General features: G+C 71.4%; 40 protein-coding genes and 3 pseudogenes. 21 read left to right on the forward strand and 22 right to left on the reverse strand.

Annotation, left to right across the window (positions count from 1 at the left end):
- The first annotated feature begins 103 nt into the window (after nucleotides 1-103).
- The 3 genes from ACFYQA_RS32955 (at nucleotide 104) to ACFYQA_RS32965 (ending at nucleotide 6,149) form a co-directional block, all read left to right on the forward strand.
- The gene (locus ACFYQA_RS32955) at nucleotides 104-2,704 is read left to right on the forward strand and encodes a PA14 domain-containing protein (RefSeq protein WP_388925863.1); all 2,601 of its coding nucleotides are present in this window, start codon (nucleotides 104-106) and stop codon (nucleotides 2,702-2,704) included.
- 314 nt (nucleotides 2,705-3,018) lie between these two features.
- Nucleotides 3,019-4,488 (forward strand): wax ester/triacylglycerol synthase family O-acyltransferase, encoded by a 1,470-nt coding sequence (locus ACFYQA_RS32960; RefSeq protein ID WP_388925866.1) that lies wholly within the window; start codon nucleotides 3,019-3,021, stop codon nucleotides 4,486-4,488.
- 149 nt (nucleotides 4,489-4,637) lie between these two features.
- On the forward strand, nucleotides 4,638-6,149 hold the full coding sequence (locus ACFYQA_RS32965; RefSeq protein WP_388925869.1) for an SDR family NAD(P)-dependent oxidoreductase: 1,512 nt from the start codon (nucleotides 4,638-4,640) through the stop codon (nucleotides 6,147-6,149).
- Nucleotides 6,150-6,180: 31 nt separating this feature from the next.
- Here the strand turns inward: ACFYQA_RS32965 and ACFYQA_RS32970 are convergent, their stop codons facing one another.
- Nucleotides 6,181-6,633, reverse strand: a complete 453-nt coding sequence (locus ACFYQA_RS32970; protein WP_388925872.1) for a hypothetical protein — start codon at nucleotides 6,631-6,633, stop codon at nucleotides 6,181-6,183.
- Between the two features lie 475 nt (nucleotides 6,634-7,108).
- On the opposite strand from ACFYQA_RS32970, the gene ACFYQA_RS32975 reads away from it, so the two are divergent.
- Entirely contained in the window at nucleotides 7,109-7,282 is a 174-nt protein-coding gene (locus tag ACFYQA_RS32975) for a hypothetical protein (RefSeq protein WP_388925874.1), read from the forward strand.
- Between the two features lie 185 nt (nucleotides 7,283-7,467).
- Here the strand turns inward: ACFYQA_RS32975 and ACFYQA_RS32980 are convergent, their stop codons facing one another.
- Entirely contained in the window at nucleotides 7,468-7,908 is a 441-nt protein-coding gene (locus ACFYQA_RS32980) for a VOC family protein (protein ID WP_388925877.1), read from the reverse strand.
- A gap of 401 nt (nucleotides 7,909-8,309) precedes the next feature.
- Nucleotides 8,310-9,731, reverse strand: coding sequence for a lipase maturation factor family protein (locus ACFYQA_RS32985; RefSeq protein WP_388925880.1), 1,422 nt, complete (start codon nucleotides 9,729-9,731; stop codon nucleotides 8,310-8,312).
- 184 nt (nucleotides 9,732-9,915) lie between these two features.
- Here ACFYQA_RS32985 and ACFYQA_RS32990 point away from each other — a divergent pair, with 184 nt between their 5' ends.
- Nucleotides 9,916-12,084: a SpoIIE family protein phosphatase gene (locus ACFYQA_RS32990; RefSeq protein ID WP_388925883.1), complete on the forward strand. Its 2,169-nt coding sequence runs from the start codon at nucleotides 9,916-9,918 to the stop codon at nucleotides 12,082-12,084.
- A 59-nt stretch (nucleotides 12,085-12,143) separates the two neighbouring features.
- Nucleotides 12,144-12,471: pseudogene (locus ACFYQA_RS32995) on the forward strand (hypothetical protein); the annotation flags it as partial.
- 14 nt (nucleotides 12,472-12,485) lie between these two features.
- On the opposite strand, the gene ACFYQA_RS33000 reads toward ACFYQA_RS32995, so the two are convergent.
- The 3 genes from ACFYQA_RS33000 to ACFYQA_RS33010 all read right to left on the reverse strand — a co-directional run bounded on the left by ACFYQA_RS33000 (nucleotide 12,486) and on the right by ACFYQA_RS33010 (nucleotide 14,517).
- Nucleotides 12,486-13,145: a zf-HC2 domain-containing protein gene (locus ACFYQA_RS33000; RefSeq protein WP_388925886.1), complete on the reverse strand. Its 660-nt coding sequence runs from the start codon at nucleotides 13,143-13,145 to the stop codon at nucleotides 12,486-12,488.
- A gap of 151 nt (nucleotides 13,146-13,296) precedes the next feature.
- Nucleotides 13,297-13,836 (reverse strand): hypothetical protein, encoded by a 540-nt coding sequence (locus ACFYQA_RS33005; protein ID WP_388925889.1) that lies wholly within the window; start codon nucleotides 13,834-13,836, stop codon nucleotides 13,297-13,299.
- 135 nt (nucleotides 13,837-13,971) lie between these two features.
- Nucleotides 13,972-14,517 carry a sigma-70 family RNA polymerase sigma factor gene (locus ACFYQA_RS33010; RefSeq protein WP_332432208.1) on the reverse strand — a complete coding sequence of 182 codons (546 nt, stop codon included), beginning with the start codon at nucleotides 14,515-14,517 and terminating at the stop codon, nucleotides 13,972-13,974.
- Nucleotides 14,518-14,752: 235 nt separating this feature from the next.
- Here ACFYQA_RS33010 and ACFYQA_RS33015 point away from each other — a divergent pair, with 235 nt between their 5' ends.
- Complete coding sequence (locus tag ACFYQA_RS33015) at nucleotides 14,753-15,907, forward strand: CapA family protein (protein ID WP_388925968.1); 1,155 nt, start codon at nucleotides 14,753-14,755, stop codon at nucleotides 15,905-15,907.
- 10 nt (nucleotides 15,908-15,917) lie between these two features.
- Here the strand turns inward: ACFYQA_RS33015 and ACFYQA_RS33020 are convergent, their stop codons facing one another.
- The gene (locus ACFYQA_RS33020) at nucleotides 15,918-16,124 is read right to left on the reverse strand and encodes a hypothetical protein (protein ID WP_388925893.1); all 207 of its coding nucleotides are present in this window, start codon (nucleotides 16,122-16,124) and stop codon (nucleotides 15,918-15,920) included.
- A 106-nt stretch (nucleotides 16,125-16,230) separates the two neighbouring features.
- The gene (locus ACFYQA_RS33025) at nucleotides 16,231-16,689 is read right to left on the reverse strand and encodes a universal stress protein (RefSeq protein WP_388925896.1); all 459 of its coding nucleotides are present in this window, start codon (nucleotides 16,687-16,689) and stop codon (nucleotides 16,231-16,233) included.
- A 116-nt stretch (nucleotides 16,690-16,805) separates the two neighbouring features.
- On the opposite strand from ACFYQA_RS33025, the gene ACFYQA_RS33030 reads away from it, so the two are divergent.
- Entirely contained in the window at nucleotides 16,806-17,645 is an 840-nt protein-coding gene (locus ACFYQA_RS33030; protein WP_386392691.1) for a polysaccharide deacetylase family protein, read from the forward strand.
- Between the two features lie 36 nt (nucleotides 17,646-17,681).
- Here the strand turns inward: ACFYQA_RS33030 and ACFYQA_RS33035 are convergent, their stop codons facing one another.
- Entirely contained in the window at nucleotides 17,682-18,347 is a 666-nt protein-coding gene (locus ACFYQA_RS33035) for a class F sortase (RefSeq protein WP_388925899.1), read from the reverse strand.
- Nucleotides 18,348-18,515: 168 nt separating this feature from the next.
- Between ACFYQA_RS33035 and ACFYQA_RS33040 the strand changes: the two are divergent.
- Nucleotides 18,516-18,809: pseudogene (locus tag ACFYQA_RS33040) on the forward strand (hypothetical protein); the annotation flags it as partial.
- On the opposite strand, the gene ACFYQA_RS33045 reads toward ACFYQA_RS33040, so the two are convergent.
- The 3 genes from ACFYQA_RS33045 to ACFYQA_RS33055 form a co-directional block, all read right to left on the reverse strand.
- Entirely contained in the window at nucleotides 18,690-19,232 is a 543-nt protein-coding gene (locus ACFYQA_RS33045; RefSeq protein WP_388925901.1) for a hypothetical protein, read from the reverse strand. The pseudogene ACFYQA_RS33040 and the gene ACFYQA_RS33045 overlap by 120 nt on opposite strands.
- Before the next feature lie 223 nt (nucleotides 19,233-19,455).
- A complete protein-coding gene (locus ACFYQA_RS33050) occupies nucleotides 19,456-20,220 on the reverse strand; it encodes a hypothetical protein (RefSeq protein WP_388925904.1) in 765 nt (254 codons plus the stop codon).
- 53 nt (nucleotides 20,221-20,273) lie between these two features.
- On the reverse strand, nucleotides 20,274-20,405 hold the full coding sequence (locus ACFYQA_RS33055) for a hypothetical protein (protein WP_388925907.1): 132 nt from the start codon (nucleotides 20,403-20,405) through the stop codon (nucleotides 20,274-20,276).
- A gap of 769 nt (nucleotides 20,406-21,174) precedes the next feature.
- Here ACFYQA_RS33055 and ACFYQA_RS33060 point away from each other — a divergent pair.
- The 4 genes from ACFYQA_RS33060 (at nucleotide 21,175) to ACFYQA_RS33075 (ending at nucleotide 25,890) form a co-directional block, all read left to right on the forward strand.
- Nucleotides 21,175-22,098 carry an SCO0930 family lipoprotein gene (locus ACFYQA_RS33060; RefSeq protein ID WP_388925910.1) on the forward strand — a complete coding sequence of 308 codons (924 nt, stop codon included), beginning with the start codon at nucleotides 21,175-21,177 and terminating at the stop codon, nucleotides 22,096-22,098.
- Between the two features lie 391 nt (nucleotides 22,099-22,489).
- Complete coding sequence (locus ACFYQA_RS33065) at nucleotides 22,490-23,302, forward strand: SAM-dependent methyltransferase (protein WP_388925913.1); 813 nt, start codon at nucleotides 22,490-22,492, stop codon at nucleotides 23,300-23,302.
- Entirely contained in the window at nucleotides 23,299-25,443 is a 2,145-nt protein-coding gene (locus ACFYQA_RS33070; protein ID WP_388925916.1) for a putative bifunctional diguanylate cyclase/phosphodiesterase, read from the forward strand. The genes ACFYQA_RS33065 and ACFYQA_RS33070 overlap by 4 nt, the downstream gene beginning before the upstream one ends.
- A gap of 48 nt (nucleotides 25,444-25,491) precedes the next feature.
- Nucleotides 25,492-25,890, forward strand: a complete 399-nt coding sequence (locus tag ACFYQA_RS33075) for a DUF4440 domain-containing protein (RefSeq protein WP_388925919.1) — start codon at nucleotides 25,492-25,494, stop codon at nucleotides 25,888-25,890.
- A gap of 9 nt (nucleotides 25,891-25,899) precedes the next feature.
- On the opposite strand, the gene ACFYQA_RS33080 is transcribed toward ACFYQA_RS33075, so the two are convergent.
- Nucleotides 25,900-26,784 carry a LysR family transcriptional regulator gene (locus ACFYQA_RS33080; RefSeq protein WP_388925922.1) on the reverse strand — a complete coding sequence of 295 codons (885 nt, stop codon included), beginning with the start codon at nucleotides 26,782-26,784 and terminating at the stop codon, nucleotides 25,900-25,902.
- 131 nt (nucleotides 26,785-26,915) lie between these two features.
- On the opposite strand from ACFYQA_RS33080, the gene ACFYQA_RS33085 reads away from it, so the two are divergent.
- From ACFYQA_RS33085 to ACFYQA_RS33110, 6 genes are all read left to right on the forward strand, one after another.
- Nucleotides 26,916-27,587 (forward strand): succinate dehydrogenase, encoded by a 672-nt coding sequence (locus ACFYQA_RS33085; protein ID WP_388925925.1) that lies wholly within the window; start codon nucleotides 26,916-26,918, stop codon nucleotides 27,585-27,587.
- A 1-nt stretch (nucleotide 27,588) separates the two neighbouring features.
- On the forward strand, nucleotides 27,589-29,538 hold the full coding sequence (locus tag ACFYQA_RS33090; RefSeq protein ID WP_388925928.1) for a fumarate reductase/succinate dehydrogenase flavoprotein subunit: 1,950 nt from the start codon (nucleotides 27,589-27,591) through the stop codon (nucleotides 29,536-29,538).
- Nucleotides 29,535-30,284, forward strand: a complete 750-nt coding sequence (locus tag ACFYQA_RS33095) for a succinate dehydrogenase/fumarate reductase iron-sulfur subunit (RefSeq protein ID WP_388925931.1) — start codon at nucleotides 29,535-29,537, stop codon at nucleotides 30,282-30,284. The genes ACFYQA_RS33090 and ACFYQA_RS33095 overlap by 4 nt, the downstream gene beginning before the upstream one ends.
- 240 nt (nucleotides 30,285-30,524) lie before the next feature.
- Nucleotides 30,525-31,319, forward strand: coding sequence for a GNAT family N-acetyltransferase (locus tag ACFYQA_RS33100; RefSeq protein ID WP_388925934.1), 795 nt, complete (start codon nucleotides 30,525-30,527; stop codon nucleotides 31,317-31,319).
- The gene (locus tag ACFYQA_RS33105) at nucleotides 31,316-32,239 is read left to right on the forward strand and encodes a lysophospholipid acyltransferase family protein (protein WP_388925937.1); all 924 of its coding nucleotides are present in this window, start codon (nucleotides 31,316-31,318) and stop codon (nucleotides 32,237-32,239) included. The genes ACFYQA_RS33100 and ACFYQA_RS33105 overlap by 4 nt, the downstream gene beginning before the upstream one ends.
- 86 nt (nucleotides 32,240-32,325) lie before the next feature.
- Nucleotides 32,326-33,384 carry a PRC and DUF2382 domain-containing protein gene (locus tag ACFYQA_RS33110; protein ID WP_388925940.1) on the forward strand — a complete coding sequence of 353 codons (1,059 nt, stop codon included), beginning with the start codon at nucleotides 32,326-32,328 and terminating at the stop codon, nucleotides 33,382-33,384.
- 34 nt (nucleotides 33,385-33,418) lie between these two features.
- On the opposite strand, the gene ACFYQA_RS33115 is transcribed toward ACFYQA_RS33110, so the two are convergent.
- Both ACFYQA_RS33115 and ACFYQA_RS33120 read right to left on the reverse strand, forming a co-directional pair.
- Nucleotides 33,419-34,459: an LLM class flavin-dependent oxidoreductase gene (locus ACFYQA_RS33115; RefSeq protein WP_388925943.1), complete on the reverse strand. Its 1,041-nt coding sequence runs from the start codon at nucleotides 34,457-34,459 to the stop codon at nucleotides 33,419-33,421.
- Nucleotides 34,460-34,493: 34 nt separating this feature from the next.
- Complete coding sequence (locus ACFYQA_RS33120; RefSeq protein ID WP_388925946.1) at nucleotides 34,494-34,706, reverse strand: BBE domain-containing protein; 213 nt, start codon at nucleotides 34,704-34,706, stop codon at nucleotides 34,494-34,496.
- Between the two features lie 452 nt (nucleotides 34,707-35,158).
- On the opposite strand from ACFYQA_RS33120, the gene ACFYQA_RS33125 reads away from it, so the two are divergent.
- Nucleotides 35,159-35,650, forward strand: a complete 492-nt coding sequence (locus ACFYQA_RS33125) for a hypothetical protein (protein WP_388925949.1) — start codon at nucleotides 35,159-35,161, stop codon at nucleotides 35,648-35,650.
- A gap of 95 nt (nucleotides 35,651-35,745) precedes the next feature.
- On the opposite strand, the gene ACFYQA_RS33130 is transcribed toward ACFYQA_RS33125, so the two are convergent.
- The 5 genes from ACFYQA_RS33130 to egtA form a co-directional block, all read right to left on the reverse strand.
- On the reverse strand, nucleotides 35,746-35,961 hold the full coding sequence (locus ACFYQA_RS33130) for a dodecin (RefSeq protein ID WP_381370372.1): 216 nt from the start codon (nucleotides 35,959-35,961) through the stop codon (nucleotides 35,746-35,748).
- 139 nt (nucleotides 35,962-36,100) lie between these two features.
- Nucleotides 36,101-37,063, reverse strand: a complete 963-nt coding sequence (gene egtD / locus ACFYQA_RS33135; RefSeq protein WP_388925952.1) for an L-histidine N(alpha)-methyltransferase — start codon at nucleotides 37,061-37,063, stop codon at nucleotides 36,101-36,103.
- Nucleotides 37,060-37,878 carry an ergothioneine biosynthesis protein EgtC gene (egtC, locus tag ACFYQA_RS33140; protein ID WP_388925955.1) on the reverse strand — a complete coding sequence of 273 codons (819 nt, stop codon included), beginning with the start codon at nucleotides 37,876-37,878 and terminating at the stop codon, nucleotides 37,060-37,062. The genes egtD and egtC overlap by 4 nt, the downstream gene beginning before the upstream one ends.
- Nucleotides 37,878-39,203: an ergothioneine biosynthesis protein EgtB gene (gene egtB / locus ACFYQA_RS33145; protein WP_388925958.1), complete on the reverse strand. Its 1,326-nt coding sequence runs from the start codon at nucleotides 39,201-39,203 to the stop codon at nucleotides 37,878-37,880. The genes egtC and egtB overlap by 1 nt, the downstream gene beginning before the upstream one ends.
- On the reverse strand, nucleotides 39,200-40,555 hold the full coding sequence (gene egtA, locus ACFYQA_RS33150; protein WP_388925961.1) for an ergothioneine biosynthesis glutamate--cysteine ligase EgtA: 1,356 nt from the start codon (nucleotides 40,553-40,555) through the stop codon (nucleotides 39,200-39,202). The genes egtB and egtA overlap by 4 nt, the downstream gene beginning before the upstream one ends.
- 133 nt (nucleotides 40,556-40,688) lie before the next feature.
- Between egtA and ACFYQA_RS33155 the strand changes: the two are divergent.
- Nucleotides 40,689-40,967 (forward strand): annotated as a pseudogene (locus ACFYQA_RS33155) (hypothetical protein); the annotation flags it as partial.
- Nucleotides 40,968-41,001: 34 nt separating this feature from the next.
- On the opposite strand, the gene ACFYQA_RS33160 reads toward ACFYQA_RS33155, so the two are convergent.
- Nucleotides 41,002-41,448: a type II toxin-antitoxin system PemK/MazF family toxin gene (locus tag ACFYQA_RS33160; protein ID WP_386403650.1), complete on the reverse strand. Its 447-nt coding sequence runs from the start codon at nucleotides 41,446-41,448 to the stop codon at nucleotides 41,002-41,004.
- Between the two features lie 134 nt (nucleotides 41,449-41,582).
- Nucleotides 41,583-42,011, reverse strand: coding sequence for a pyridoxamine 5'-phosphate oxidase family protein (locus ACFYQA_RS33165; RefSeq protein WP_388925965.1), 429 nt, complete (start codon nucleotides 42,009-42,011; stop codon nucleotides 41,583-41,585).
- Nucleotides 42,012-42,425 lie beyond the last annotated feature (414 nt).

Raw genomic sequence — 42,425 nt, forward strand, 5'->3', positions numbered from 1 at the left:
CGGCCAACCGGAAACGCATGCTGCCCGGAACCGAAAAACCACCCCGAAACCAATCACACCGCGCGATCAGAGATCACGCGGTGGATCGAGGCTCAGAGACCGTTTGGCCCTGTTCCTGGCCGCCGCACTGGGAGTCGCGGGGCTCACCGCGACCGGCCAGACCGCGACCGCAGCCGAGGACGACCCGGTGGACATCCACGGACTGAAGGGCGAGTACTACACGCAGTCCGCCCCCGGCGCCTTCGACTTCCACGAGCTCAAGGCCACCGCCTTCGACCCGCACCTCGACTTCGACAACCTGGAGCCGCGGCTGAACTTCACCACCGGCCGGTCGGACGACGTCAGCGTCCGCTGGACCGGGAAGATCGTGCCGGAGAAGACCGGCGCGCACACCTTCTCGATCATCGGAGACAACGGCTTCCGGCTGTGGATCGACGGCCGGCTCGCCATCGACCACTGGGTCGACGACTGGGACCGCGAACAGAGTGCCGAGCCGATCGAGCTGACCGCCGGCCGGGCCCACGACATCAAGGTCGAGTACTTCGAGCACTACGGCGGCTCCAACCTCCACCTGCGCTGGACCGAGCCCGGCGGCACCAAGGAGGCCGTGCCGCAGTCCGCGTTCCGTCTGCCGGACGGCTTCGACTACGACGGCTCCCTCGCCGCCACCGTCCTCGGTTCCGGACGCACTCTGAAGCTCGACTTCCCGCGCCCGCTCGCCGCGCCCCCGGCCGGACTCACCGACCACGTCAACGCGGTCATCGGCGGCGCGCAGTGGCCGCTGACCGGCGCCGAGCGGGACCCGGCCGACCCCAAGGCCCTGCTCGTCACCCTCGGCGAACCGGTCGTGGGCAACAAGACCGGCACCGCCCGCGGCACCGCCGACGTCCGCTACGACGGACAGGGCGGCCTGGCCACCGCCGACGGCGACCGGGTGGACGCGTTCATGAGCAGCGGACCCAACCGCTCCACCCACGAACTGACCACCGAGTGGGCCGACGAGGTGGGCCCGGACAACGCTCTTCCCGAGTACCCGCGCCCCCAGCTCACCCGGGACCAGTGGCGCAACCTCAACGGGCAGTGGCAGTTCGCCGCCGCGGAGGAGGGGGAGCGGCCGCCCGTGGGGAAGACGCTCAAGGAGCGCATCCTGGTCCCGTACCCGGTGGAGTCCCGGCTCTCCGGCATCCAGCGGCACGAGGACCGCATGTGGTACCGCCGCACCTTCACCGTCCCCCGAGACTGGAGCATCGGTTCCGGCAAGCGGCTGCGGCTGAACTTCGGCGCCGTCGACTGGCGGTCCGAGGTGTACGTCAACGGCACGAAGGTCGCTGACCACGAGGGCGGGTACGACAAGTTCAGCGCCGACGTCACCGACGCGCTGAAGCCCGGCCGCACCCAGGAACTCATCGTCGGCGTGTACGACCCCACCGACGCCGCCGACGGCGAGAATCCGCCGCTCGGCAAGCAGCGCCTGGACCCCAGCGGCATCTGGTACACGCCCAGCTCGGGCATCTGGCAGACGGTCTGGATGGAACCGGTCGCCCGTGACCACGTCGACTCCCTGAAACTGGTGCCCGACGTGCCCGGCGAACGGCTCACCGTGGAGGCGAAGGGCGTCCGGGACGGCGTACCCGTCAGGGCGACCGCGTACGACGGACGGCGCAAGGTCGCCACCGTGACCGGCCGCACCGGGGAGCCGCTGGACCTGCGGATCGCGAACCCTCGGCTGTGGTCGCCCGACGACCCCTTCCTGTACCGGCTGGAGGTGACCGTCGGCACCGACCGCGTCGGCAGTTACTTCGGGATGCGTTCGATCGCCGTCGAGGAGATCGACGGCGTGCCGCGCACGGTCCTCAACGGCGAACCGGTCTTCCTGATGGCCACCCTCGACCAGGGCTTCTGGCCCGACGGTCTGCACACCGCCCCTACCGACGAGGCCCTCGCGTACGACCTGCGCGTGCACAAGGAGCTCGGGTTCAACTCGGTGCGCAAGCACATCAAGGTCGAGCCGGACCGCTGGTTCTACTGGGCCGACCGGCTGGGTCTGATGGTGTGGCAGGACATGCCGTCCATGAGGGCCGGGGTGAATCCCGACGCCTCGTCCCGCGCCCGCTACGAGCGCGAGATGAAGCAGATGATCGACGAGCATGTCAGCAGCCCGTCCATCGTCATGTGGGTCACCTTCAACGAGGGCTGGGGCCAGTACGACGTCGGCCGCATCGCCGAGCAGGCCAAGGCCTGGGACCCGTCGCGCCTGGTCAACAACCAGTCGGGGCTCAACCTCGGCGCCGACGGCAACGCCGGCGACCTCATGGACGAGCACGGCTATCCCAGCCCGGCGCTCCCACCGCGCCCGGACGGACGGCGTGCCCTGGTCACCGGTGAGTACGGCGGCCTCGGTCTCGCGGTGCCGGGTCACGCCTGGGCGGTCCAGCAGTCGTACGTCGACGTCGACCCCGAGACCTACACCGAGGACTACCTCACCAAGCTCGACGAGGTACGGGCCCTGGTCTGCCGGGGCAGCAACGGCGCCGTGTACACGCAGATCTCGGACGTGGAGGGCGAGCTGAACGGCCTGCTCACCTACGACCGGCGCGTGCTGAAGCCGGACGTCGCCCGGGTGAAGGCCGCCCATGACGCCCTGATCCGGGACGCGTCCCGGGCGCAGCCCGCGGGGTGTCCGGCCAAGGGGGCCGAGCGGTGAACGGTTCCTCCGGCGGCCCGCGCCCGTCCGGGTGGCGTTCGGTACCCCGGGTACCGCTCCGGGTCCCACCCCGGGGGCCGTATCGAGTTTCACCCCATATACGGCTTCCGGAGCGCCTTCTGACGCCGCGTCGGGAGATTCCGGCCGCGCGGCGGTGACCCCGTCCGCCCCCTGAGTCCCGCCCCTCCCGTCGAGTCGAGGGAGGGGCGGAGACGCAATCTGATGTTAACTGTGTGTGGCGGGATCGTACTTGACCGTAATCGGTCACGGGCGATTGACTGCTGGTCCACCCGTCGTCCACGCGAGGCAAGCCCGTGAACGCAGACCTGCTCGCTCCTCTCGACCTGGCGTTCTGGAACATCGAGTCCGCCGACCACCCCATGCACCTCGGCGCCCTCGGGGTCTTCTCGGCCCGTTCGCCCGCCGCGGGCGCCCACGCCGCGGATCTGCTCGCCGCCCGCGCCGCCGCCGTTCCCGGACTGCGCATGCGTATCCGCGACGTGTGGCAGCCCTTGTCCAGGCGCCCCTCCTTGCCCTCCCTGGCCGGCCTCTCCTCCCTGCCGGCCCTGCGCCGTCCGCTCGCCGCCACGCTCGGCTCCGCGCTCCGCCGACCGTTCGGTTCCGCGCTGCGTGAACCGCTCACCTCGGCCCTGCGCCGCCCGCTCGCCTTCGGCGGCGCCGAACGGGAGACCGACCCCGGCTTCGATCCCCTGAACCACGTCCGGCTGCACGCCCCCGCCACCGACTTCCACGCGGCGGCGGGCCGGCTCATGGGACTCCCCCTGGAGCGCACCCGGCCGCCCTGGGAGGCCCATGTGCTGCCGGGGGAGGACGGCGTCTCCTTCGCCGTCCTGTTCAAGTTCCACCACGCCCTCGCCGACGGACTGCGGGCCCTCACCCTCGCCGCGGCCCTGATGGACCCGATGGACCTGCCCACCCCCCGGCAAGGCCCCGCCGCGCCTGCGCGCGGACTGCTCCCCGACGTGCGCGAGGTGCCCGGACTCGTCCGCGGAGCCCTCTCCGACGCGGGCCGGGCCCTGGACATCGGCGCCTCCGTCGCCCGTTCCACCCTCGACGTGCGCTCGTCACCGGCCTTCACCTGCGAACCCAGCGGCACCCGCCGCACCGCCGGGGTGGTGCTCGACCTCGACGACGTGCACCGGATCCGCAAGAGCGTCGGCGGCACAGTCAACGACGTGCTGATCGCGGTCGTCGCCGGTGCCCTGCGCCAATGGCTCGACGAGCGCGGCGACGGCAGTGAGGGCGTCGCCCCGCGCGCCCTCGTCCCCGTCTCCCGGCGCCGCCCGCGCACCGCGCATCCCCAGGGCAATCGGCTCTCCGGCTACCTGATACGGCTTCCGGTCGACGAGGCGGAACCGCTCGCCCGCCTCGACCTGGTGCGCACCGCCATGGACCGCAACAAGGACGCCGGCCCGAACCGGGGCGCGGGCGCCGTCGCCCTGCTCGCCGACCACGTACCGCCGCTCGGCCACCGGCTCGGCGGACCCCTGGTCGGCCGGGCGGCCCGGCTCTGGTTCGACGTCCTGGTCACCAGCGTGCCGCTGCCCGGCTTCGGGCTGCGGCTCGGCGGCGACCCGCTCGGCGCCGTCTTCCCCTTCGCGCCGCTCGCGCCCGGACACTCCCTGGCGGTCGCCGTCTCCACCTATCGAGGGCACGTCCACTACGGACTGGTCGCCGACGGTGCCGCCGTCCCCGATCTCGACCGGCTCGCCGGCGCCGTGACCGAGGAGGTGGAGACGCTCCTCACCGTCTGCGACCCCTGACCGCCCGCCACGGCACCCACCACCGTGTGTGACCCCTGACCACCGGCCGGTACGGGTTTGGCGCTGCGGCCCGGCGCTCCGTAAAATCGCCCGTTCGACAGCGGGCGCGACCGGAGCGCCGCCACGGCAGACCAGGAACGGCAACGGCGATGACGGTGACAGAGGACGGCCCCCGGGCCACGGACACGATGGTCCACGGGGACCCCGTGGCGCACGAGGACGTGGTGGCACACGGGCCCGGCATCGACCCGGAGCGGCTGGCCGTGTGCCTCGACGTGCTCGCGGAACTCGACACACTCGACGTCGACCACCCGGACGCGATCAAGGTCCGCCGCGCCACCTCGCACATCTACCGCACGGTCAAGCAGCGCCGCCGCCAGGAGCGCCGGGCCGCCAAGACCGCCCATGACAAGGCGGTCACCGAGGCCACCGCCACCGGCTCCGCCGAGCGCATCGACGACGAGACGGAAGGCATCCTGCCCTCGTCCCGTACCGAGGAGGGCAGCATCGCGGGGATACTCCAGCGCCCCCGCTCCTGCTACATCTGCAAGCAGCGGTACGTCGAGGTCGACTACTTCTACCACCAGCTCTGCCAGGAGTGCGCCGACGAGAACCGCAGCCGCCGGGAGGCCCGCACCGACCTGACCGGCAAGCGCGCGCTGCTCACCGGCGGCCGGGCCAAGATCGGCATGTACATCGCGCTGCGGCTGCTGCGCGACGGCGCCCACACCACGATCACGACCCGCTTCCCGAAGGACGCCGTCCGCCGTTTCAAGGCCCAGCCCGACAGCGATCAGTGGATCGACCGGCTGAAGATCGTCGGGATCGACCTGCGCGACCCGGCCCAGGTCGTCGCGCTCGCCGACTCGGTGTCCGCCGCCGGTCCGCTGGACATCCTGATCAACAACGCCGCACAGACCGTACGGCGTTCCCCGCGGGCCTACAGCGAGTTGGCCGCCGCCGAGTCCGCGCCGCTGCCCGCCGGTGAACTGCCCGCCGCCGAGGTGATCGGCGTCTTCGGCTCCGGCGCGGTGGCCGAGCTCCCGGTCGCGGGATCCGGCGCGCTCACCGCGCACGACGTCACCGGTCTGGCCCTGGTCTCCGGCTCGGCCTCCCTGGAGCGGATCGCGGCGGGCACCGCGATCGACGCCGGCGGCCTGGTCCCGGACCTGCATGACACCAACAGCTGGGTGCAGACCGTCGAGGAGGTCACCCCGGTCGAACTGCTCGAGGTCCAGCTCTGCAACTCGACGGCGCCGTTCCTGCTCATCAGCAGGCTGCGCCCGGCGATGGCGGCTGCGGCGGCGAAGCGGACGTACATCGTGAACGTCTCCGCCATGGAAGGCGTCTTCGACCGCGGCTACAAGGGCGCGGGCCACCCGCACACCAACATGGCCAAGGCCGCGCTGAACATGCTCACCCGCACCAGCGCCCAGGAGATGTTCGACAACGACCGCATCCTGATGACGGCCGTCGACACCGGCTGGATCACCGACGAGCGTCCCCATCCGGACAAGATCCGCCTCGCGGACGCCGGCTTCCACGCCCCGCTGGACCTGATCGACGGCGCGGCCCGCGTCTACGACCCCATCGTGCGCGGTGAGGCGGGCGAGGACCTGTACGGCGTCTTCCTGAAGGACTACGCGCCCGGCAGGTGGTGACGCGGGCGCCCGGCGGCCGGCGATAGGGGAGTCATTCCACCGCGCCGAGCCGGGAGTTGCGCGCCGCCAGCAGCTCCAGCACGGTGCGCCAGTCCTCCAGGACCCCCGCGTCGAAGCAGGCGGTGCGGGCCTCCTCGTCCGCCGTGCGCAGGGCGAGGAGGTCGTCCTCCTCGCCCTGGCGACCGGGCCGGGTCCGGCGGCGGACCAGCCCCGCCACCCGCTCGCCGAGCAGCGCGCGCACCGCGTCCGCGGCCCGGTCGTCCCGCGTGGCGGGCTCGCCCGGCCGCAGCAGCCGGCCGACCGGCCGGACCAGGCCGGCCACCTGAAGCTCCTTGTCTGCGGGGCGTTGCCGGCGCAGCAGTGCGGCGGTGCGCAACGCGTGGTCGTACGCGTCGACCGGGGCCCCGCCGGAAACCGGGACGTCCCGGGCGCCCCGGCAGGCGTACAGCAGGTCCATCAGCTCCTCGACACTGCGCAGCTCCATGCGCCGGTCCTCCTGGAAGACAGCCGTTTGCCGTACGGCAGCACACCATGACGAGCTTGCGTGTCGGCCAACAGGACTTGAACTGCGCCATGACCACGCGGGCTTCTCGAAAGCGCGGACACCCTTGTAGTCCGATCGAGTGATCGTCGGTAGGGCACCCAATGGTGAATTAGGCACATATAAGGGGGAGTAGGGGCGGTTCGACATGTGATCGTTACGGCGAGTTTTCAGCCCCATCGAGCGGGGGCATGCTCATTTGGTTAATCTGAGCCGGACGGGCAGCAGTAAAGGGTCCTACCCACACCCACCGGTCCGTCATGGGACACGCCACTTCACAAGGGCCTGCTCTCCTACGATCAACCGGCGCCACCGCGTCCGAACGGCTTTCGCATCATGCCCGAGCGGACGTACGACGCGGGCGCGGTAGGACCGGCGCGGCACGTCCCGAGGGCGACCGACACATAAGGAGTGCGCGGTGACACCGGAGAAGACCAACGCGGATCAGCCCGGCAAGGAACGTCCCGAGCGCGCAGGCCGCCCGGCAGGCGAGCTCGGCAGTCTCGACGTGTGGGCCCGCTCGGCCCCGATCCGCCTGGCGGGCTACGAGGAAGATCTCGCCGAGCCCCATATCCTGCCCAGCGTCGACTGAGACCGGTCCCGTCCCGCACTCCGCGTGATCGCCGCACCGCGTCGTCGCCGCGGGCGAGACGTACACCGGGGACCCGGAGACCTCCGAGGAGGATGCCCGGGTCCGGTGGATGAACCCGGCGAAGGCACGGACGGGTTGGCCCGCGCGTCATGCACCGGGCACTGTGACCGGACCGGCGGCCCCGCTCAGGGGCGGACGTAGGGCCGGGTCATGATCTCCAGGTTGTGGCCGTCCGGGTCGTCGAAGTAGGCGCCGCGACCGCCGAAGAGGCGGTTGATCCTGCCGGGTTCGGTGTGGTTCGGGTCCGCGTAATAGGTGACTCCGACCGCCTCCAGGCGAGCGATCATCGCGTCGAACTGTTCCTCGGGAACGAGGAACGCGTAGTGCTGCGACTGGATGGGCTCGTCGCGCTGCTCGTAGTAGTCGAGGGTCACACCGTTGCCCAGGTCGACGGGCAGGAACGGGCCGAAGGGGGCGCCGACCTCCAGCCCCAGGATCACGGCGAGGAACTCGGCCGACAGGCGACGGTCGCGGGCGAGGACGGCGGTGTGGTTCAACTGGACCGCTGTCGCGGGCGGTTCGGGCACGGAGGAGGGCGTGAGGGGGACGTCGAGTGCATCAGGCATGACTGGTTGGTCTCCGGGTGTCGGTTTCCGTCGGGAAACGCCGTGCGGGGCACGGCGGGAAGCGGGAAAGGAAACGCGGAGAGGAGGGTGGGGCGCGGGCGACGCCCCGCACCGGGCCGGGCGTGAACGAGGACGTCCCCGCCCGGCTCACGCAGAGGCCGGGAGCGTCTTTCGTGTGTGGCCCAAGGCCGACCCGGCAGTCACCCGGCCGACGATAGGCCCACGCCGCTGATCACCGCAACACCCGGACGGACCGGACCGCGAGGAGGCCCTGCGGGGTCTGGACGGTCTCACGGGGCGATCCGCGGAAGGCGAAGGTCTGCCGAAGGCCGGGAACCGTGTCCGGCGGATCCCGACGCCGCCGAACGACAGGAGGCCTTCGGAGTCACCGTCACCCGCGTCTACGGCCTGTGGACCGGTCCCGCCAGCCGGGTCGGCGGCAGATACTCGCGCACATACGTCCGCTCCCAGCACGCCCCCGTCTCCCGCAGTTCGCGCCAGGTCGTGTACCGGTAGCGGAACAGCCGGGCGCGGACGTACCGGGGCGGCGCGTGGGGCGGGAACGGAGAGCGGCGCAACAGCCGCAGCGTGTCGCGGTCGCCCTCCAGCAGCCGTTCCACCAGCGCGCCGAACCACGGCCCGGCGTAGGACGGTGACAGCGCGGCGAACCACATCAGCCAGTCGAGCCGCAGATGGTACGGCGCGAACTGACGCGGCCAGCGCCGGGGGTCCCCCGGCTTGCCCCGGAACTCGTACTCCCGCCAGTCCGCGTCCCTCCGGGGCGTCCCGTCCGCGGTGCCCTCGATCACCACCTCGTACCGGATCCGGCTGACACTGCCGAACGCCCCGTAGGTGTTGACCAGGTGGAGCGGGTCGAAGGACCGGTTCATCACCTGACGGCGGGAGAGCATGTTGCGTACGGGGTGGCGGCTGAGAGCGAGCAGCAGCGCGGACACCGTGAGGACGACGACCACGTACCACAGCGGGGCGCCGGCCGTGTTCGGGGCGGTGGCGGGGAACGCGACCACCGGCAGGGCCAGCACGATCGTGATCCAGTTCAGCCAGGAGAAGTTGCCCGACAGCACCAGCCACAGCTGCGTGGCGATCATCAGTGCGGCGGCAATCGTGGCTACCGGCTGAGGAGCGAACAGCAGGCACGGAACGACCAACTGGGTGACATGGTTCGCGGCCGCCTCGACCCGGTGCAGCGGCTTCGGCAGATGATGGAAGAACCAGCTCAGCGGCCCCGGCATCGGCTGGGTCTCGTGATGGTGGTCCAGGCAGGTGAGCTTTCGCCAGCACGAGTCGCCGCGCATCTTGATCAGCCCCGCACCGAACTCGACCCGGAACAGCACCCACCGCAGCAGAAACAGCACGACGACCGGCGGGGCCACCTCGTCGTTGCCGAGGAACACCGCGAGGAAGCCGACCTCGAGCAGCAACGACTCCCAGCCGAAGGCGTACCAGGTCTGCCCGACGTTGACGATCGACAGATACAGCACCCAGGGCACCAGCCACAGCAGCATCCCGGCCCACAGCGGAAGCCAGGAGTCCATCCCCGCGAGCAGCGCCGCCGACACCGCGCAGCCCGTCCAGGCGCAGCCCGCGAAGAACCGGTCCGAGTAGCGCAGCTGGAACAGACCGGGCGCCCGCGCGAACGGGGTCCGCTCCACGAACCGGGGCACCGGCAGCATTCCGCGCTCGCCGATCAGCGCACGGAACTGCAGCACCGCCGTCAGGAACGCGATCAGGTACAGCCCGGCCAGCGCCCGCTGGAAGACCAGCCGGCTCAGCCAGTAGCCGGATGCGGTGAACCACTCCACGGCCGTGCGCTCCCTCCCCGCCCCCTTGTCCGTTTGTCCGTCCCCGGTTGTCTGCCGTCCTTCGGCCGCCGTCGCTGTCCGTCTTCCCTATGACTTTCCGTATACCCGGAGCGGCCGAGACGTCCCGGAGACTTCGGGGACGTCACCGGTCGAAGAATCGAATGAACCCTGACAAGGTGGGTCCATGGCTGATCGGGGAGCGAGCGCCCTGTCACTCCCGGACGACTGGCCGGACCACCCGGATCCGATCCTGGCGCTCAACCGCATGGGCAGGTTCGACTGGAACCTGGACACCCGGGTGATGCTGATGGACGCCCAGGCCCGCGACATCTTCGACCTGCGCCCCGACGAATCCGACCGCCCCGACGTGCTGGTGAGCCGGATTCCGCCCGCCGAGATAGTGCGCCTGGACACCGCCGTCTCGCAGGCCCTGAAGGACGGCAGTGAGAACTACGGAGCGTACTTCCGGGTCCGCCGCCGCGACGGTACCCTGCGCTGGACCCACAGCCACTGCTACATCCGCCGGGACGGGACCGGACTGCCCCGCCGTATCCTCGGCGTCGTCCGGGACGCCACGGAGGAACTCAGCGACAGTGAGGTGAGGGAGACGCGGGCCGCCCAGGAGGACGCCCTGCGCAAGCAGACCAACATCGTCCAGCTCATCACGGCCGCCCTCGCCCACGCCCGCACCGTGCAGGACGTCATCGACGTCGTCAAGAACACCCACGGCCTCACTCTTCTGGGCGCCACCAGCCTCGTCATGGGTCTGGTCGAGGCCGGCCGGATCCGGCTGGTCGCCGAGGGGCCCGCCGGCAGCTTCGTCCCGGGCACCCGCGTCACCCGGATCGACGAGCAGTACCCGATGAGCGAGGCCGTACGGACCCTGAGCCCGCGTTTCATCGAGTCGCCGGAGGAGTTCGCCGAACGCTACCCGGTGCTGTGGCCGCACCTCACCGACCTGCACATCACCTCGGCGGCCTACCTGCCGCTCATCGTCCAGACCCGCCCCATCGGCGCCATGGGCCTGCTCTACAACGACCGGTGCGGCTTCACCCCCGAGGAGCGCAACCTCCTCGTCGCCCTGTGCAGCAGCATCGCGCAGAGCATGCAGCGGGCCATGTTCTACGAGCAGGAGATGGACCTCGCGCAGGGGCTCCAGCAGGCCATGCTGCCCCGCACCATCCCCAGCGTGCCCGGCGCCGACATCGCCGTCCGCTACCGTGCGGCCGGCATCGGAGGCGGTCTCGGCCGGGACATCGGCGGTGACTGGTACGACCTGATCCCGCTGCCCGGGGGCCGTGTCGGCGCCGTGATCGGCGACGTCCAGGGCCACGACACCCACGCCGCCGCCGTCATGGGCCAGTTGCGCATCGTGCTGCGCGCCTACGCCGCCGAGGGGCACCCACCGGCCACCGTGATGGCCCGCGCCTCCGTCTTCCTGCACGAGCTCGACACCGACCGCTCCGCGACCTGCCTGTACGCCGAGGCGGACCTGTCCACCGGCGTTCTCCAGATGGTCCGGTCCGGCCACATCGACCCACTCGTCCGGCGTGCCGACGGCGTCTGCTACCGCGTCCACGTGCCGGGTGGGCTGCCGCTCGGCCTGTCCGCCGAGTTCGACCGGCTCGACTACCCGGTCGGGACGATGGAGCTCGATCCCGGCGACGTGCTGCTGTTGTGCACCGACGGCCTGGTCGAGCAGCCCGGCGCCGACCTCGACGACGGCATCGAGACCCTCTCCGCGCTCGTCACCACCGGCCCCGAGGACGTACGCGAGCTGGCCGACCGGCTCATCGACGTGGCCGAGGAGCGCGGCGGGGACGACGACGTGGCCCTGCTCCTGCTGCGCCGCCGCCTGCCGGAGAGCCCGCGCGCGGGAGGCCGGCTCCAGCAGCACGTGGCCCCCGGCGACCCCGAGGCCCTCACCGAGGCCCGGCGCATGATCCGTGCCGGGGTCGGTGCCTGGGGCGCCGGAAACCGCACCGACGAGATCGAACTGGTCGCCGACGAGCTGATCACCAACGCCCTGATGCATACCGAGGGGTCCGCCGTCGTCACCCTCAGGGTCCTCACCGGCGGCGAGCGGCGGCTGCGCGTGGAGGTCGCGGACTCCTCCAGTGCCCTGCCGCGCCGCCGCGAGGCGGGGGAGTCGGGTGTCTCGGGGCGAGGTCTGCTTCTCGTCGAGATACTCGCGGACGAGTGGGGCGTGGAGGCACGCGGCGGCGGCAAATGTGTGTGGTGCGAGTTCTCCGTGACCAGGACCTCCGCCTTCGCGAACCCCACGGACCCGGCGGAGCACGGCCACAGTCCCGGCCCTGCCGACACCGACGGCACGGGACACGGCTCCCGCTGACCGGCCCGGTCCGGGGTGGCCCTCCGGACCTGACCTGACCGGTCCGGCCCTTCGGACGGATGCCGGAACTTCCCGAGCCCGAGGTGCTGCGGACGTTGTCGCCGAGCAGCCGGTGGACCACGGGCTCGTTCGCGTACGGCCCGTGGTGATCAGTGTCCTGAAGACCTACGATCCGCCGCTCGTGGCGTGCGTCGTGAGGGACCCGGGGCAGGTCCCGGGCATCGTCCGGCGGAACTGTTCCCTGGCGAGCGCCGGCAGCTCGAGGGCGTGCTGCGGGACCAGAGTTTGATCGCGGGCATCGGGAACGCCTGCGGCGACGAGATCCTGCACGCGGCGCGGACGTCCCCGTTCGAACCGGCCGTGTTCCTCACCCCGGCGGACGAGCGCGGGGCTCCCCGCTGTCACCGGGGCTTCAACGTCACCAGGTGCTCGCCGTCCGAGGAACGCAGCTCGTAGCGCTCGACCTGCCCGCTGTGCAGGGTGGAGCCGCCCGTCATGGTGTTGGGGCGGGCGTCGTGACGGGGCACGTGCCAGCTGGTCACGGTCTCCTCGGAGCCGTCCTGCCCGACCACCACCAGCCGGCAGACGCGGGGCCCCGCCCCGTCCTTGACCTTCAGCTCCAGCCGGCTGCCCCAGTCCTCGTCCGCCGTCGTGATCTCCGCCCACACCCCGGACCGCTCATCGGCCGCCGCGATGCTCTCGGGCGCCCGCTCACCGCCGCCCGAGGACGACATCAGGGCGAGCGCCGGCGCGGTCGTCGCGAGCACCACCGAGGCCGCCAGCGCGAACAGCAGCCGACGGCGCACCGCCCGGTTCCGGCCCGCCATCTCGGACAGCAGCCGGTCGAGCATCCTCGGGCCCGGCTTGGGCATCGGGTGCGTCAGCGGCGGCGTGGAGCGCCGGTACAGCATCAACTGCCGTGTCGTCGCTCCGAATTCGGTCACCTGTGCAGCGCAGCTGGGGCACTCCATGAGGTGGTCCTCGAAGCGGAAGGCCTCCGCCTCGTCCAGCACGCCGAGCGCGTACGCGCCGACGTCGCGATGCCTTTCCAGGGACCTCATGCCGAATCCTCGTACCGTTGGGTGTGGGTGGGGTTACTCGTTGCTCCCACCGGTACGCACCGGGCAGTCGATTCACTCAAGCCGCATGCCGAATCGTAACCAAAGGATTCGGAGCCCTCCGGCCCGCGGATTGGTCCGATTCACCGAAAGGCTAGAAGAGATGGATGGCAAGGTGCCCGAGCGGTAGCCCGAGCTGCCACGCGGGCGTCCACACCTTCGGCCCCTCGTCCTCCCCGGCCCCCGCGGCGCCGCCCGGCACCGCGTTCAGATCGGGTGCGAGCAGTTCCGTCTCCCGCAACCAGCGCCAGGCCGACCGGGCGAGTTCCAGGTCGGGATCGGCCGTGGTCCGGCCGGCGGCGGTTGCGGAGGCGGCGGTGGCGGCGTCCGCGGTCAGGTCCGCCAGGCGTTGGTGCACCCACTCCTGCCACGGCTGGTCGTACGCGGTCAGTGACAGCCAGGTCTCCAGCTGGGTGATCACCCGGATGCCGGAGAGCTCGCAGTCGGTGTCGGACAGGAAGACGGTCAGCGCCAGCGCGTCCCGGCCGGCCCGGAACTCGAAGGACGTCGTCGGCATCAGGTCGCCGCTGCGCAGCAGTTCGTCGGCGATGTACTCGGCATACAACCAGGCCATGGGGACGGCCAGTTCGCCGTCCCCCGTGCCGTCGGTGCTCTCTTGACCTCTGTGCGGCATCCCTTCCAGCCTTCCTCCGGTACGTGCGCGTCGCCCGAACCCGGGCCCCGGTCCGCAGCACGGATGAGGACAGCCGATTACTCAACAGGGGTCGTCGGCAAGGCGTTTTACGGAGGTTTGACCCAGCCGCCGGTTTCACCGCAGGTCGGCGGCGTATCCCGGAAGCACCCGGCGCAGGGCGCGCAGCGCGTAGTACGCGCGGGACTTCACGGTACCGGGCGGTATCCCCAGCGTCGCCGCGGCCTCCGCCACACTCGCTCCGTGGAAGTACACGAGCACCAGGACTTCACGGTGCTCCGGAGTGAGTGTCTTCACAGCCTGGCGGACATCGAGCGCCGCCGCGGCCCGTTCGGCGTGGTCGGAGGTCACCCGCGCGTTCTCCAGTACCGCGTCGCCCACCTCGGGCGGCCGCGCCTGCCGGGCCCGCCGCGCGTCGATGGCGAGCCGCCGGCCCACGGTCATCAGCCAGGGCCGTACGGAGTCGAAGTCGTCGGCGCGCAGCGCCTCGGGATGCTGCCAGGCCCGTACCAGCGTCTCCTGGACGAGATCCTCGGCACGCTGCCGGTCCCCGTCGCAGAGCCGGAGCAGCAGCGCGAAGAGGGGCCGGCCGTGCTCGCGCTGCAGGGCGGCGAGTTCGTGCTCGGCGGTTGTCCCGTTCATGAGTGTCATTCCGGCCGTCATGGCGGTATGGCAACGTACGGCGCCCTTCGGGGACAGGGCGCGCACCAAGACGTGCGGCGGACGGTCGATCGCGTCGACGAACGGTTCGACGAACGGTCCAGGTGACGGTCCGGGTGATGGTTCGCGCACGCCGGACGGCCTGAACGGCGTGTCGGAGCAGCGGGGACGCAGAAAGTGACTCTTATGTATTTGTCAGTAAATACGACAGAGGAACGCCGTATACCGGGGTGAAATGATGATCGCACGCAGTAGGCAGGTGGCCCTGGCCCTCACCGTCGTCCTCGCCGCGGGCGCAGCCTGGCAGACCCGGGAGCACCGACCACCGGAATCCGGCCATCCGGGCGCCTCGGCCGTACGGGACCGTGGCTTCACCCTGGTCGCCTCGGGGGACGTGCTGCCGCACAGCTCGGTCATCGACCGCGCCCGCTTCGACGCGGGTGGCAGCGGCCACGACTTCGGGCCGATGCTCTCCGGCGTCCGGTCCGTCGTCGCGGGCGCCGATCTGGCGCTGTGTCACATGGCGACCGTGTACGGAGCCGACGGCGACTACACCGGCTCCCCCGACTTCAAGTCCCCGCCGGAGATTGCCCAGGCCCTGGTCGCCACCGGCTACGACGGCTGCTCCACCGCCTCCCACCACACCCTGGACGACGGTACCGAGGGCGTCCGCCGCACCCTGGACGCCCTCGACCGGGCAGGCCTGCGGCACGCCGGCGCCGCCCGGTCCGAGCGCGAGGCCCGCAGGGTGACCCTCCTGCGCGCGGGCCGGGCCGAAGTCGCCCACCTCGCCTACACTTACGGCACCGACATCGCCCCGCTCCCGCCCGGCAAACCCTGGGTCGTCGGCCTCATCGACGAGAACCGGATCCTCGCCGACGCGCGCGCGGCCCGGAAGGCGGGTGCCGACGTGGTCGTGGTCTCCCTGCACTGGGGCACCGAATGGCAGGAGGCTCCCGACGAGCAGCAGGTCGCTCTCGCCCGCTCCCTCACCGCGGCCCGCACCGGCCACCGCCCCGACATCGACCTGATCCTCGGCACCCACGCCCATGTCCCGCAGGCGTACGAGAAGGTCAACGGCACCTGGGTGATCTACGGGATGGGCGACCAGATCGCCGGCGCGATGACCAACCACGAGGGCGCCCCGGACCTCCGCGGAAACCAGTCCACCCTGGGCCGCTTCACCTTCACCCCGCCCGAGCGCCCGGGCGGACGCTGGGAGGTGACGAAGGCCGAGTTCCTCCCGCAGTTCTACGACGTGGACGCAGGCCGCGTGGTCGACCTCAACCGGGCCCTCGCCGGGGGCGCCGAGGACCGGTCCGTCCGCGACCGGATCCGGAACGTGGTGCTGAGCCGGGGCGCGGCGAAGGACGGGCTGGTCATGGGGGAGTAGCCCGTACCGGTCAAGGCGGCGGTCGGTTCACGTCCACGGTGTCGAACAGCGTCAGCGTCTGTGCGAGGACGCGTACGCGGGTGCGCAGGTCGGCGTCCGTGAGGTCCCCGCCGACCTCCCGCGGTACGGCGTGCTCACGGGCGGCGACCGCGGCGGCCGAGCGTCTCGTCCGCGGTGTACGCGACGGCCGCACCGCAGCCACGAGGGGGCGGGACACTACGCGTGCATGGAACAGCCCGAGGTCTTCAACGAGATCCTCCTCGGCTTTCTGCGCACCCTCTGACGCCGCCCGCCTCCCCGTGCCCCTTCTGACGCGGCGGTATCTACGGCACCACCGTCACCGGCCAGCGCCCCGCCTTCACCAGCCGGACCGCCACCGACCCCACGAACCGATGGCCCGCCTGCTCCGAGGCGCCCACCACCGCGTCCGCCTTGAGATCGTCCGCCGCCCTCACCATGCCGTTGTACGGGTCGCCGCAGAAGGTGTGGAACTCCCAACGGAAGTCGAACACCCCCCGGACCTGCTCGGACGCCTCCCGGACCTGCCTCACCAGGTCCTCGGCGATCTCGTCGGTGGTCACCGCCACCGGCGCCCCGAGCGCCGCGCCCGCCGTCAGCACCGGCTGCACGTACACGACGGCGAGCAGGGCGTGCTGCCGCCGGGCCATGCCGGAGGCGTAGGCCGCCGCCCGCAGGGAGGTGTCGGAGCCGTCCACTCCGACCACGATCACCTTCGGGCCGTCCGTACCCCGCTCGAACTGCGTCGAGTGCTTCTCCGTCACGGCGCCGAGGCTATCGGACGCCCGTACAGCGGCGGCACTGGGCCGAGCGGGTGGAAACGCCCCGCCGCACAGGTGTCGCCGAGATGACCCGTCGTCCAGCGGGCGACTGATGAGTCATGCAGAAGGATCAGTTGCTCACGCGGCGCCGGGCGCTGCTCACCGGCGCCGCCGTCGTGGGAGCGGCCGGCGTGACCGGACTCCTCACGACGGGCCCCGGCACCGAGGCGGCACGCCCCACCACGCCCGCCGCCGGAGCCCAGGCCGCCGGCCGCCCGCTCAAGCCCTCCGCGTACCGCCTCAGACCCCTCACCGGCTACGGCCCGCCCAGGACGCCCCCCGGTAGGACCCCGGTGCGGAGCGCACCGCTGCTGCGTGTCTCCGGGCGGGGAAGCACCATGGTGCTGACCTTCGACGACGGACCCGACCCCCGCTACACCCCGGACATCCTCGACACGCTCGCGACGTACGACGTCCGCGCGATGTTCTTCGTGTGCGGGGAAATGGTCTCCTTCAACAAGGACCTGCTGGCCCGCATGTCCGACGAGGGACACGTCGTCGGCAACCACACCTGGTCCCACCCCCTGCTCACCCGTCTGACCCGCGGCAGGATCCGCTCCGAGATGGAACGCACCTGCGACATCATCGAGAAGGGGTACGGCGAACGCCCCCAGTGGTTCCGCGCGCCCTACGGAGCCTGGAACCGCGCCGCCTTCCAACTCGGCGCCGAACTGGGCATGGAACCCCTCGCCTGGACCGTGGACACCCTCGACTGGACCAGCCCCGGCACCCGCACCATCGTCGACCGGGTGGAGAACGGCGCCGCCCCCGGCGTCGTGGTGCTCTCGCACGACGCCGGGGGTGACCGCTCCCAGAGCGTGCGGGCCCTGCGCGAGTACCTGCCCGAACTGCTGGACTCCGGCTACCGGGTCACGGTGCCCCGCCGGCACCACGTCTGAGCGGGGCCGTCCCGTCCGCCCGGACGGGACGGCCGCTCAGCGGGCCTCGGCCAGGCGGGCGAAGACGACGACGTTCCCGTCGTAACCGTTCTGCTGGGTGAAACCGCCACCGCAGGTGATGACCCGCAATTCCGACGAGCCCTTCGAGTTGTAGACCCGGTCACCGGGAAAGTCGCTCTTCGCGAAAACCTCGATGCCGTAGATCTCGAACACCGCGGTTTTTCCGTCCTGGCGCTCGATCTCGACGCGATCGCCCTTCTTCAGAGCCCCGAGCCCGTAGAAGACGGCCGGGCCCAGATTGTTGTCGACATGGCCGACCACGACCGCCGTGCCCTTCTCCCCGGGAGTGACTCCACCGGTGAACCAGCCCGCCAGATTGGGGTCCTCGGGTGGCGGCGCGTCCACCCACCCCTCCGCATCCAGACCCACCGCCATCACCGGTGCGTCCACCTGGATTGCCGGAATCCGGACCCGGCCCGGAATCGAGTACGGCAGCGGTCGCACCGCCGCGGCCGTGGTGGCGCCGGGCACCCTGCTGTCCGCGGCGGCCACGGCAGGCTGCGGCGGCCCCTCGTCGAACTCCCCCGAACCATTTCGGATGAGCGCGAGGCCGGTGAGCAGAACCAGCGCTATCACGCCCCACGGAGCACGCTTCCTCTGCCGCGCCTCCTCTTCGAATTCATCCGGTTCGAAAGCAGACATTCGCTTTTCCCCTCTCGACACGGCCGTCGCCGTGTCACTCGCGCATGGCAGAAACGCTAAAGGCGGTGCACACAACCGGCGACGGGGCAAGAGTGAACGGGTGGCCGGGCGGTGATCGGCAAGCCACCCGGGGTGTCGCCGAACGAAGATCCTCTGACGGCCCGTGGCCTGCGGCGATATCCGAAAGCACGGATCCGGGCGGGCCGCCGCCTCACCGGGACGGACCATTGCCGAAATACGCGCAGGGGCAAGGCAACTGAGGGTTTTGCTGGGAGGCGTTTTCTCGCCGATCGACCGGGGACCGGCCCCGGGGCGTCTTCCTCGGAGGATCACATGCGCAAGTCACGTGCCCTGGCGTCCGCGGGCGCCGCGGTCGCCGTCCTCGGGCTCGCCGCCCCGGCCGCCGTCGCGGACGGCGGCCGGGTACCCAGCCCGTCCAACATCGTCGCCCTCCCCGGCGTGCACACCCCTCGGGTGCCCGGCCGAGCCCTCGGATTCCACGGGCAGCGGGGAGGGGAGCGGCACGGGGCGGCCACCGGCGATGGTCAGGCTCGTGGTGCCGGTGACCCCGTCACAGGTGAAGGCCACCTGGTGGACGGCGCCGGGCCTGGCGTCCCGGTACACCTCCGTCGTGGCCTTCGAGCGATTCTTCGGGATGGTCACGGTGTCGAGGACCGGTGAGGAGACGGTCGCGCGCCCCTCGCACTCACCGCCGGTCCGGTCCACGCGCAGAGTGATCAGGTCGCCGGGCTCGACGAGGGCGGGCCGGAGACCGAAACCGAACGGCGTGGCATCACCGTCCACGGCGACGGCACCCGGTGCGGGGGCGAGTGCGAGGGCGCCGACGCCCAGGAGTGCGGCGGAAGCGACGCGTATCGCGTGCATGGCGAGCCCTCCGGGTCCCGGGGAGCAGCGGCGAACCTGTTCCGCTCGCGCCAGGGATGCGTCCCCGATGCCCGAAACGCTGGAAAGCCGCGCCGGGCGGCGCGATCGCAGGCGCGCGAACGGGTTACTTCTGTGGGCCGCACGGGGGACCACCGATACTGCGGGAGGGGGACGCGCACGGTGTGGCGCACGTCCCCGGGACCGGAACCGTGGTGCGGGCCGGTCAGCTCCCGATGCCGGGGAACAGGAGGCGGAACGGATCGGCCGACGCGGCGAGTCCACGGCTGAACGGTGCGTCGAAATCCCAGATGAGGAAGAGCAGGAAGGCGATCAGTGCCGAGAACAGTCCGGCGAGGATCAGCTCACGCCGGGTGCGCCGGATCTGCAGTGCGAAGATCATCCCGATGGTGACGACCGCGCCGCCGATCAGCCCGAACCACACCACGCCCGGCATGGTCTCCCCGGTCGACTCCGCACGGGCCGCGCGTGCCTGGTCGGCGGCGGACACCTGGTCGACGAGCGGCTGATAGGCCTGAGCCTCGAAATCCGTCGCAGGTTCGTAGTCGGTGACGTCCCGGCGGACCTGGTCGAGCAGCTCCGTCCCGCGCTCGGTGACCTGTCCGTCGTCGGCCATGGCGCGCCACTCGGTGGTCACGACGTGTCCGACATAGGCGTTGACATCGTCCCGAATGCGTTCACGGATGTCTGCCGGATAGATCCGTACCCGCTCCGAGATCTCGTGCAGCGCCGCCGCTTCCGCCCGCACATGGTCCTGGGCGGCGTTGCGCCCCTCCCAGACCCCGGCGATGGCCAGGCCCAGGACGATGGCGTACACCACACCGATCCACATCGTCATGTACTCGATGACGTCCGGGGTCTCGCTGGGGTCCTCGTCGTCGGGTGCCGCGCGGTGACGTACGAGGGTGATGACGACCACCACGACGCAGACGGCCAGCATCGCGAGGGTGAGAACAAGCCATTCCGGCAAGAGGTGCCTCCACGGTGGGTTGTCGGGTTCGGCGGGGACAGGCGGATCCGGGCTCAGCGGGGCCGGAGTGCGGCGATGGCGACGACCGCGGGCATGGCGATGAGCAGGACGAAGGTGAGCGGTGACGTGGCGCCGCCGGACGGCCGCTTGACCGGGGATGCAGCGCGATACCGGGGGTAGTGCACGGGCGTCAGGGACGGGCGCGGGGTGGGAGCGGGGGCGGCCGACGGTGTGGGCGTGGGGTGCGGTGGTGGAGGGGGCGTGGGGGCCGGGGCGGGGGGAGGCGGTACCGGACGGGCCTGGCGTGGGGGCGGAGGCGGAGGTGGGGGCGGATCGGGCTTTGCGGTGGTGAAGGTGGGGGTGGGCTTCGGCGGTGGGGGAGCGGGGGGCGACGGGGTCGGAGTGGGTTCGGGCGCAGGTGGTGGAGGTAGAGGTGGTGGCGGGGTCGGTGTGGGTGTGGGTGCGGGGGGTGAACAGGGCGGCGGGAGCGGCCAGGTCATGTCTCCGACGATCGCCACCGCCTCCGTTCCCCCCGGGCCGGTCGAGGCGTAGGCGCAGGCGTCGGCCATCGCCGCGTCCGGCGCGCCGACGAGCGCCCAGGTCAGTGTCGCCGCCGCCAACACGCGGGCGACAAAGGCGGATCGGGTCGGTACGAGTCCTTGCACGACGAGGATCATGAGCCGCGCTCCGCCGGGACACGCGCGAGTGCCGACGAAATACCTCGATGGGGGTAAATCCGGCAACTCCTGTTTGATTCGGTGCTGATCGCCCGTTGGGGGAATGCGGGTGGATGTGCGATGCGGGAAGGGCGGACGGGGCGATACGGGGAGGAACCGTGGACTCCGGAAGAAATATCGGCCCGCGTTGAACACGGCAGGTGCCGTCGTGCGTACTCCACGTCGAGCGGCGGCGCAGCAGGGCGCTGCAACACCCTTGCGATGATCTGGAGCTGAGATGAAGACCTCCTGGCGGACCGCCTCACTGGTGGTGAGCGCCGCGGTGGTGCTGACGCTGACGACGGCGTGCGGTCAGGACACCCCGCCGGCCAGCAGTCAGAACGTGGGCGCCTCGGCCGTGCCCGGAGACCTCGGAGGCATCGACACCGGGGCCGGCGCGGGGGCCTCCACGAGTCCGGCCGGCGGCGCGGGCGAGCTGGCCGTCGCCACCAACGCCAAACTCGGCAAGCTGGTGACGGACGAGCTCGGACTCACGCTCTACCGCTTCGACCAGGACACCGCCGAGCCTCCCAAGTCCAACTGCGACGGTGACTGTGCCGAGACCTGGCCGCCGGTGCTCGCCGACGACGCCGCCGCCGGCGAGGGCATCGACGAGTCCCTGCTCGGCGAGACCACCCGGGCCGACGGCACCAAGCAGCTCACCGTCGACGGCTGGCCCGCCTACCACTACGTCAAGGACGTCAACGCCGGCGACGTCAAGGGCCAGGGCGTGGGCGGCAAGTGGTTCGCGCTGACCCCCGAGGGCAAGAAGGCGCAGGAGACCGCCGAGCAGCCCGGCCTGTCCACCCGCAAGGATCCCGAACTCGGCGAGATCGTCGTCGACAAGGACGGCAGGACGGTCTACCGCTTCATGAAGGACGAGGCCTGGCCGAAGCCGGTCTCCGCCTGCACCGGTGCCTGCCTGGAGAAGTGGCCGGTGGTGGCGCCGGTCGACATCAACGACACCAAGGGCATCAAGAAGAAGAACTACATGACCTTCACCCGCCCCGACAACAAGGCCGAGCAGCAGACGATCGGCTGCTGGCCGATCTACACCTTCGCGGGCGACAAGGCCGCGGGTGACACCAACGGCCAGGGCGTCGGCGGGACGTGGTACGCGGTGGGGCCGAACGGAGAGCCGGTCGGCGCACCGGAGAAGTAGCGCTACCTCCCCAGGGTGTCGTCCCCATCCGGCGCCGCCGACCCCGGTCCGCCTCTCCGTGTCCCGCGGAGAGGCGGACCGTTTTGCTGCGATTCGCCGGAACTCGTGGAATTTCCGGTGCTCTTCACCTTTCCTCCGCCGCCAGGCCGTTTCTCCGCGTGTCGCGCCATTCCGCGCACCCGGCTTCTCCCCCGTGCCGGACTTCCCCGTGTGTCGGAACTCTCCGGAATGCCGCACATGCCTTTCATGGTGTGCGCACGGTTGCCAATTCGGCACATGCCGTAGGCAGTGACCGGGAACGGATGGTCAATTTCCGTTTGGGGTCGCTCCATTGGCGAGCGATCAGTAGCCTCGGCTCGGACACCGGATCGCCAACGCTGTGGAGAGATAGATGGAGCGTCCCGCCTGGGCCCCGCGGAGCATCGACATCACGGTGCCCAGCGTTTCCCGTATGTACGACTACTACCTGGGCGGTTCGCACAACTTCGAGGTCGACCGGGAAGCGGCCCGCAGTGCCATGGAGTTCATGCCGGGACTGCCCAAGATCATGCAGGCGAACAGGGCGTTCCTGCACCGAGCGGTGCGGTTCGCGGCCGGCGAGGGCATCACCCAGTTCCTGGACATCGGCTCCGGAATTCCGACGTTCGGCAATGTGCACGAGGTGGCACAGGCGGCCGTTCCCGGCGCGCGAGTGGTCTACGTCGACCACGATCCGGTGGCCGTCGCGCACAGTCAGACCGTCCTCGAGGGCAACGAGGACGCGGACGTTGTCGCCGCCGACCTCCGAAAGCCCCAGGAAATTCTGGGAAGTCACGAGGTGGGGCGCCTGATCGACCTGAATCGGCCGGTGGCGCTGCTGCTCGTTGCCGTACTCCACTTCGTGGAGGACGCGGACGACCCGTACGCGGCGGTGGCCGAGCTGCGTGACGCGCTCGCGCCCGGCAGTATGCTGATGCTCACCCATGCCTCGTACGAGGGAATTCCGTTGCCGCCGGAGCGGGCCGGTGGCGCGGTGGACGTGTACAGGAACATCCGCAACCCGTTGATCATGCGCTCGCGCGACGAGATCGCGCGGTTCTTCGAGGGGTACGACATGGTGGAACCCGGACTGGTGCCGATGCCGAAGTGGCGGCCGGAGACCGCATCGGAGGACGAGGATCCCTACGCCTTCTCGGCTTACGCGGGCGTGGGGCGTACAGCGTGAGCGCGGAGCCGGACGGGCCGGAGGGCAGACTGCGCCGGTTCGCGACGATCTGGGGCCGGGCGGTCTTCCCGGTGACCTCGACCTCGTCGACCCGGCCGGAGCTCGAGAAACAACTGGTCCCACTGGCCAGGCGGTTGAGTGAGGCGCTCCGGGCGAGGGCGTTCGACCCGGACACCGGCAAGGCGGTCGGCGCCGCCCTGGTGGAGGCGCACTGCACCGACCCGGAGGTACTCAGCCGGACCCTGGACTGCGTGGACGCCTACCTCGTCCTGTACTGCGGCGGGGACGGAGACGGCGAGGACCTGAGGGCGCGCAGCGCCAGGCTGCAGCACGCCATGGCCGCCGGATACGCGCAGGCGCTGCGCGAACGGACGCTGGCCGAGCAGGAGGCCATCGCCCAGGCCGCGCTCCGGGCACAGGGCGTGGTGGCACAGGCCCTGCACGCCACCGAGGCAAGGTTTCGCGCGGTCTTCGAAGGCGCTGCCATAGGCATCGGCATCGCCGACCTCAAGGGCAACGTCCTCCAGGTCAACGCCGCCCTGCTGCGCATGTTCGGCCTGTCCGAGCAGAGCCTGCGCAGCCGCAGCGTCCTGGAGTGGACGCATCCCGACGACGCTCCGCAGACCTGGGCCCTCTACGACGAGCTGGTACGCGGCGAGCGCGAGCACTACCACCTCGAGAAGGCGTTCTACCGGCCCGACGGCACGGCCCTGTGGACCAACCTCACGGTGTCCCTGCTGCGCGACGCCGACGGCGAACCGCAATACCAGCTCGCGCTCATGGAGGACACCACCGAGCGGCGGCTGCTCAATCTCCGGCTGCGCTACGAGGCCACCCACGACGCCCTGACCGGTCTGCCCAACCGCACGTTCTTCTTCGAGCGGCTGGAGAAGGCGCTGAGCGCCGGTGAGGGACAGCGCTTCGGCCTGTGCTACCTCGACCTGGACGGCTTCAAGACCGTCAACGACAGTCTCGGGCACGCGGCCGGCGACCGGCTGCTCGTGGAGGTCGCCGACCGGCTCGAGTCCTGCGCCACGGCACCCGGAGAGATGGTCGCCCGGCTGGGCGGCGACGAGTTCGTGGCGCTGACCACGGGCCCGGACACCCAGCACACGGTCGACGAACTCGCCACCCGCATCATGAACGCGCTGCTCGCCCCCATCGGCGTCGACGGCCGGGACCTGACCGTGCGCGGCAGCATCGGCGTGGTCGAGGGACCGGCCGGGGAGCGCAGCCCGGCAGAGGTGCTGCGCAGCGCCGACATCACCATGTACCGGGCCAAGTCGGCGGGCGGCAACCGTTTCGAGCTCGCCGACCCGGAGTCCGACGCCCGCGCCATCACCCGGCACGGCCTCACCACGGCGCTGCCCGCGGCGCTGGAACGGGGCGAGTTCTTCATCGAGTACCAGCCGCTGGTCCACCTCGGCGACGGCAGCGTCCGGGGTGCCGAGGCGCTGGTGCGCTGGCTGCACCCGCAGCACGGGGTGCTGTCGCCGGACCGGTTCATCCCGCTCGCCGAGCACACCGGGCTGATCGTCCCGCTGGGCCGCTGGGTGCTCGAGCAGTCCGTGCGCCAGGCCCGCACCTGGCAGGAGCGGCACGGCGGGGCGGACGCGCTCGGCCCGCTACGCGTCAACGTGAACCTCTCCCCCTGCCAGCTCACCCACCCCGGCCTGGTCCAGGACACCGTCGACATCCTGGAGCGCACCGGCGTCGAGCCGAACGCGCTGTGCCTGGAGGTGACCGAGTCGGCGCTCATCGGCGCGGACGACGACCTGCTGAAGCCGCTGCGCAGACTCGCCGAGATGGGCGTGGACATCGCCCTGGACGACTTCGGCACCGGCTACTCCAACCTCGCCAACCTGCGTCGCCTCCCGGTGAGCGTCCTCAAGCTGGACCGCTCCTTCACCCAGAGCATGCAGCAGTTCCCGGCGGACCCGGTCGACCTCAAGATCGTCGAGGGGATCGTCTCCCTGGCCCACAGCCTCGACCTCGCCGTGACGGTGGAGGGCGTCGAGACGGGAGCCCAGGCGGAACAGCTCCGCATACTCGGCTGCGACACCGCTCAGGGCTGGTACTACGCCCGCCCGGGCCCTCCGGAGCGGCTGCACGAACTGGCTCTGGTGGACGCGACGGGGTGAGGCATGTTTCGGTCGCAGCCCCACCGGGCCGTAGGTGAGTCTGTGTGGATGACACACGAGGCAGACGACGTGAATGGTGACGTGCGCGAGGCGATCACGGCAGAACTGCGCCTCATGGACCCCGCCGTCCGAGCCTCCCACCTCCTCGCCGCCGCACTGCTGGACCCGGAGTTCGTCGAGGTCGGCGCCTCCGGCCGGCGTTACACCCACGCGGAGATGGCAGCCGAGCTGCCCGACCACCCGGGCGGATCGGTGGACGGGCCGGTCTACGAGCCGTCGGAGATCAGCGGCGTCCTCCTCGCGCCCGGCCTGGTGCACCTCACCTACGAGACCCGCTTCGACGGCCGCCGCGCCCGGCGCAGCTCTCTGTGGCGCAAGCGTGACGAGGGGACGGGCTGGCGCATGTACTACCACCAGGGCACTCCGGTGCCTCCGGAGGTGGCTTGACCGGCACGCTCACCGCTCCAGGAGCATCCGCTGGAGCTCCCGGGCCGCTCTGGGCGGAGCCACGTCGCTGCGGTGGGCCAGGGCGATGGTGCGGTCGAGGCCGGGGCGGGCCAAAGGGGTGACCCGCAGGCCCTGGCCGGACCGCGCGGCGACCATGCGGGGCACCACGGCCAGGCCCAGGCCCGCCCGGACGAAGCCCAGTACGGCGTCCATCTCCCCGCCCTCCACCGCGAAGTCCGGCTCGAAGCCCTCCGCGCGGCATGCGGCCACCGTCAGCTCCCGCAGGTCGTAGCCGTGCCGGAACATCACCAGGCGCTCGCCCTCGAGATCGGCGACGCGCACGGTGCGCCGGCCCCGGCCGGGCTTGGGGGCGTCCGGGGAGGAGACCACCACCAGGTCCTCGCGCAGCAGCGCCACCGTGGTGAGCGCGGGGGAGGGGGTCGGCAGGGGCAGCACGACCAGGGCCAGGTCCAGGGCACCGCGGGCCAGCTCGCGCACCAGGTCGTGGGAGCCGCTCTCCTCGATCAGCAGCCGGACGCCCGGATAGCGGTCGTGGAAGGCGCGCAGCACGTCCGGCAGCAGCCCGGTGCACAGGCTCGGGGTCGCCCCCAGCCTGACCCGGCCGCTGCGCAGCTGGGCCAGCTCCTGCACTTCGTGTCGGGCCGTGTCCGCGTCGGCCAGGATGCGCCGGGCCAGCGGCAGCAGTGCCTCGCCCGCGTCGGTCAGCGTGATGTTGCCGCGCGCCCGCAGGAACAGATCCGCCCCCAGCTCCCGCTCCAGTGCCTTGATCTGCTGGGAGAGGGACGGCTGTGCGACATGGACCAGTTCCGCGGCCCGGGTGAAGTGCCGGGTCTCGGCGACCGCCACGAAGTACTGGAGCTGCTGGAACTGCATATGCCCAGCATAGTGCCGCCATAGGGGGAAGCTATGGAAACGAGGGATTCCATGTCTTGGACCGATGGGGGCCTTTGGCCCTAGCGTTCTGTGACATGGCTCTGGCAACGCGGACGGACCGACGACCGTCCATGGCACGCAACGTGTGGAACTCGACCGTCGGCAAGAAGACAGTGATGGCCGTCAGCGGCCTGATCATGCTGCTCTACCTGGTCGCCCACATGCTCGGCAACCTGAAGATCTACTTCGGCGCGCCCGAGTTCAACGAGTACGCGCACTGGCTGCGCACCATGGGCGAGCCGCTCCTGCACTACGAGTGGGCCCTGTGGGTGGTCCGCGTCGTGCTCGTCGTCGCGGTCGTCGCGCACGCCGTCTCCGCGTACCAGCTCAGCCGCCGCGACATCAAGGCGCGCCCCAGCAAGTACGTCCACAAGAAGGCGCGGGCCAGTTACGCCACGCGCACCATGCGCTGGGGCGGGATCATCCTCGCCCTGTTCATCGTCTGGCACATCCTCGACCTGACCACCGGCCACGTGCACTCCGGCGGCTTCGAGGAGGGCAAGCCCTACCAGAACGTCGTGGACACCTTCTCCACCTGGTACGGCAACGTCATCTACATCGTCGCGGTGCTCGCCGTCGGCCTGCACATCCGGCACGGCTTCTGGAGCGCCGCCCAGACCCTCGGCGTCGGCAGCCGCACCCGCGACCGCGCCCTGAAGGGCCTGGCGAACGTCCTCGCGCTGCTGCTCACGATCGGCTTCCTCGCCGTCCCCGTGGGCGTCATGACCGGAGTGGTGAGCTGATATGACTACCTATGTCGAGTACGCGACCGGTGAGCCGGCCGTCGACACCCAGGCCCCGTCCGGGCCGATCGCGGAGCGCTGGGACAAGCGCCGCTTCGAGGCCAAGCTGGTCAACCCCGCCAACCGGCGCAAGCAGACCGTCATCGTCGTCGGCACCGGCCTCGCCGGCGGCTCCGCCGGTGCCACGCTCGCCGAACAGGGCTACAACGTCGTCCAGTTCTGCTACACGGACTCCCCGCGCCGGGCCCACTCGATCGCTGCCCAGGGCGGCATCAACGCGGCGAAGAACTACCGCAACGACGGCGACTCCGTGCACCGCCTCTTCTACGACACCGTCAAGGGCGGCGACTTCCGCTCGCGCGAGTCCAACGTGCACCGGCTCGCGCAGATCTCCGTCGAGATCATCGACCAGTGCGTCGCCCAGGGCGTGCCGTTCGCCCGCGAGTACGGCGGCCTGCTCGACACCCGTTCCTTCGGCGGCGTCCAGGTCTCCCGCACCTTCTACGCCCGCGGCCAGACGGGCCAGCAGCTCCTCCTCGGCGCCTACCAGGCGCTCTCGAGGCAGATCGCCGCCGGCAACGTCGAGATGCACGCGCGCACCGAGATGCTCGACCTGATCGTCATCGACGGCCGGGCCCGCGGAATCGTCGCCCGGGACCTGATCACCGGAAAGATCGACACCTACTTCGCGGACGCGGTCGTCCTCGCCACCGGCGGCTACGGCAACGTCTTCTACCTGTCGACCAACGCCATGAACTCCAACGCGACCGCCGTCTGGCGGGCGCACCGGCGTGGCGCGTACTTCGCCAACCCCTGCTTCACCCAGATCCACCCCACCTGCATCCCGCGCACCGGCGACCACCAGGCCAAACTGACGCTGATGAGCGAGTCGCTGCGCAACGACGGCCGCATCTGGGTGCCCAGGGCCAAGGGCGACGACCGCCCGCCGAACGAGATCCCCGAGGACGAGCGCGACTACTACCTGGAGCGCATCTACCCGTCCTTCGGCAACCTGGTGCCCCGCGACATCGCCTCCCGCGCCGCGAAGAACGTCTGCGACGAGGGCAGGGGCGTCGGCCCCGGCGGCCAGGGTGTCTACCTCGACTTCGCCGACGCCATCGAACGGCTGGGCCGCAAGGCGGTCGAGGCCAAGTACGGCAACCTCTTCGACATGTACCAGCAGATCACCGACGAGGACCCGTACCGGGTGCCGATGCGGATCTACCCCGCCGTGCACTACACGATGGGCGGCCTGTGGGTCGACTACGACCTGCAGACCACCGTCCCCGGCCTGTTCGCCATCGGCGAGGCCAACTTCTCCGACCACGGCGCCAACCGGCTCGGCGCCTCCGCGCTGATGCAGGGCCTGGCCGACGGCTACTTCGTCCTCCCGGCCACCATCAACGACTACCTGGCGCGCAACCCGCACAAGGACGAGGTCGACGCCGAACACCCGGAGGTCCAGGAGGTCCTGGCGCAGACCGAGGACCGGCTGAACCTGCTGCTGTCCGTCGACGGCGACCGCACCCCCGACTCCTTCCACCGCGAACTCGGCGAACTCATGTGGGAGTTCTGCGGCATGGCCCGCACCGAATCGGGCCTGCGCAAGGCGCTGGAGCGCATCCCGCAGATCCGCGAGGAGTTCTGGCGGCGGATCAAGGTCCCCGGCACCGGCGAGGAGTTCAACCAGTCCCTGGAGCGGGCCAACCGCATCGTCGACTACCTCGAGCTCGCCGAGCTGATGTGCCTCGACGCCCTGCACCGCGCCGAATCCTGCGGCGGCCACTTCCGCGAGGAGTCCCAGAGCCCCGACGGCGAGGCCGCCCGCCGGGACGAGGAGTTCACCTACGCCGCCGCCTGGGAGTTCACCGGCACGGGCGACGCTCCCGTCCTGCACAAGGAAGACCTCGTCTTCGAGTACGTCCACCCCACTCAGCGGAGCTACGCATGAAGCTCACCCTGCGCGTCTGGCGGCAGAAGAACGCCGACGCCGACGGCGCCATGTCCACGTACGAAGTGGACGGCATCTCACCCGACATGTCCTTCCTGGAGATGCTCGACACCCTCAACGAGGAACTCACCCTCGAGGGCGAGGACCCGGTCGCCTTCGACCACGACTGCCGCGAGGGCATCTGCGGCGCCTGCTCGCTGGTCATCAACGGCGACGCCCACGGCCCCGAGCGCACCACCACCTGCCAGCTGCACATGCGGTCCTTCAAGGACGGCGACACCATCGACGTCGAACCGTGGCGGGCGGCGGCCTTCCCGGTGGTGAAGGACCTCGTCGTCGACCGGACGGCCTTCGACCGGATCATCCAGGCAGGCGGTTACGTCAGCGTCCCCACCGGCTCCGCGCCCGAGGCGCACGCCACGCCCGTTCCGAAGCCGGACGCGGACCTCGCCTTCGAGCACGCCGAGTGCATCGGCTGCGGCGCCTGCGTCGCGGCCTGCCCCAACGGCGCCGCGATGCTCTTCACCTCGGCGAAGATCAACCACCTCAACGTGCTGCCGCAGGGCGCGCCCGAGCGCGAGACCCGGGTGCTCGACATGGTGGCGCAGATGGACGACGAGGGCTTCGGCGGCTGCACCCTCGCCGGAGAATGCGCCACCGCCTGCCCCAAGGGCATCCCGCTGTTCTCCATCACCGCGATGAACAAGGAGTGGCTGCGCGCCACGGCCAAGGGAACCGGCCGGTAACCGCCGGGCGGGCAGCAGGGAAACGTTCGCCAGGGGGCGGACGGGCGGGACCGGGAGTGGTGCTCATCCCCGGTCCCGTCTGCTGTCCGGGCCACGCCCGCCGCTGTGCGGGCGACGCCAGGCATTCAGCATCCCCACATCCGTACTCCCGGCTCAGGTCACGTACACGCCAACCGGCATCGGCAGAAACAAGGGGAGTCCCCGTCCCACCCCGCTCCGGCACGTGACCAGGAGAGAGCCATGACCGCCGTCCTGACCGCAGACCACCCCGCCAAGCCCGCGGCGCCCACCCGCTACACCGTCACCCTCGCCCGCGACGAGGACGACGTGCGCGCCGCCCAGCGGCTGCGGCACGACGTCTTCGCCGGAGAAATGGGTGCCCTGCTGGCCACCCCGCAGCCGGGCCTGGACGTCGACCCCTTCGACGCCTACTGCGACCACCTGCTCGTGCGCGAGGAGGTGAGCGGCCAGGTCGTCGGAACCTACCGGCTGCTGCCGCCCGAGCGCGCCGCGGTCGCCGGCCGCCTGTACGCGGAGACCGAGTTCGACATCGCCGCCCTCGACCCGATCCGGCCGGGTCTCGTCGAGGTCGGCCGCTCCTGCGTGCACCCCGGCCACCGCGACGGCGCGGTCATCGGCCTCATCTGGGCCGGCATCGCCCGCTACATGATCGACCGGGGCCACGAGTGGCTCGCGGGCTGCTGCTCCGTCCCGCTCGCCGACGGTGGCACGCTCGCCGCCGCCACCTGGGACCGCGTCCAGGGCAAGCACCTCGCCCCCGAGGAGTACCGCGTACGCCCTCTGCACCCGTGGCGGCCGACGACCGCAGTACCCGGGCCGACGACCGCGGCACCCGCCGCCCGCACCGAGCTGCCCGCCCTGCTGCGCGGCTACCTCCGGCTCGGCGCCTGGGTCTGCGGCGAGCCCGCGCACGACGCGGACTTCGGGGTAGCCGACCTGTATGTGCTGCTGCCGATGAACCGGGTCAACCAGCGTTATCTGCGGCACTTCCTCTCCCTCGTGCCGGCGAAATGAGCGTCTGGCTACCCGGCGCGCCCTGCACTCCGAGCGGCTGCGTGGTGCCGACGGGGACCGCGAGGGCCCTACCGGGAGCGGCGCTGCGGCTGACCGCGGTCGTCGTCCTGGTGCTCGCCGGGGTCCTGCTGCTGCCCGTCGGGCGGCGGATCCCGGCAGGTCTCGTGGGCCGGTGGTGCCGGTGGATCGTACGGACCGCCGGGGTCCGGGTCCGGATCACCGGAGCCGCCGTGCCCACCGGCGGGCTGCTGCTCGTCGCCAACCACATCTCCTGGCTGGACATCCCGTTGCTGAGCGCGGTCCGTCCGGCCCGCATGCTGGCCAAGGCCGAGATACGGCAGTGGCCGCTGGCGGGGCCGCTGGTCGCGCGCAGCGGCGTTCTGTTCATCGACCGCGACCGGCTGCGCGCTCTTCCGGGCACGGTCGCCCGAGTCGCCGCGGCGCTCGGCGAGGGCTCGGCCGTCGCGGTCTTCCCCGAGGGAAGCACCTGGTGCGGCCGGGGAGAAGGCTCCTTCCGCCGGGCGGCCTTCCAGGCGGCGATCGACGCCGGAGTCCCGGTGCAGCCGGTCCGCATCCGCTACCGCGACGCGAGCGGAACCCCTGCCACCGCCCCGGCCTTCGTCGGGGACGACACCCTGTTCGCGTCCCTGTGGCGGGTGGTCTCGGCCCGGGGCCTGGTCGCCGAGGTCGGGATACGGTCCGCCATCCCGCCGGGCAGCCACCCGGACCGCCGCGCCCTGGCCGCCGCCGCGCAACCGCACGGCGGTCCGGGGCGGGGCCATCGGGCCGGTCGGCGGGCAGGGCGGCAGGCCGGTCAGGGGGTGGAGCGGCGGACCGGGCACAGGGTCGGACATCAGGCCCGTTGCCCGGTCGAGGACCTCCGGTCGCGACCACCGGAAGTGAGCGCTGTCGAAAATTAAGCACGCTTTGCGCCTTATGTGAAGTTTTTACCGCGCGAAGGAGGACATCCGGACGGGAGTGATACCTGAAAGGAGGGTGAGGCCAGATGATCACCCGCGATGAGGTCAGGATTCTCCTGGATCACCCCGTCTACGACGGCGAGGGCAACAAGATCGGTGAGGCCAAGCACGTCTTCTTCGACGACATGAGCGGCCGACCCGAGTGGGTGAGCGTCAAGACGGGCATGTTCGGCACCAGTGAGTCGTTCATTCCGATCCGCGACGCCGAACTGGTGGAGGACCACCTCGAAGTCCCGTACCCCAAGGACAAGATCAAGGGCGCACCCGACGTCGACGTCGACTCGCACGGCCACCTGTCAGAGGCGGAGGAACACCGGCTGTACGACTACTACGGCATCGACTGGGGCGGCGTGCTGCGCGACGACTCCAAGAGCTCCGGTGAGGGCCGGACCGACAAGCGCCCCGGCATGGGCAAGGCCGGAGCCGCCGGTGTCGCCGGAGCTGCCGGTTTCGCCGGAACTGCGGGCCGGGGCGGGACGGCAGGTGCCGCCGGTACGGCCCGTACGTCGGGCAAGGACCGGACGGCGACCAGGACGACCACCACCGCGGGGACGGCATCGGCGGCCGCGACGGGAACGCCGACGACCTCCGGCAGGACCGGTCCCACGGGTGCCGCCGCGACCGCCGGCGGGACCGGCGTGCGGGCAGGTCAGGGCGCCGAGTCCATGACACGCATGGAGGAGGAGATGCATGTCCGCGTCGAGCGGCGCGAGACCGGCCGGGCCAAGCTGCACAAGTACGTCGTGACGGAGGACGTCGAACAGACCGTGCCCGTGCGCCATGAGGAGGTGCGCCTGGTGCGGGAGCCGATCACGGAGGCCGACCGCGAAGCCGCCCTGTCCGGCGCCGAGATGGGCGAGGCCGACTACGAGATCACGCTGCACGAGGAGCGGCCCATTGTGGAAACCAGGGCGGTACCCGTCGAGCGGGTGCGGCTGACCATGGAGGAGCACGTCGAGAACGAGACCGTACGGGGCCGCGTCCGCAAGGAGCGCATCGAGAGCGAGGGCGTTCCGGACACCACCGCGCGGCGGGACGACGCCGCCGGACGGGGCCGCGACGTTCCACGCCGGGGCCGCGCATGACCGGAGGGCACCGGGTGCGCGTCGGCGGGTCCGCTCACCGGCGCGCCGCCCCGTCGCCCTCCGTGTCCGTGGGCCCGACGAGGCCGGTCAGGGCGGCGAGCCGCCGGTAGGAGTCCAGCAGGGCCGTGCGGTCGTGGGTACTGGTGGTGACGAGGACCTCCTGGGCGCTCGTCTCCTTCAGTACCGTTTCCAGTTCGCCGGCCACCTGCTCCTCGGTGCCGACGATGTGGCCGCCCAGCCCGGACTCGTACAGGTCGCGTTCCCTGGCCGTCATGGTGAACGACTCGACGCGCCCGGCGGGCGGCAGCGGCGGGAAGACGCCGTGGGTCCGGGAATGCGCCATCGACCAGGCCTCCGGGATCAGCAGCCGGCGGGCCTGTTCGGGAGTGTCCGCCACAGCGACCGTCCCGGAGATCACCACATACGGCTCGCTCGCCCAGGCGGACGGGCGGAAGTGCTCCCGGTAGTGGTCGATGCCACGCCGCATCCGGTCGCGGCCGCGCAGGTCGCCGATGACCATGGGCAGGCCCGCGCGGGCGGCGATCGTCGCGCCCTCACCCATGGCCAGCACGAACGGCGGCACGGTCAGGCCCTCGGCCGGGCGGGCGTGCACACCGGTGGGGGAGGTGCCGCGGAACCAGCCGAGCAGCTCGTCGAGCTGGGCGCCGAAGTCCTCGGCGTCGTCCTTGTCGCGCCCCAGAGCCTTGCGGACCCCGTCGGTGAAGCCGACGGAGCGGCCCAGGCCCATATCGATGCGCCCGGGGAAAAGCGACTCCAGCACCCCGAACTGCTCGGCCACGACGAGCGGCTGATGGTTGGGCAGCATGACGCCGCCCGTGCCGACGCGGATCGTCCGGGTCGCCGCGGCGACGGCGGCGGCCAGTACCGTCGGCGCGGAGCCCGCGACCCCGGGCACGCCGTGGTGCTCCGAGACCCAGAAGCGGTGGTAGCCGAGCTCCTCCAGCTCCCGCGCCAGGCGCACGGTGTCGCGCAGCGCCTCGGGACCGCTGTGTCCCTCACGGGTACGCGAGCGGTCGAGGACGGAGAAGCGGGCCGAGGCGATCAAAGGGCTCATACGAGGTTCAACACCTGCCGGGCCCGGCGATTCCTCACGGAGCGATGTCGTGATTGAGGCGGAACAGGTTCCTCGGGTCGTAGCGCCGCTTCACGGCGACCAGCCGGGCGTGGTTGCCCCGGTAGTTCACCCGGACGCGGTCCTGGTCGTCACCGTCCATGAAGTTCACGTAGGCCCCGCCCATGGCATGCGGTTCGAGCGCCCGGTGGAAGGCCCGCACCCATCCCTTGTGCGTCTCGCAGTCCACCCGGCCGGGGCGGCCCACTGGCGAGCAGCGCTGCCGCCCGTCGCGTGTCCGGTTCGGCGCCCAACCGGTCGAAGGACTCCAGGGCCGCCCGCAACTCCATCCGCGCCCCCTCGTCGTCACCACCGCCGCGGCCGGCCGCGGCCAGGGCCATCCGCACCCGGGCCGCCTCGTACGGGATCCGGAGCTCCAGCCAGAGCGCCAGCGCCCCGCGCAACAGGGGCAGCGCGCGACCGGGGTCATCGGCCGCTCCGACCGGACGCTGCGGGAGCCGGGAGCCGGGAGCCGGGTGGCGCACGCCGTCGACGGTGACCGGGACCCGCGGGGTGCGGTGGCCGTCCGTCCGCCTCACGCGGCGGTGCCGGGTGCTGCCGCGGGACATCTTCCGCGCGGGGCAGCCGAGGCTCTCCTCCTCGGTGCCCGATGGAACCGGCCTCGGGCCTAGGCTGAGCGGCGTGACCAACCGTGACAAGCGCCCGCTCGCCGTGTTCGACCTGGACAACACCCTCGCCGACACCGGGCACCGGCAGCGGTTCCTGGAGCGCAGGCCGCGTGACTGGGACGCCTTCTTCGCCGCCGCGCCCGAGGACGCGTCCCTCGCGGAGGGCATCGCGCTGGTGCACGAGAGCGCGCGGGAGTGCGAGATCGTCTACCTCACCGGACGCCCCGAGCGCTGCCGGCGCGACACGCTGGACTGGCTGGCCGCCCAGGGGCTGCCCGAAGGGCCGTTGCACATGCGCGGCGACGCCGACCGGCGGCCCGCCCGGTACACCAAGCTCGCGATCCTGAGCCGCCTCGCCCGCACCCGGGAGATCCGGGTGCTCGTGGACGACGACGAACTGGTCTGCGCGGACGCCCGGCGGGCGGGATTCACCGTGGTGCACGCCCGCTGGACGGCCCCGTCGGGGGAGCTGAGGGCGGCGCAGCAGCGGGAGGGGCGGACGTGACGTCCGCCCCTCCCGCTCCCCTCCGGGTGTGCACGGCCCCCGTGCCGTGAACGCGCCCGGCTGCTCGCGGCCGCCTCCGGGGCCGGGCGGGCGGCTCAGGCCGGCTCGTCCAGACGGAAGCCGACCTTCAGGCCCACCTGCCAGTGCGCGATGCGGCCCTCCTCGATCTGGCCACGCACCTGGGTCACCTCGAACCAGTCCAGATTGCGCAGGGTCTGCGAGGCACGCTCGACGCCGTTGCGGACGGCCTGTTCCACGCTGTCGGGTGAGGTGCCGACGATTTCCGTGACCCGGTAGGTGTGGTTGGACATGCGGGTGCTCCTCTCGCCGGCGGCTCCCACCGGTACGAGGGCCGCTTCTTGTGTCGCACGTCACTCCACCGTCCCCCAGGCGGTGCGCGAGCGCGAGATGTCCGCCCCTCGGGCCCCACACGTGCCTGGCATCCCTCCGTCAGCGCGCCACGCTGAGCGACAGCGCGAACCGGCCCTCCCCGTCCGTCCACCACCGCGTCAACTCCAGCCCTGCAGTGGCTAGTTCGCCACGTATTCCCTCCTTGCGGAACTTCGCTGAAATCTCGGTGCGCAGTTCCTCGCCCGTGGCGAAGTCGACGGCGAGATCGAGCGCCTGGATCTTCACCGACTGCCGGTCGCGCGAGCGCAGGCGCATCTCGATCCACTCGTGTTCGGCGTCCCACGCGGCCACATGGTCGAAGGCGGCCGGATCGAAGTCGGCACCCAGCTCCCGGTTGATGACGGTCAGGACGTTCCTGTTGAACGCGGCCGTCACCCCGGCCGCGTCGTCGTACGCCCGGACCAGCACCTTCTCGTCCTTGACCAGGTCCGTGCCGAGGAGCAGCGCGTCCCCGGGGGCGAGCATCGTGCGTACGGAGGCCAGGAACACGGCCCGCTCGGCGGGCAGCAGATTGCCGATCGTGCCGCCCAGGAACGCCACCAGGCGCGGGCCCGGAGTGTCGGGCAGCGTCATGCTGCGGGTGAAGTCGTCGATCAGGGCGTGCACGTTCAGCCCGGGCCGCTCGGCGGCCAGTGCCTGCCCCGCCGAGGTCAGGGCGCTCTCGCTGACGTCGACGGGGACGTACGTGTGCAGCCCGGTCAGGGCGTCGATCAGATGGCGGGTCTTCTCCGAGGAGCCGGAGCCCAGTTCGATGAGGGTACGGGCACCGGACGCCCCGGCGATCTCACCGGAGCGGGCGAGCAGGATCTCGCGCTCGGCGCGCGTCGGGTAGTACTCCGGCAGCCCGGTGATCTCCTCGAACAGCTCACTGCCCCGCGCGTCGTAGAACCACTTCGGCGGCAGTGTCCTGGGGCTGGAGGTCAGGCCCTGGAGGACATCGGCGCGCAGGGCGGCGTCGGTGGCGTCCTCGGGCAGGGTGCGGGTGACACGGAACGGACTCACGTGCGGGGCTCCTTCGGTGGTGCCGGTGTGTGCGGTACCGGTGTGCCGGTGCTCGCCGGGGCGTCACCCGGTTCCTTGAGGGGGGTGAGCAGCACGTCCGTGCGGCTCGCGGCCAGCAGGGTGCGGTCGGGAACCTCGCGCCAGTGCGGATCGTCGTCGTACGGCTCGGAGGCCACGACGGTGCCGCCGCCCGGCCGGGCGAGGTACCACAGCGTGTCGCCCCACGCGGTCGCGGTGATCGTGTCGCCCTGGGTGAGCACCAGGTTGAGCCGGGATGCGGGGGCCGCCGCGGCGACCTCCAGCACGGTGTCGGCCAGTGCCTGCCCCTCCTCGTCCCCGGCCCGCAGCCTGGCGAGCACCAGGGCCCACACGAACGCGGAATCGCTGCGGGCCTCGAGCGACAGCACGTCCTCGGGCGGCAGGGCCGTGACGAGCGGCGCGAGCGTGCCCGGCCAGCCCCGTACGGCCCCGTTGTGGCTGAACAGCCAGGCCCCCGCGGCGAACGGCGCCGCCGCGGCCTCGCCGTCCGCCCCCGGCAGGGTCGCGTCCCGTACGGCCGCGAGCAGCGCCGGGGTGCGGACGACCCGGGCGAGATCGGCGAACGACGGATCTCCCCAGATCGGCCCCGCCCTGCGGTACCGGGCCGGCACCGGGTCCCCGGGCGCGTACCAGCCCACCCCGAAACCATCGGCGTTGACGGTCCCGTACCGCTGGTGCCGGGGCGCCCACGACTGGTGGTACAGCCCGTACGGCGGGTCCACGAGGAGCCGGCCGAGCGGCTCCTCGGGACCCACGTACGCGATATGACGGCACATCAGGAATTCTCCGAGCGAGCCGTGCGGGCCGTCCGGAACCCGGAGAAGATCTGCCGTCGGACCGGATGGTCCCAGTTGCGGAACGTGCCCCTGCAGGCCACCGGGTCCACCGCGAACGAACCGCCGCGCAGCACCTTGTACCCAGTCCCGAAGAACACCTCTGAGTACTCCTTGTACGGGAACGCCCTGAACCCCGGGTAGGGCAGGAAGTCGCTGGACGTCCACTCCCACACGTCGCCGATCAACTGACGCACCCCGAGCGGCGACTCACCGGCCGGATAGCTGCCCGCGGGCGCGGGCCGCAGGTGGCGCTGGCCGAGGTTGGCGTGCTCCGGGCCGGGGTCGGCGTCGCCCCAGGGATAGCGTGCCGAACGGTCGCCGGCCGGGTCGTGCCGGGCGGCCTTCTCCCACTCGGCCTCGGTGGGCAGCCGGCGCCCGGCCCAGCGGGCGTACGCGTCCGCCTCGTACCAGCACACGTGCAGCACCGGCTCGTCGGGCGGCACGGCCTCGGTCGCGCCGAAGCGGCGCCGCAGCCACTGCCCGCCGTCCCGGCGCCAGAACAGCGGGGCGGTGACGGAGTTCCGGCGGATGTGGGCCCAGCCCTCCGCGGTCCACCAGAGCGGCTCGTCGTAGCCGCCGTCCTCGATGAACGCCTGGTACGCGGCGTTCGTCACCGGCGTCGTGTCGATGTGGAACGGTGCCACCTCGCGCCGGTGCGCCGGACGTTCGTTGTCCAGCGCCCACGGCTCGTCCGAGGTACCCATGGTGAACGGGCCGCCCGGGACGAGCACTTCGGACGGACCGGTGAACAGCGGCACCGGCTCCGGATCCGGTGCCGTCAGAGCCTGCGGGCCGCTGCGCAGCTGATGGGTGATCAGCATCGTCTCGTCATGCTGCTGTTCGTGCTGCGCGACCATCCCGAAGGCGAACCCCGCCTCGGTCAGCCGCTCGCCGTGGAACGCGGTGCTCTCGAGCACGTCCAGCGCCCGGCCGCGCACGTCCGAGGCGTAGCGGCGGGCCTCCTCGGGAGGCAGCAGCGGCAGCTTCGGCCGCTCGGCGCGCGGGTGCTCGAAGGCGTCGTAGACGCTGTCGATCTCGGGCCGTATCGCCTCCTGCCCGCCGACGGCCCGCAGCAGCCACTGTTCCTCCTGATTGCCTATGTGGGCGAGGTCCCACACCAGCGGCGACATCAGCGGTGAGTGCTGCGCGGTGAGATCGGGCCCGTCGACACAGCTGGTCAGCAGAGTGGTCCGGTCACGCGCGGTGACCAGCGAGGCGACCGCGCGCTCGCGCAGGGCTTCGGCGTCGAGGGCGGGATCGGTCATGAGGAGGTGTCCTTCCCGTACGGATGCGCTCCGTGCGCGTGCGGGCCGGGAGCGCTGTAGGTGCTGTGGGGGCGCGCGCCGTCGGCTCCGGTGCGCAGGGCGTCGAGCAGGTCGTCGGCCGGGCAGCGGCCGCGGGCGACATGACGATCCTGGTACGCCGCCACCGCGTCCACGACCTCGGTCGTGGCACCGAGCCCGGGGAGGGCCCGCAGCGCCGCCGAGAAGCAGACGGCGGCCACCTCGCGCAGTTCCGGGTCGGCCAGGCCGTCGCGGGCCGCGTCCCGCCACAGCGGGTTGTGCGGCGCGGGCATGCCATGGGTCCGTTCGGCCAGCGGTTTCACCGCCCGGTAGGCCGTCTCGGAGGCCTCCGGATCGTCGAACAGTGCCGTCGTCACGGCCAGAGGCACGATCCAGCCGTTGTCCCCGGGCTGCGCGTCGATCATCCGCAGCTCCAGATGGCCGCGCGGCCTGACCGGCGGGAACAGCGTCGTGACGTGGTAGTCGAGGTCCTCCCGGGTGGGCGCCCTCGGCACCCCGGACCTGGTCCACTCGCGGAAGGTCAGCCCGTCCGGCACGTCCCACGGCCCGCTGTCCTGCCGTACGCACATCACCGGCGCGTCCAGGACGTGCCGGGCCCAGGTGCCGCGCGGCTCGGAGTTCAGCACGGGGCCGCCCGCGCGGCCGGTGCCGATCTGGGCCCAGCGCAGCTGCCGGGTGGACAACCAGCCGGTGGGCCGGTGCCCGGCCAGCGGGGAGTTGGCGAACGCGGCCACCAGCACCGGGCCCAGTTGGTGCGCCAGCCACCAGCGCCGCACATGACCGAGGGTGCCGGGTTCCTCGTACCCGGCGTCCAGGCACACCTGTACGGAGGCCGAGGCGCACATCATGGCGCGGCCGGCGGGGCCGGTGCGGTCGAGACAGGCCTCCATGGCGTCGTAGCGCGGTTCGCGCAGGAACCGGCGCGGTGGGTGCCAGGGATCGTGGCCGAGGCCGACGAGACCGAGACCGTCCTCGCGCAGTGCCGCGCGGACGGCGTCGAGGTCGGCGCGGACGGCGTCGACGCACTCCATGAGGGAGGCGGCGGGCTGTGAGCTGAGCTCCAGCTGGCCTCCGGGCTCGACGGTGAGCGCCGAACTCAGGGGCACGGTCCGCAGAGCGGCGTAGGCCGCTTCAAGTCGTTCGGATGTCACGGGGAGCTGCGGGGTCCGTAGCTCGTGGACCAGCCATTCCACCTCCACACCGAGGCGACGTGGTGGTCCGGTCTTGAAGCAGATGCCCCGTACGAGGGCCTCCGCCTCGGCTTCGGTGACGGCGGGACGGGGCTCGATACAGGCGCTTGCCGAATCGGACATGTGGGAATCCTCCTGAGATACCTCCATGTCGCCGGCCCGGGGTCTTTTGCCGGGCAGGCATCAACTCGTCCAGCCAAAACCCTCACGACGTCCGGCACAAGAGCGCCTGGCGGGAGTTCCGGGCCGGTAACCCATCCTTCCCGCCCGTTTCCGAGGGCTTTTCCCCCCCGCCTCCCGGGCCTTCCGTGGGGGAAACTCCGTTGCGTCGCCTCCTCAGCATCGCTCACGATGCCCCTATGAGCACGACGGGGGAAAGGCCGGGCGACATGCCGGCGAAGACCACGGGGGCGATCGCGGGGCGCGCGGTCACGGCGCGTACGGGGGTCGCGGCGTGAGCGCGCGTCTGCGCGGCATCGCGCGGGAGACCGAGCGGATCGTGGCGTCGGGAGGCTACCGCGCTCCGGCCGACGGCCTCTTGGGGGACTCGGCAGCGGATCGGGTGAAGGTCAGTTCCAGCCGTACCGCTCGCGCAGCCGGTGACGCACCAGATTGAACCGCATCCGGTCCAGTGCGCACGCCTCGCGGCGCATGCCGTCCTCGTGCAGCCGCAGCACCCGGTCGACGGCGACCCATGAATCGCGGCCCGAGCGGTCCCACGGCCCGCTCCCGATCGGCACCCAGTCCCGGTCCCCGTTGCGCTGCTTGCTCGACAGCTGCACCGCGAGGAAGGTCCCGGCCGGCTCCCGCGCGACCACGAGTACCGGACGGTCCTTGCCCCGGCCGTCGTTCTCCTCGTAGGGGACCCAGGTCCAGACTATTTCCCCCGGGTCGGGGTCGCCGTCGCGCTCGGGCGAGTACTCCGTGCGTACCCGGCCCACCCCGCCGGGCTCGGCCTCCGTGGTGGCAGTGGGGCCGAAGCGTCCGGGGACTTCATCAGTGCTGTACTCGGTCACAGACGTACCGTACGGGATGACACCGGGGCCGTGATCAACTGCCTTGCACGGCAGGGGAGGCGTACGGCCTCCGGTGGACCGCCGCGCACAGCGCTGGTGGTGCACGTGGTGCACGCGGTGCACGCGGTGGAAGGTCACGCTGTGTCGTGCACGCTCACGCCCGTGAGTTCCCTGCCCGAAACCATTCCGGCCTCGATCCGTACGAAGACCCCGTCCCGCATCGGCACCCAGGAATCGGGTCCGGTCCGCAGCAGCCGCTCGTGTTCGGCGGGATCGGTCACCACCGCGGCCCGGCCCGTGATCACCACGCTCCATCCGGCCCGGTGCTCGGCATGGAACTCGTCGGCCTCGAAGGCCACCACGACCCCGTCGATCGCACGCACCAGGTCGGAGTCCCGCGAAGTGCACAGCAGCACGGAGGCGTCCGTGTCCAGGGAGAAATTGATGGGCAGGACGGCGGGCAGTGCCTGCCGGGTGTACACGACGCGACCGACCGGCACCTTGGCCAGCAGGCGCAGGCACTCCTGGCGTTCGAGTGCACGGAAACCATCGCTCTGGAACATCAGTCCATGGTCGGCGGCCGATCCCGGCCGGGCTAGGGCCGGACGGCCCTGATGAGCCGCCGGCCCCTGGAAAGCAGGTGCCGACGCGTGAAAACGGTGCAGGTGGGTACCCCGGGGGCCGGTGGGGTCCGGCAGGGACGGCCGGGCCCTGCCGTCGGATCCCGTCCGAGTTCGGGCGGCCGAAGGAGAACGGGTGCCATGGGCAGGACCGCGCTGATCGTCATCGACTTGACTTCCTCCCCCTCGTGAACGACTCCGTTGGGAAATCCGCGAACTGGCTGTTGTGAGGGTGATTCAGGCTGTGAGTTCGAGGCGGGCCAGGTGTGAGGCTCTGGTGCCGCCGGGTGGGGTTTCGGTCAGCCAGGCGTCGAGTCGGATGATGTTGATCGCGGTAGCGGCGAGGATGTTGCCGAG

The sequence above is a fragment of the Streptomyces sp. NPDC005774 genome, assembly GCF_042871645.1.
Taxonomy (GTDB): Bacteria; Actinomycetota; Actinomycetes; order Streptomycetales; family Streptomycetaceae; genus Streptomyces; species Streptomyces pratens.

Coding starts and splice junctions, on each gene's coding strand:
- ACFYQA_RS32965 (WP_388925869.1), top strand. CDS start 4,638: ATGACGGTGACAGAGGACGGCCCCCGGGCCACGGACACGATGGTCCAC.
- ACFYQA_RS32970 (WP_388925872.1), bottom strand. CDS start 6,633: ATGGAGCTGCGCAGTGTCGAGGAGCTGATGGACCTGCTGTACGCCTGC.
- ACFYQA_RS32980 (WP_388925877.1), bottom strand. CDS start 7,908: ATGCCTGATGCACTCGACGTCCCCCTCACGCCCTCCTCCGTGCCCGAA.
- ACFYQA_RS32990 (WP_388925883.1), top strand. CDS start 9,916: ATGGCTGATCGGGGAGCGAGCGCCCTGTCACTCCCGGACGACTGGCCG.
- ACFYQA_RS33000 (WP_388925886.1), bottom strand. CDS start 13,145: ATGAGGTCCCTGGAAAGGCATCGCGACGTCGGCGCGTACGCGCTCGGC.
- ACFYQA_RS33005 (WP_388925889.1), bottom strand. CDS start 13,836: ATGCCGCACAGAGGTCAAGAGAGCACCGACGGCACGGGGGACGGCGAA.
- ACFYQA_RS33010 (WP_332432208.1), bottom strand. CDS start 14,517: ATGACGGCCGGAATGACACTCATGAACGGGACAACCGCCGAGCACGAA.
- ACFYQA_RS33015 (WP_388925968.1), top strand. CDS start 14,753: ATGATCGCACGCAGTAGGCAGGTGGCCCTGGCCCTCACCGTCGTCCTC.
- ACFYQA_RS33030 (WP_386392691.1), top strand. CDS start 16,806: ATGCAGAAGGATCAGTTGCTCACGCGGCGCCGGGCGCTGCTCACCGGC.
- ACFYQA_RS33035 (WP_388925899.1), bottom strand. CDS start 18,347: ATGTCTGCTTTCGAACCGGATGAATTCGAAGAGGAGGCGCGGCAGAGG.
- ACFYQA_RS33045 (WP_388925901.1), bottom strand. CDS start 19,232: ATGCACGCGATACGCGTCGCTTCCGCCGCACTCCTGGGCGTCGGCGCC.
- ACFYQA_RS33060 (WP_388925910.1), top strand. CDS start 21,175: ATGAAGACCTCCTGGCGGACCGCCTCACTGGTGGTGAGCGCCGCGGTG.
- ACFYQA_RS33065 (WP_388925913.1), top strand. CDS start 22,490: ATGGAGCGTCCCGCCTGGGCCCCGCGGAGCATCGACATCACGGTGCCC.
- ACFYQA_RS33075 (WP_388925919.1), top strand. CDS start 25,492: ATGACACACGAGGCAGACGACGTGAATGGTGACGTGCGCGAGGCGATC.
- ACFYQA_RS33080 (WP_388925922.1), bottom strand. CDS start 26,784: ATGCAGTTCCAGCAGCTCCAGTACTTCGTGGCGGTCGCCGAGACCCGG.
- ACFYQA_RS33085 (WP_388925925.1), top strand. CDS start 26,916: ATGGCACGCAACGTGTGGAACTCGACCGTCGGCAAGAAGACAGTGATG.
- ACFYQA_RS33090 (WP_388925928.1), top strand. CDS start 27,589: ATGACTACCTATGTCGAGTACGCGACCGGTGAGCCGGCCGTCGACACC.
- ACFYQA_RS33095 (WP_388925931.1), top strand. CDS start 29,535: ATGAAGCTCACCCTGCGCGTCTGGCGGCAGAAGAACGCCGACGCCGAC.
- ACFYQA_RS33100 (WP_388925934.1), top strand. CDS start 30,525: ATGACCGCCGTCCTGACCGCAGACCACCCCGCCAAGCCCGCGGCGCCC.
- ACFYQA_RS33105 (WP_388925937.1), top strand. CDS start 31,316: ATGAGCGTCTGGCTACCCGGCGCGCCCTGCACTCCGAGCGGCTGCGTG.
- ACFYQA_RS33110 (WP_388925940.1), top strand. CDS start 32,326: ATGATCACCCGCGATGAGGTCAGGATTCTCCTGGATCACCCCGTCTAC.
- ACFYQA_RS33115 (WP_388925943.1), bottom strand. CDS start 34,459: ATGAGCCCTTTGATCGCCTCGGCCCGCTTCTCCGTCCTCGACCGCTCG.
- ACFYQA_RS33130 (WP_381370372.1), bottom strand. CDS start 35,961: ATGTCCAACCACACCTACCGGGTCACGGAAATCGTCGGCACCTCACCC.
- egtC (WP_388925955.1), bottom strand. CDS start 37,878: ATGTGCCGTCATATCGCGTACGTGGGTCCCGAGGAGCCGCTCGGCCGG.
- egtB (WP_388925958.1), bottom strand. CDS start 39,203: ATGACCGATCCCGCCCTCGACGCCGAAGCCCTGCGCGAGCGCGCGGTC.
- egtA (WP_388925961.1), bottom strand. CDS start 40,555: ATGTCCGATTCGGCAAGCGCCTGTATCGAGCCCCGTCCCGCCGTCACC.
- ACFYQA_RS33165 (WP_388925965.1), bottom strand. CDS start 42,011: ATGTTCCAGAGCGATGGTTTCCGTGCACTCGAACGCCAGGAGTGCCTG.